Genomic DNA, 57,671 nt, shown 5'->3' on the forward strand with positions numbered 1-57,671 from the left:
GTGAGGATCTCCAGGAGGGTGAGCGGGTCCGGCAGGGTGTACTCCGGCCCCCGTACCCAATCGACCGTCAGATCACCGGGCAACCGCGCCGGCGGGACAAGCACGTACGACCCACGGCAGTGCCACCGCAGCCCCGGATGCTCGTCCATCGTCTCGGGATGGCAGTCCAGTTCGCACGGCCACCACTCGTCCTCGTCCTCGGGCGTACCCCGCGTGGCCGTGAAGAAGAGCATCCGGTCACCGCCCGACTCCGCGACGGGCCCCACCTCGATACCGGAAGCCAGCAGCCGCTCCAGCGCCTCGCGCCCGGCGTCGAGCGGCACGTCGAGGACGTCGTGCGTCATGCCGGTCGCGGTGATGAAGTTGGCCTTCGGCTGATGCCGGGCCCAGCGCTCGATCTGCGCGCGGTCGGTGGTGGACTGCGTCTGCCAGGCGAAGGAGACGGGGTGGCGCGCGGGGGTGGGACAGCCGACGCGGTCACAGGAACACCGGTAGCCGGAGGGGTACGCGGCCTGCGCGAGCGGCAGCCCCGCGGCGGCAGCGGCGAGCAGCAGGGTCTCACGCCCGCCATCGTCCGCGGTCTCCTTCGGGCGGCGTCCCCGCAGCCACTGGGAGATCCTGCCCTGCGTGCCGGAGCGGCGACCGAACTCTGCGCTCATCTATCCCCTCGCCTCGCCTCGCCGTTGTGCCCACGTCCTGCCCTATGGTCCCACCATCCTGCGCCCCGGGTGGCCAGAGCCCACATCCGGGGTAGGTGGGGCTATGCCTCACCCCGGCCCGGATCGAGTGTCATTACCCACTTTCATATGATTTCTCCGCCTACCGTGGTCGCCATGGTCACCAGGACTGCACTCATTGGTCTCGCCGGCCTCGCCTCGCTGACCCTGACGGGACCCGGCTCCATCCCGGCCCCGCTGGAGTGGGGCGCGGGCCCGCTGACGGTGGACGCGCTCCCCCGCGTCGTCCATGTCGCCCACCGCGGCGGCGCCCGGGAAGTCCCGGAGAACAGCATGTCGGGACTGATGGCGGCGTACGAGCGCGGTACGGCGCAGGTGCTCGACCTCGACACCCGGATGCTGCGCGACGGGACCGTGGTGGTCATGCACGACGCGACGCTGAACCGCACGACCTACGCGGGCGGCGCGGTGCGGGATCTGGATCTCCGGGAGTGGCAGGGCGTGCGGCTGCACCCCAGGGATTCACTCCCCGGCAGCTGGCGCGCGGAGCGGCCGCCGACCGTCGCCGAGGTGCTGGACCGCTTCGGCGGGCGGATCGTGCTGATGCTGGAGGCCAAGGACCCCGACAGCCTGGACACGCTCGCCGCGATGCTCCGCGCCCGCGGACTGACCCGGTCGGTGTTCGTGAACTCCAACGACCCGGAGGTGGCCCGGCGCGCCCACCGCCTGGGCCTGATCAGCCAGTTGTGGCGTTCGGCGGCCCAGCTGCGCACTGACCGCCCCGAGCGCTGGTCGTCGTTCGTCGACCTCCTCGACGTCGACCACAAGGCACGTGACACCGATCTCGTACGGGCGGTGAGATCCGGGATCCCGCGGGTGTGGGCGCACACCGTGGTCACTCCGGCCCAGCGCGACCGGGTGCTCGCGCTGGGCTGCGACGGCGTCATCACGGACGCGCCGGGCAGGTTGTGGAAGACGTCGAAGCGGAGGGCTGCCAGCGGACCCCCCAGCAGTCCTCTCAGCGGGGAGTGAGGCCGTAGAGGGCGTACTCGACGACGGTGTCGGTGTATTCGTACGAGATCGGACCCGTGCGCTGGAGCCAGCGCTGGGCGAGCGGGGAGACGAACAGCTCCAGGGCGATGCGGGGGTCGATGTCCTGGCGTACGGCGCCCTTGTCCTGCGCCGAGCGCAGCCGCCGTACATACAGCTGGAGTTGGGGTTCCAGGAGCTTGGTCACGAACTCGGCGCCGAGCCGTTCGTCGACCACGCCCTCGGCGGCCAGGGCGCGCGCGGGGGCGTCGAACCTGGGCTCCAGCAGCTCGTCCACGGTGGCGCGCAGGACCAGTTTGAGGTCGGCGGCCAGATCACCCGTGTCCGGGATCTCGTACGGCTTCTGCCCCGCCGCCTGCGCGGCCTGCTCACCCAGGTCCATGAAGGCGTCGAGCAGCACGTCCGCCTTCGACGACCACCAGCGGTAGATCGTCTGCTTGCCGACTCCGGCGCGGGCCGCGATGCCCTCGATCGTGGTCTTGGGGTAGCCGACCTCGCCGACGAGTTCGAGGGCGGCGGCGTGGATCGCCCGACGCGACTTCTCGCTGCGGCGGGTGGAATCGGGGCTGGTCTTGGGCTTCTGGGCCATGACCCGAACCTACCAGGGCAACGATACGGATCGTCTCGTCCTGTCCGCCCCCACTGGTCCTCTAGTCCTCCACGGCCGGCGGCCAGGCGTCGCCCCACTCCGCGTCACGGGCCGCCCTGTACAGCGGTCCGTGACGCTTCGTCACCGTCTCCCGGCGCAGGGCCTCGTCCGGCTCGCACAGGTCGAGGAGCACCTGGCCCTTGCGGATCTGCGGCTTGCGTACGACGCGGGAGGGGGCCGGGGTGGGCGGGAAGCGGGTGGCGGCGACGTAGCTGAACTTCTCGTCCTCGTACGGCAGGGAGCCGCCCTTGACCTGGCGGTGCAGCGAGGAACGGGCGACCCGGGCGGAGAAGTGGCACCAGTCCTCGCCGGGGACGATGGGGCAGGCCGCGCTGTGCGGGCAGGGCGCGGCGACATGGAACCCGGCGCGGATCAGGCGGTCGCGGGCCTCGATGACGCGGGCGTAGCCGTCGGGGGTGCCCGGCTCGATGATCACGACGGCCTGGGCGGCGGCCGCGGCGGCGTCCACCACGGAGCCGCGGTCGGCCTCGGTCAGCTCACCGAGGACGTACGACACGGTCACGAGATCAGTGCTCTCGATGGTGAGCGCTGATCCGATACGAGAGCGGTGCCACTCGGCGCCCTTCAGCTCCGGGTTCGCCGCGGCGATCTCCCGGCCCAGCGCGAGCGCGGGCTCGGCCCAGTCGAGCACCGTCACCGGGCGGGCACCCTCCCACGTCGCGTTCACCGCCCAGGTGGCCGCGCCCGTGCCGCCGCCGACGTCCACGTGGCTCGCCGGCGTCCACCCCGGGACCGCGTCCGCGAACGCGTCCAGCGCCGCGCGGACCGCCTCGAACGTCGCGGGCATCCGGTAGGCCGCGTACGCCACCACGTCCGAGCGGTCGCGGAGGATCGGGGTGTGGGTCGGGGTGGTGCCCCGGTAGTTGGCGATCAGCCGGTCGACCGCCTGCGTGGCCGCCTTTGGGGGGAGGCCGTCGAGGAGGCCCGCGAGGGCGGTGCGCAGGGTGTCGGCGGGGGGTAGGGGGGCGTTCACCCGGCGATTCTACGGTCGCCGCGACCCCCGGGTTCCAAACGGTTTCGCCCCCGCCGCCCCTACCCGTCCCATCCCTGGGGGCTGCGCCCCCAGACCCCCCTCAAAGATTGCGCCGTTCCCCGCGCCCCTGAAAGTCGTCTGCGGGCCGGTGGGGGCTGATCGCGCAGTTCCCCGCGCCCCTAAAAGACAAAAGACCGGGGGCGGGCCGGGGGCGATGGGGCGCAGCCCCGAGCCGTCAGGGGCGCGGGGAACTGCGCGACCAGCCCCCACCCACCCGCACCCGACACACAACCGAACGGGGTCTGGGGAGGAGCCCCAGAAGGATGGGACGGGTAGGGGCGGCGGGGGCGAGAAACCCGGGGGTCAGGCGCCCCGTACCGCCCTGGCCAGTCGCGTCCCGGCAGCAGCCCGCGGCTCGCTGTCCGCGGGGCGGCGTCTGGGGTGGACGGTGTTGGCGAGGAGCACCAGGAACGTGTCCGTGGCCGGGTCGAGGACCAGCGACGTACCCGTGAAGCCCGTGTGCCCCGCCGCACCGCGCCCCGCGAGCGCCCCCATGAACCAGGGCTGGTCGAGGGCGAAGCCGAGGCCGGGTGGGGTGAGGAGGAGTTCGACGAAGTCGGGGCCGAGGATGCGGGCGGGGCCGTAGGAGCCGCCGGCCAGGAGGGTGCGGCAGAAGATCGCCAGGTCGCGGGCGGTGGAGAAGAGGCCCGCGTGGCCCGCCACTCCGCCGAGTGCCCACGCGTTCTCGTCGTGGACCACGCCCCGCAGCATCCCCCGGTCCACCTTGGCCCACGGCCGCCGTTGGTCCTCCGTAGCCGCCGCGCCCGGGCAGGGCCCGAACCCGGTGGCCGTCATGCCGAGCGGCCGCGTGATGCCGTCCCGGACGAGGACGTCGAGCGCGCGCCCGGTGACGCGCTCCAGCACGTACTGGAGGAGGAGTGGGTTGAGGTCGGAGTACACGTACTCGCCCGGTTCGGACGTCGGGGGCTCGGCCCGGAGCATCATGAGCCGCGCCGCGTCGTCCGGGCAGTCGTACAGCGGGAGTTCGGGGCGCAGCCCGGAGGTGTGGGTGAGCAGCTGTCGTACGGTGATGTCGTACGCGGCGGCCGCGCGGAACTCCGGAAGATACGCGCCGACCCGCGCGTCGATGCCCAGCGTGCCGCGCTCCAGCTGCTGCACCGCGGTGACCGCCGTGAACAGCTTGGTGAGGGAGGCCAGGTCGAAGGGCGTGTGGACGGTCATGGGAACCCGTGCCCCCGGCGGGAGTTCGACGCCCTTGTCCACCGCCTCGTCGTAGGACGCGTACCGCACCGCCCACCCCGCCGCCTCCTCGACGGCGATCACCGGGCCGCGCCCCGCGACCAGTACCACGCCCGCCGCCCAGGGGGTCGCCCCGCGCGTGAGGGCGCGTACCTCTCGTACGAGCTGACGCAGTTCTCCGGGGTCGAGCCCGGCCCGTTCGGGTGTGTCGACGCGCAGTCTCGGTGCGCTCAGCTGTCCGCCGCCTTTCCGTCCGGTGTGCGTCGCGTCTGCCAGGGACGGCACAGTCCCACGAAGCAGGCGATGGCCACCAGTACTGCGGCCAGTTGGACGACGGCCATCGGGACGGCGGTGTGCTCCCCGGCGATGCCGACGAGGGGCGAGGCGATCGCGCCGATGAGGAAGGAGGAGGTGCCCAGCAGCGCGGAGGCGGAGCCGGCGGCGTGCCGGACGCGCATGAGGGCGAGCGCCTGTGTGTTGGGCAGGGCGATGCCCATCGCGGACATCAGCACGAACAGCGCGGCGGCCACCGGGACCAGGCCGGCCTCGCCGAAGACGCCGGAGGACATCAGCAGCAGCGCGGTCGCGGCGACGGCGATGGCCGCGAGACCGGTGGCGAGGACCTTGTCGAGGCTGACCCGGCCGACCAGGATCTTGCCGTTGATCTGGCCGACGATCACCAGGCCGACGGAGTTGAGGCCGAAGAGCAGGCTGAACGTCTGGGGCGAGGCTCCGTAGATCTCCTGCACCACGAACGGGGACGCCGAGATGTACGCGAACAGCGCGGCGAACGCGAAGCCGCCCGTGAGCATGTACCCGGCGAAGACCCGGTCGGCGAGCAGTCCGCGCATCGCGTGCAGCGCCTCGCCGACGCCGCCGCTGTGCCGTTCGCCGGGCGCGAGGGTCTCGGGGAGCCGGAACCAGACGACGGCCGTCAGCGCGATGCCGACCGCCGTGAGGACCACGAACACGCCACGCCAGTCGGTGAAGCGCAGGATCTGCCCGCCGATGAGCGGCGCGACGATCGGGGCGACGCCGGAGATCAGCATGAGGGTGGAGAAGAAGCGGGCCATCGCCATGCCGTCGTACAGATCGCGGACGACGGCCCGGGCGATCACGATCCCGGCCGCGCCCGCGAGGCCCTGCGCCAGCCGGAAGGCGACGAGGAGTTCGACGTTGGGTGCGAGGGCGCACAGCACGGTGGCGACGACGTAGACGGCGAGGCCGGCGAGCAGCGGGCGCTTGCGGCCCCACCGGTCGCTCATCGGTCCGACCACGAGCTGTCCGAGCGCCATCCCCGCGAGGCAGGCGGTGAGCGTGAGCTGCACGGTCGTGGCCGGGGCGTGCAGCGACCTCGTGACCTCCGGCAGCGACGGGAGGTACATGTCCATCGCCAGCGGGGGCGTGGCGGTGAGCCCGCCGAGGATCAGGGTGACGAGGAGTCCGGTGCGGCGGAGGGCGCCGGCGTCGGGGGTCCCGGCGGGGGCCGCCTGCGCCGGGGTGGCGGGCGATGCCGGGTCGGCGACCAGCGACGTGGTGTCGGCGGCCGCCGTGTTCGGTATGTGTCCTTCCGGGCCGTCCTGGTCCCGCATGTGCCCCTCCCTCTCCGAGTAATCCGCCACCTATGCTCTCAGTTCGAACGGAGTGTTCGGGGTCACAGAGCAAGGGCGGGCGACGATGGCGGGCGAACGCGAACGCGTACGGTGGGGCATTCTGGCGACCGGCGGGATCGCCGCGGCGTTCACGGCGGATCTGGTGGACATGCCGGACGCGGAGGTCGTGGCCGTCGCCTCGCGCACGGACACCTCGGCGAAGGCGTTCGCGGAGCGGTTCGGAATACCGAGGGCGTACGGGGACTGGGCGTCGCTGGCCGAGGACGCGGACGTCGACATCGTGTACGTCGCCACCCCGCACTCGGCGCACCGGGCGGCGGCCGGGATGTGTCTTGAGGCCGGGCGCCATGTGCTGTGCGAGAAGGCGTTCACGCTGAACGCGCGGGAGGCCGAGGAGCTGGTGGCGCTCGCGAAGCGGTACGACCGGTTCCTGATGGAGGCCATGTGGATGTACTGCAATCCGCTGGTCCGGCGGCTGAAGTCGCTCGTCGACGACGGTGTGATCGGTGAAGTGCGCACGGTGCAGGCCGACTTCGGACTGGCCGGTCCCTTCCCGCCCTCGCACCGGCTGCGGGACCCCGCGCAGGGCGGCGGCGCGCTGCTCGATCTCGGCGTCTACCCGGTGTCGTTCGCGCAGCTGCTCCTCGGGGAGCCCTCGGACATCACCGCGAGAGCAGTGCTCTCCGACGAGGGCGTCGATCTCCAGACGGGAGCACTGCTCTCCTGGGAGAGCGGCGCTCTCGCTTCGGTGCACTGCTCCATCAACGGCGGCACCCCCGTCGCCGCATCCGTCACCGGCTCCCAGGGCCGTATCGACCTCCCCGACGGCTTCTTCTTCCCGGACCACTTCGTCCTGCACCGTGACGGCCGCGACCCCGAGACCTTCACGGCCGACCCGGCGTCCGGCGCGCGCAACAGCCTCAAGCACGAAGCCGCCGAGGTGATGCGTGCCCTGCGCGCCGGCGAGACCGAGTCCCCGGTCGTCCCCCTCGACGGCAGCCTCGCCGTGATGCGGACACTCGACGCGATACGGGACCGCATCGGCGTCCGCTACCCCGGCGAGACCGGCTGACGCCATCCGGGACGCCGCCGCACCCTGCCGGACGTGGTGCTCATGGACGTACGTATGCCCGTCTACGCTGCGGCCCCATGAACGCCATGCATCCCAAGCAGACGAAGATCGCGGTCGTGACCGGAGCGGGCTCCGGCATCGGCCGTGCCGTGGCCGCCGAACTGCTGCGCACCGGCTGGTCGGTGGCGCTGGCCGGACGCAGGACCGAGACGCTGGAGGAGACGGCGGCTCTCGTGTCCGAGGGGCCCTCGATCGCCGTACGCACGGACGTCTCACGGCCGGACGACGTGGCCGCCCTGTTCGCGGCCGTACACGATCACTTCGGGCGGCTCGACCTGCTCTTCAACAACGCCGGTACGTTCGGCCCGGGCGGCGTCCCGCTCGAAGAGCTGCCGTACGAGGCATGGCGGCACGTCGTGGACACCAACCTCAACGGCGCGTTCCTGTGCGCGCAGGCGGCGTACCGGCAGATGAAGGAGCAGGACCCGCAGGGCGGCCGGATCATCAACAACGGCTCGATCTCGGCGCACACCCCGCGCCCGCAGTCGATCGCGTACACGGCCACGAAGCACGCGCTGACCGGGCTGACCAAGTCGCTGTCCCTGGACGGGCGTCCGTACCGGATCGCCTGCGGTCAGATCGACATCGGGAACGCGGCCACCGACATGACCGAGCGCATGCGAACCGGAACCCTCCAGGCGAACGGCGAACTGGCGATCGAGCCGGTGATGGATGTGGCCGATGTGGCGCGCACGGTCCGGCACATGGCGGAGCTGCCCCTGGAGGCGAATGTGCAGTTCGCGACGGTGCTGGCGACGACGATGCCGTACGTGGGACGTGGCTGAGGCGGACGTACCCACGTCGTCAACGGCTGGTCAACGACTCGTCAACAACTCAACCTGCACAAACGGAAGCTGAACCTCCGGACCATATAGGCCGGTAGTGGGCTTATGCTCAACATCTCCTCCATCAGAGCTTCACACTTGGAGCACGAGACTTCGGTACGGCCACTGGTCCACACCGAGGGGGGAGGTGGCAGCCGTTCCGCGGCCCCGGGTGGGGGCGGACCTCGCGTGGGACCGCGGGGTGTGCACCGGACCGTGGAGCGGCTGCCCCGCAATCAGCGCCGGTGGCGGCCGTCCGCCACGTCGTCCTCCACGTGGTCCACAGAGCCCTCCACCGCACCGTCCACCTTGCCCCCGGCCGCCTTGCGCCGGCGGTTGCGCAGCGCCCATACCCCGCCCGCGAGCAGCAGAGCGGCTCCCGCGGCCCCACCGGCCGGCCCCCCCGACGAACCGTCCGCCGCCGCGGCCGGAGCGCCCGCGGCCGCCTTCGCCGACTTCCCCGCCTTCTGGGTGGGTGTCGCGCTCGCGCCGCCCTCGCTGAGCGGATCGACCAGCGTGCCGACCGGCTGGGCCTCGGCCGCGTTCTTGAAACCCCAGTCGAGCAGCTGGGCCGTCTCCTCATAGACGCTGCTGCCGCCGCTCTTCGGGTGCATCACCGTGACGAGGAGGGTCCGTCCGTCGCGGGTCGCGGCCCCGGTGAAGGTGTTGCCGGCGTTGCTGGTGTAACCGTTCTTCACTCCGATCAGACCGTCGTACGTCTCCACGCCCCACGCGCCCGTGAGCAGGCGGTCGGTGTTCTGGATCTGGAAGGTCTTCTTGCCGCCGGCCGGGAAGTCGGCGGTCTTCGTCGAGCAGTAGCCGCGGAAGTCGGCGTCGGCGAGGCCGTGCCGGGCGAAGAGCGTCAGGTCGTACGCGGACGACAGCTGGCCCTTGTGGTCGAAGCCGTCGGGGCTGACCACATGGGTGTCCAGGGCCTGCAGATCCTGGGCCTTGGCCTGCATCTGCGCGACGGTCTCGGCGACGCCGCCGTTCATATGGCTGAGCACATGCACCGCGTCGTTGCCGGAGCGCAGGAAGACGCCCTGCCACAGCTGCTCGACGGTGTACGTGATGCCGGGCTTGACGCCGACGAGACTGGAGCCCGCGGGTATCCCGGCGAGGTCGGCGTCGGTCACCTTGTGCTTCTCGGTCTGCTCGAACTTCTTCAGCACGGTGTCCGCGAACAGCATCTTCAGGGTGGACGCGGGCGCGAGGCGCTTGTGCGCGTTGTACGAGGCGAGCACCTCGCCGCTCTCGTGGTCCGCGACCAGCCAGGCGCGGGCGGTGAGCCTCTTGGGCAGCCCCGAGGCTCCGCGCACCTGGACGCCGGTGCGGCCGAGCCGTTCACCGCCGATCGTGGTGGCTGCGGCGTACGAAGGGGAGGCGGCGGCCAGCGGGACGGCCGCGGCGAGGCCGAGAGCAGCACGACGGGAGAGCCGAGAAGAATCACGCATCCCGGGACCGTACAAAGCCCGTCCGTGGGTCGGTACAGCGGGGTGATAAAGGAAAGGAACACCGCGTCCAAAGACACGGTAAAGCGGCACGGCGTGAAGGCGCGCCCAGGGCGTGCAAGAGGCGCGGGCCCGCCCCCTACGACCGTCCACCGTCCCACCGGGAGATGCGTACCGGGCGGGCCCGCTGTTCTTTACCGAGGAGTCACTCAACAGGCGTTTCCTGGCAGTACGCCCTAGAGACCTTAGGAATCAGCTGTCTTACGGAATATTGATTTCGGTCGTCACTTTCTCAGCCCTCACACATCTCTTACTCAGCCCGGCTCAAAGGTTTCTCCATAGCTTGTGGCCGCGCCCACAGCGGGCGCCAAGAACCTTTGAGGAACGGGATGTTTGGCATCTATCTCAAGCGTGAGCTGAGCCGGCGCAAGAAGGCGGCGCTGGTGATCGCCATGGGTCTGGCGCTCGGTATCGCGCTGGTCATCACCGTCAACTCGGTGTCGGCCGGCATGCAGCAGGCTCAGGACAAGGTCCTGAAGTCGCTGTACGGGCTCGGCACCGACATGACGGTCACCAAGGCCCAGACGGCACCCACGAGCAGCTCCTCCGGCCGGCCGAAGTTCAACTTCGACGCCAAGTCGAACGACAGCAGCGACACCCAGAGCTCGGACCGCGTGATGACCCAGGGCGGTCAGTCCCTGAAGTCCTCGCTCGTCACCAAGGTCGCCGCGCAGAAGGGCGTGGCGAGCGCGGTGGGCGCGCTGAGCCTGAACGTCACCAAGGTCGACGGCTCCTTCACCCAGGGCAAGGCGAAGTCCACCACGGGTTCCTCCAGCACGCAGCAGGGCGGCCCCGGCGGCCAGAGCAGCGGCAGCACGGGTGCCCCGCAGGTGCAGGGCGGTGGCGCCTCCTTCGACGTGAACTCGTACTCCGTCGCGGGCGTCGACGTCACCAACCAGGACCTCGGCCCGCTGGCCACCTCGAAGATCTCCACGGGCAAGACCTTCACGGCGTCGCAGACCAACGCGAAGGTCGCGGTGCTCAGCAAGTCGTACGCCAAGGAGAACAAGAAGACGGTCGGCAAGACCATCAAGATCTCCGGCACCAAGTACACGATCATCGGTATCGCCACGCCCGACAGCAGCGAGTCGACCACCGATGTCTACCTGCCGCTGAAGCAGGCGCAGTCGCTGGGTGACTCGAAGAACAAGGTCACCACGATCTACGTCAAGGCGACCGACTCGAAGCAGATCTCCACGGTCAAGAAGACGATCCAGGCGAACATCTCGGGTACCACGGTCACCACCTCGGCCGACCTCGCGGACACCGTCTCCGGCTCGCTGTCGACCGCCTCGAACCTGGCGACCAGCGTCGGCAAGTGGCTGTCCATCGCGGTCCTCGTCGCCGCGTTCCTGGTGGCGGCGCTGCTCACCTCCTCCGCCGTCTCCCGTCGCGTCCGTGAGTTCGGCACGCTGAAGGCGCTCGGCTGGCCGTCCCGCAAGGTCACCCGCCAGGTCGTCGGCGAGTCCATGGTGAACGGTCTGCTCGGCGGCGCGCTCGGCATCGCCCTCGGCCTCGGCGCCGCGTACACGGTGACGGCGATCAGCCCGAAGCTGACGGCGGAGCTCGGTTCCACCAGCACCGGCGGTGGCGGCATGGGCGGCCCCGGTGGCGGCGGTCCCGGCCAGCAGGCGGCTTCGGCGGCCAAGAACACCATCGACATCGCGCTCTCCGCGCCGGTCTCGCTGACCACCATCGCGCTCGCCGCGAGCCTGGCCATCGCGGGCGGTCTGATCGCCGGTGCGATGGGCGGCTGGCGCGCCTCCCGGATGCGTCCCGCGGACGCGCTGCGCAGCGTCTCTTAGTCCCCTTCGAGCACCACCCCTGAGCTGGGGCGCCGCGTCCACTCCCCCCGGGCCGCGGCGCCCCGCCCCCTTCCTCTTCTTCATCTTCGGAGACCTTCATGTACAAGCTCACCGGCGTCACCAAGCGCTACACACGGGGCAAGGAGACGGTCGAGGCGCTGCGCGGCATCGACCTCGCCATCGAGGACGGCGACCAGCTCGTCATCCAGGGCCCCACCGGCGGCGGCAAGTCGACGCTGCTCCAGATGATCGGCGGCCTGGACCGCCCGACCTCCGGCAGCGTCGAGCTGGACGGCGTGGACCTCGCTTCCATCAGCGAGGCCAAGCTGACCCGGCTGCGTGCCGAGAAGATCGGCATCATCTTCCAGTCGTTCAACCTCATCCCGACGCTGACCGCCCAGGAGAACGTCGAGACGGCCCTCGTGCCGCTCGGTGTGAAGCCCAAGGAGCGGCGCGAGCGGGCCGCCGAGGCCCTGACCTCGGTCGGTCTCGGCGACCGCCTGGGCCATGCGCCGTCGGAGCTGTCCGGCGGCCAGCAGCAGCGTGTCGCCATCGCGCGCGCCCTGGTCAAGAAGCCGAAGGTGCTGCTCGCGGACGAGCCGACCGGCAACCTCGACGAGGGCACCCGCGACGACATCATGGCTCTGCTCGAAGGGCTGTGGCACGAGTACGGGCTGACCTTCATCATGGTCACCCACGACTCGTCCATCGCCCGTCGCGCGCCGCGCCTCGCGACCATCAAGGCAGGGCAGATCACGCTGAAGGAGCAGGGCGGCGCGCGCCGCGCGGCACCTCAGCAGTACGCCCAGCAGCCCGAGCAGCAGCAGTTCGCGCAGCAGCAGCCGTACGGCGGTCAGGGCTACTGATCACCCGGCGGCCGTATGACGACGGCTGCTGCCCGTGCGCGGTCCAAGGGCCGCTCAGCGTCCGAGAACGTGGTCGACTTCGGTCAACTGCGCGGCGGTGAGCGGCCCTTCGGCGATCGCGCCCGCGTTCTCCTCGGCCTGGGCGACCGAGCGGAACCCCGGGATGGGGACGGTGCGGGGGCTGCGCGCCCACAGCCAGGCGAGGGCGCCCTGCGCGAGCGTACGGCCGCCGCTGGTGAGGATCTCCTTGAGGGCGTCGACCCTGGCCAGCCAGTCCGGGTCGGCGGCTCCGTCGGCCGTGAAGCCGGGCAGCCACTGTGGCGGCTTCCTGCGGATGTCGCCGGCTTCGAGGGCCCGCCCCGCCGTGTGCTTCCCGGTCAGCAACCCCATGGCGAGCGGACTGCGGTTGATGCTCGCGAGGTTCAACTCCTCGCAGACGGCGAGGAGTTCGGGTGCGTCCTGAAGGATGTTGAGACGATGCTGTACGGCCGCACAGCGCGCGCCCTCGGCGAAGACTGCCGCGCGCTCGGGGTCGTCGGTGCTCCACGCGTACGCGCGGATGAGCCCCTCTCGCACGAACTCCTCGCAGGTGTCGCGCAGTTGGGCGGCGCGCTCCGGGTCGGCGTCGGAGAGGTGCAGCTGGTACAGGTCGACGTAGTCGGTGTCCAGACGCCGCAGTGAAGCGGTCAGCGCGCGGCGGGCGTACGCCGGGGAGTCGTCGCTGCCGGTGAGCAGCCGGCGCTCCTCGTCGATCACATTGCCCCACTTGGTGGCGACGACCACGTCGGCCCGTCGCTTGCCGAGGGCGCGCGCGAGGACGCGCTCGCTGTGCCCGGTGCCGTACGCGTCCGCCGTGTCGAAGAACGTCACGCCGAGATCGAGGGCGCGCCGGATCGCCCGTACGGACTCCTCGTCGTCGACCTTGCCCCAGCCCAGCGGCTGCCCGTCGGGCGTCGCCCACTCACCACCGATGGCCCAGCAGCCGAAGCCCAGGGGGCTGACCTCGATGCCGCTGCGTCCCAGTGTCCTGTGCTCGGTTCTCTCCATGGCGCAAGACGTTAGGAGTTGGAGCGCACTCGAAGGCAAGTCCCTGATGCGTTACGGGGGTTACGTGCGACTGGCTGGCTGACCGTTACGCCTGGCCTGTCTCGAAGTGGGTGATCTTTCCGCCGTCGTCGACGGTGAAGCTCCACTTCGTCTTCATCTCGCCCCAGGTGTCGTTGCTGTAGTGGGCGATGAGCGCGCGGCCGCCCTTGGACTCGTTGTCGACGTCCATATGGCCGTGGGAGGAGAAGATCTCCCGGTCGGTCCAGTCGTCGAGGTCCCGGCCGGAGCCGTCGTCGGACATGGTCGCGCCGGGCGCGAGCAGCGCCTGGAAGGCCGCACGGTCGTGGGCGTTCACGGCGGTGACGAAGGCCCGGACGGCCGGGTCGCTGAGTTTCGCTACCTGAATCGTCATGGGAGCCAGACTCACACCGGTCCCCGGCGCCCGCCACCCGAACGGCGGCGCGGGCGCGTCGGGCACGGGTCATCGGTGCGACGGTGGAACGCGGGAGGGACCGAATATTGCCGCCGTCTGCTCTGGGAGTCACCGTGCCGTGTATCGACCGAAGCGATCTGGGACTGCTGTTGCTCCGTCTGGGTACGGGCGGGGTGCTGGCCGCGCACGGCGCGCAGAAGCTGTTCGGCTGGTTCGGCGGAGGCGGCCTGGAGGGGACCGGCGCGGCCATGGAGGCCATGGGCTACGCACCAGGGAAGGCGAGCGCGGCAGCTGCGGGCCTCTCGGAGGCGGGCGGCGGCGCGCTGCTGGCGCTGGGCCTCGCGACTCCCGCGGCCGGTGCGGCGGCGGCCGGCGCGATGGCGGGCGCGGCGGCGGTGCACATGCCGAACGGGTTCTTCGCGCAGGGCGGCGGCTACGAGTACGCGGCGTCGCTGGGTCTGACGGCGGCGGGCCTGGCCGTGACGGGACCCGGTCGCCTCTCCCTCGACCATCTGCTGGGCCACACGGTGAACCGCGGCTGGATGGTGCCGGTGGCGCTGGGCGTGACCGCGGCGGCCACGGCGGTGGTCGTGGGCGCCCGGAACAAGCGGGTGCGGAAGGCGGCGGAGGGCGAGCAGGAGACCCTGTTCGACGAGTTCGACGAGTAGGAGCCGGGCAGCCGTGGCGGACGCTCCCTCTGGGAAGCTGGCCCCATGGCTGAGCACGCTGATGTAGACGTCTGGGACTCGATCGACCGCCTCCACGCCTGGCTGGACGCCAACCGGGCACACGCCGGCCAGGAGGGCCTGCTCCTGCGCATGCTGAAGCTGTCGGAGGAGGTCGGCGAGGTCGCCGAGGCGGTCATCGGCGCTATGGGCCAGAACCCGCGCAAGGGCGCGAGCCACACCTGGGACGACGTCCGCTCGGAGCTGTGCGACGTCATGATCACGGCCATGGTGGCGCTGCGCACCCTGTCGCCTGACGCACGCGAGGTCTTCGCGACCCACTTGGCGGGCGTCCAGGAGAGGTCACTCGGACCGGGTCCAACTCCCTGACGGTGTCCGGGAATCCCTGACGGTGTCCGAAGGTGTTCACCTCTCGGACGTACGCCCGCCGCGTGGAGTTGGCGGGGGCGGCTGAGCCTTCTCGTCGACATCACGCCGACGAAAGGGTCCCAGTGCAGGACTACGTTTTCCCCAGAGGCCGCAGGACGGTTGCCGTGCTGGGCGGGGTGCTTACGCTCACGGCCATGGGCATGGGAAGCCAGGCACGGGCGGCGAGTTACGGCACACCGAGTCTTGCGCTGTCGGCGGCGTATCTGTCGGGCGCGGTGGGCGCGAGCGGGGACCCGGTCGTGCAGGTGACGGTCGCTCAGAGCGGTGCCGACGCCGCCGCGCTCACCGTCACCGTGAGCAAGAGCAGCAAGACGTCCGTGGCCACCACCGGCGACGTCACGGTCACCGGAACCGGCGCCGCCCGGCAGGTCGCGGTCGCCGCGCGCGGCCGGGGCTACACCGACCTCACCGTGAAGGTGACGGGAGTCGACGGCCAGACGGCCACTAAGACGCTGCACTACGCCGCCTCCGCGGCCGTCCAGCAGTCCGCCGACAGCCGGTACTTCACCGGTTCCAGCGACGCCTCCGCCGCCGTCGACGTGGGCGGCGGATACGTGGTCGTCGCGGACGACGAGTCCAACAGCCTGCGCCTGTACGACCGTTCGACCTCGGGCGCGCCCGTCAAGACCTGGGACTTCAGCTCGAACATCGGCGTCTCGAAGGAGATCGACATCGAGGGTGCCGCCCGTGTCGGCGACACCATCTACTGGACGGGCTCGCTGGGCAACAACAAGGACGGCGAGTACAAGTCGGCCCGCAACACGGTCTTCACGACCAAGGTGACCGGCTCCGGCGCGTCGACGGCGCTGTCGTACGCCGGCTCGTACGCGAAGCTCCGCGACGACCTCGTCGCCTGGGACGAGGCGAACGGCGACCGCTACGGCTTCGCGGCGGGCACCGCCGACGGCCAGGTCCCCAAGCAGATCGACGGCTTCAACGTCGAGGGCCTGGAGTTCGCCCCGGGCTCGACGACCACGGCGTACATCGGCTTCCGCGCGCCCCTCACCCCGGCGGTGACCGGCGGCAAGGCGCTCCTCGTGCCGGTCACGAACATCGACAAGGTGGTGGGCAGCGGGGCGTCGGCCACCTTCGGCACCCCGGTCGAACTCGACCTCGGCGGCCTCTCGGTCCGCGACATCCGCAAGAACGCGGCGGACCAGTACCTGATCGTCGCCGGTTCCTGGGCCGCCGACGACAACACGGACCCGTACGCCCTCTACTCCTGGGACGGCAACCCGGCCCACGCGCCGGTCAAGCGTGTCGACCTGCCCACCTCGGACCCCGGCGGCTGGGAGTCCGTCGTCGACGTCCCCGACCTCACCGTCTCCGGCGCCCGCGCCCAGCTGATCACCGACAACGGCTCCGCCGACCTGTACGGCGACGGGACGGAGGCCAAGGACCTCACCCACGCGGAGTGGAAGAAGTCCCGGGCCACGTGGTTCACGGTGACCAGCTGAGGGTGACCCCCAACGCCGTGCGCGCATCGCGCTTCATGCCACCCATCGATCACGACGTGTCAACTAGCTGCCATCAAGGGTGACTTGCGGGGCGGCAGACGCGATCCTCGTCCTCATCGACTGGCAGTGAGCAGCCGTCCGGGCCTGAAGCGTCGCAGGTGGGCACGATGTTGGGGGTTTGCATTACATGTGCGGAATTGTCGGCCTCGTCTCCTTCACTGACGACCTTTCGCGACGGCCCGATCTCTCCCAGGCGATGCACGGCGCGCTGGCGCTGCGCGGCCCGGACGAGGTGAGCGAATGGTCCTCTCCGAGGGCCCTGTTCGTCCCCCGCAGGCTCGCCGTGGTCGATCTGGAGGGCGGACACCAGCCCGCCATCGCCACGGACGCCGAGGGCCGCGAGACGCTCGTACTGAGCTACACCGGCGAGGTCTTCAACTTCACCGAGCTGCGCGAGGAGTTGAGCAGGCGCGGCCACCGCTTCCGGGACCGCAGCGACACCGAGGTGGTGCTGCGCGCCTACCAGGAGTGGGGGCCCGCCTGCGCCGAGCGGCTGCGCGGCATGTTCGCCTTCGCGGTGTGGGACGTCGAGCAGGAGGAACTCGTCCTCGTCCGGGACCGGTTCGGCATCTACCCGCTGTTCTACGCGGAGACCCCCGAGGGCTTCGCGTTCGGCTCCGAGCCGAAGGCGCTGTTCACCACCGGTCTGATCGGCCCGGTGGTGGACCGGGCCGGACTGCTGGAGGCGCTGTCGTTCACCCCGACGCCCGGCCGCTCCGTCTTCAAGCACACCCGTGAGGTGATCCCGGGCGAAGTGGTGCGCTACTCGCGCGACGGTGTCCGCCGCTCCCGCTACTGGACGTTCACGGCCCGGCCGCACACCGACGACCTGGCCACCACCGAGCGGACCGTGCGCGAGATCCTGGAGGACATCATCCGGCGTCAGGTGACGGCCGACGTGCCGATCTCCTCGATGCTCTCCGGCGGTCTGGACTCCAGCGCGATCTGCGCCCTGGTCAACCGCTCCCTGGGCGGCGGCGAGCGGCTGCGGACCTTCTCCATGGAGTTCGCCTACAACCTGGACAACTTCCGCCCGGACGAGGTGCACGACTCGCCGGACGCCCCGTACGTCGCGAAGATGGCCGCGCACTTGGGCAGCGACCACCGTGAACTGCTCATCGACCGGCACCACTTGGCCGACGTGGAGGGCCAGGCCGCCGTCGTACGGGCCATGGACCGGCCGGCCGCCGGGCTCGACATGTACGTGTCGCTGTACCGGCTCTCCCAGGAGGTCCGCCGCTTCTCCACCGTCACCCTCACCGGGGACGGCTCGGACGAACTGTTCGGCGGCTACATGTGGTTCCACGACCCCTTCTACGTGAAGTCCCGGACCTTCCCCTGGCTCGGCGCCTCCCATCAGATGGAGTTCCTCTCCGGACTGCTGGACCGCGGCCTGTACGCCGACCTCGACTTCCCCGGCTACGTCCGCGAGCGGTACGAGGAGGCGATCGCCGAAGTCCCGCTCACCGGCGAGGAGTCCGCGCACGAGCGGCGGATGCGGGAGATCACCTACCTCAACATGACCCGGTACCTCAGGGTCATCCTCGACCGCAAGGACCGCCTCGGCATGGCCGCCTCGGTCGAGGGCCGGGTGCCGTTCTGCGACCACGAGCTGGTCGAGTACGTCTACAACGTGCCCTGGGAGATGAAGGTCGCCGACGGACGCGAGAAGAGCCTGCTGCGCGCCGCGGTCCGCGACCTGCTGCCCCAGTCGGTGCTGGAGCGCAAGAAGTCGCCCTACCCGACCGTTCAGGACCCCGCCTACCGCACGGGGCTGCGCGCGCAGCTGAAGACGATCACCGAGGACAGCGGGGCGCGGGTGAACGGTCTGCTCGACACGGACCGGGTCAAGTCGGTGCTCACCGACGCGACGTTCGGTCTCCGGGCCGGGGTGACGCGGATGAGCATCGAGGCCGCGGTGCAGATGCACCACTGGTTCGAGTCCGGTGTGACGGTCGAACTCTGATGTCCCTCACGGACGCGCTCGTCGCCGTCTGCGAGACCCACGGCAGCCGGATCGCGGTGCACCACGACGGCACGGAGTACACCTACGCCCAGCTGGCAGAGGCCTCCGCCCGGGTGGCGACAGGGCTGACCGAGCGGGGCGTGGTTCCTGGAGACACCGTCGGGCTGCTGGCGCCGCGCGGCTGGTGGCGATGTGCCGCGGTCCTGGGCATCTGGCGGGCCGGGGCCGCTGTCGTCGCGCTGGACCCGGCACTGCCCCCGGAGCGGCTGGCCCGGATCGTCGGGGCCGCCGGGACGGCGCTGGTACTGCGCGACGCCGCCGTCCCGCCCGTGGACCTCGGCTCCGTGGACGTCGGCCCGGACGCGCACCGCGCCGAGGCCACCGTCCAGGACCTCCACTGGGCGGCGGCTCCAGGCCCCGCGCCGTCCCTGACCGGGCCGGTCGCCTACGTCGTCGCCACCTCGGGTTCGACGGGTACGCCCAAGTGTGTGGCCGTGCCGCCCGTCGTCCTGGAGGACCTCGCCGCCTGGCACCTGGACACCTGGGAATGGCCGCGGGCCCCCCGCACCACGCACACGGCGTCCGTCGGCTTCGACGTCGGATTCCAGGAACTGGTGGCCACCTGGACGGCGGGGGCCACGCTGGTCGTGGTGGACGACACGGTCCGGCGGGACCCGTTCCTGCTCGCGGCCCTGCTGCACGAACAGGCCGTGGTGCGCGCCTTCCTCCCGGTGACCTCGCTGCACGCGCTCGCCGTCGCCGTCCCGGTGACCGGCCACCGCCTGACGGCACTGCGGGAGATCGTCGTCTCCGGGGAGCGGCTGGTCGTGAACGAGGAGGTGCGCAGGCTGTTCGCGGGCCTGGACGCGACGCTGGTCAACCAGTACGGGCCCAGCGAGACCCACGTGGTGACGGAGCACCGGCTGCCGGGAGCCCCGGAGCACTGGCCGGTGCATCCGCCGCTCGGCGGCCCCGCCGTCGGGGCGGAGCTGCTGCGTCTCGCGGACGGCGTACTGGCCCCCTTCGCCGAGGGCGACGAGGCCGAACTGGTGGTGGCCGGCCGCTGCCTGGCCCTCGGCTACCTCGCGGACGACCAGCTGACCGCCGCCAAGTTCCCGGAACTTCCCCATGTCGCCGGAGGCAGCCGGCGCGGCTATCTCACCGGCGACCTGGTCCGGCTGGAGGACGGTCTGCTGCACTTCGTCGGACGGATCGACGACCAGCTGAAGGTGCGCGGTTACCGGGTCGAGCCGGGCGAGGTCGAAGCCGTACTCGGCCGGGTCCCCGGTGTGCGCCGGGCCGCCGTGATCGGCCACGGCCAGGACCGTACGACAGCGCTGCACGCCTATGTGGTGCCCGACCCCGACGCGTCCGGCCCGCTGGACGCCATGGCCCTGCGCGCGGCCTGTGCCGCGGCGCTGCCGGAGTACATGGTGCCCGTCCGCTACATCGTCGTACCGGAACTGCCGTTGACGGCCAGCGGCAAGGTGGCGCGGCGCGAACTGCGGGACAGCGGGACGGCACGTGTCTGAGCCGACGCCGACGAACGGTGCCGTACCCGCTCCGGTACTGGTGCGGCTCTCGCCGGCTCAGGAGTCCATGTGGCTGGAACAGCAGCTGCATCCCTCGGCCATCAACGGCGGCTTCCTGTCGGTGCTCCTGCGCGGTGACGTGACCGCGGAGCAGGTGCGGGCCGCCTGTCTGATCGTGTGTGACGACCATCCGCAGCTTCGCGGCCTGGTCGTCGCACACGATCAGCCGGGCGGCTCCGAGGGCGGCGGCTCCGGGGCGCGGATGGCGATCCACCCGGCGTCCGCGGTCCTTCAGTTCGAGGAAGTGCCGCTGTCCGCCGCGCCGGGCGGGGAACTTGAGGCGGCCCGCAGCTGGTACCGCGAGAACCGTGTCGGGCCCTGGGACCTGACCGTCCGCTCCCCCATCGCCTTCTCCCTGCTGGACCACGGCGAACAGCGGTGCACGCTGGTGGTGGGGGTGCACCACATCGCCTTCGACGGACGGTCCAAGTTCGTGTTCGCCCGTCAGTTCCTGCGCGCCCTCGCCGCGCTGCGCACGGCGGCCGGCCCACCGGAGCGCCCGAGCCAGGACCTGCCCGAGCATCCCGAGATCGACCAGGAACTCGACGAGGTGCTCCAGCACTGGCTGGCGGCCGATCTGCTGACACTGCCCGGACTGGTGCTGCCCCGGGGCGACGGGGCCGACCCCGGGGAGGAAGTCCGGCCGACCCCTCGCTTCGATCTGCCCGCCGAGCACTGCGCCCGGCTCAGGACGCTCACCAAGGAGGCGGGGGCCAGCTTCTTCACCGGTCTCGTGGCCTGCCTCGCGGCCGTGCTGAGCGAGTACGGCAACTCCCGGTTCGTCATGGGGATTCCGGTGGACACCAGCGTTCCCCGGACCCGGGATCAGATCGGCCTCCAGATCAATGTCGTGCCCTGTCTGATCGAGGTGGAGCGGGACGCGAGCTTCCGCGACCTTCTGGCGATCAGCGCGCGGGCGCTCGGCCTGGTGCACCGCTACCGCCGGGTCCCGTTCGGCTGGGTGCTGCGCGAGCTGCGTCGGCGCCACGGGGTGGACGTCAGCCAGGGCGCCTTCGACCGGATCGGGGTGTCCTACCCGACGGTGGTCAGTGATGTCGGAGAGGTACCGGGCCTGGAGTGCGACTGGGACTTCTTCGCGCCCAACTCCACCCGGTCCTTCGACCTGATCCTGCAACTCCGGCGGGAGGGTGACGCGGCGTACGGGCGTCTGGACTTCACGGCGGCCTCGCTCGATCCGGCGGGCGCGCTCCGGCTGACCGCCGACTTCACCCGGCTGCTGGGGCAGCTCACGGAGCGGCCCGACACCCCACTGGGCCTGCTCGCGCAGGGGTATGTACGGGGCGCCTCGACGGAGCGCGTCGCGTCACCGTCACTGTCACTGTCACTGTCACCGGACGACGGTGGTGGTGTGCGGGGCTCCTTCGTCGAGCTGACCGCCGCGGCGGCCGGGCCGGACGCCTCGCGGGTGGCACGCTGCCCCGTCGAGCAGTTCCTGCCGACACCGGCGGTGGCCGCCTTCTCCCGCGCGGGCGGCCGCGTCCTGCTGGACGTCGTCGATCCGGCGCTGGGCCGGCTCGGCGGCTGCGCCTGGCGGGCCGACGACCCGTACGGGATCTGGCTCACCGACCCGGCCCCCGGCCGCCGCTTCCAGGTGACGGACCCGGCCGGGCGGGCTCTGCCACCCGGCATCCCCGGCCTGCTCGGGCTCGCCGACGACCCGCGGCCCGGTGCGCTGCGCGCGTGGATCGACGCGGCCGACCGGATCCGTCTGCTGGGCCCGGTGGACCTGGCCCACGGCTGGGCCGGCCGGCTCCTCGACCGCGCCGACGCCGAGGCCGTGATCGCTGCGCTGCCGGGTGTGCGCGAGGCTGCCGTCCTGTGGGAGCCGAGGGCCGGGGACGCGGTTCCCCGGGTGTCCGCGGTGGTCGTACCGGTCGCCGGTGCCAATGCCGGTGCGGATGCCGGTGCGGATGCCGAGCAGCGCCTATGGCGGCGTACCGTCCGGCGCTCCTGGCCGTCCGGCTGGCCCCAGCCCGCTGTGCACGTCCTCGGCCGTCTCCCCCGTACTCCCTCGGGCACGGTGGACCGCGCGGCGCTCGGCACGGCGCTCAGCACGGCGCTCAGCACGGCGCTGAGGGGCTGATCCCCTCCGCCAGCCGACTCCTCCGTCGGCCGGCCGTTCCGTCAGTCGGCGAGCCCCAGCACCCGCAGCTGCTCCTGTGCCTCGGGGATGTCGAAGGCGCCCACGTACTCGCACAGCCCCAAGGTGTGCCGCCCCGCGTCGCGCACCCCGGCCACGAGTGTCTCCTCGCGGTAGCAGTCGCGAATCACCTCCTCGGCGCGGTCCGCGGTGAGGCCGGCAGAGAGCAGTGCGGCGCGGACCGGGCCGAGGTCGGGGCGCAGGCAGTCGTTGACGAAGTGCGGCATGCCGCACGCCACCTTGACCCGCAGCGCCGGGGAGAGACCGGCCCACAGTTCCTTGAAGAACCGGGTGAAGTAGGCGTGGTGGTGCACCTCGTCGCGGACGTGGTCGCCGACGACCTCGCGCACCACGCGGAACACCGTCTCGTCGCGCGGTATCCGGCTGAGGAACCTGGTCACCACGGTCTCGAAGGCGACGACCTGGAGCAGCTGGGCGAGCGAGCCGTGGTCCGGCAGGAAGCGGTCGGCGGTGCGGTCCAGCCGCTCCATGCGCGGAGCGAAGTCGTACGGCAGCACGGGGACCGCCGTGACCTTCTCGACCTGCTGGACCACGTCCAGGCTGAACAGCGCGTGGTACGCCTCGTCGCTGTAGATCTTGAAGGCGTCCAGCCGAGCGCCGGGCCCCACGTCGAGGTCGGTCTCGCCGTGCGCCACCATCGCGGCCCCCCGGTTGACGACCTTGGTCTCCAGGTGGGCGGTGAACTGCATGTACTGGTAGAAGTGCTGGGTCAGCAGCGCCCGGCGGCCCTCGGCACCGAGGTCCGCGAGCCCCTCGTGACGCAGATGCGGTACCAGCGCCTCGGGGAACACCTTCAGCCCCGCCTCGCGGTCTTCCTCCAGCATCCGGCGGGGCGCGCCGCGCACCCCGGCGCTCTCGTACCAGTCCTTGGCGACCCGAGGGTGCGTCATGACCGCTCGATCCGCTCCAGGAACGCCGCCACGACCTGCTCGACGGCGGGAGAGCCGAGCACCTCGGTGTGGGTGCCGGGCACGCCGCGCACATCGAGTTCCCCGTGGAGGCCCTCCCAGCTCGCGGCGAGCGCCTCGGGATATCCGGGCGGGTTGTCCGCGCACAGGAACAGCTGGACGGGCGCCGCGGGCACGGCCGGTGCGCACTCGGCGACCAGGCCGAGCAGCCGGCCCCAGTCCTCCAGCATCCGCGCCGCCTGCTCGGCGGGCGTCTCGCGCAGCGCGGCCAGGTCGACGCCGAAGCGGCGCATCAGCAGCTGCTGCCCGGCGGTGGCGCCGAGCACGCCGGTGCCGTCCTGGCGTACCGACGCGGCGAGCGCGAACAGTTCGGCGCCGGTGCCCGACATCCGCTCGGCGTCCTCCCCGGTGCGCTGGGCGAGGGAGTCGAGCAGGGCGACCAGTGCCACGTCGTGCCCGAGCGCGCCGAGTTCCGTCGCGACCGAGTGCGCCAGGACTCCGCCGAGCGACCAGCCGAGCAGGGCGATACGGCGGCCGCGCAGGGCCCCGGCCAGCGTGGCGGCGTACCGGCTCACCAGGTCCTGGTAGGAGGTGTCCTCGGGGTGCGTGCCCGCGACCCGTTCCAGGCCGACGACCTCGATGCCCGCGGGGAGCAGGGAGACGAGGTCGCCGTAGCACATGAGGGTGCCTCCGACGGGGTGGATCAGCGCCACCGCGAGGCTGCCGGGTTCGCCGTCGCCCTCCCGCAGCCGGACCAGGCCGCCGGCCTCCGCCGCCGTCCCATCGGCCAGGACCCGGGCCAGCGCGGCCACGGTCGGGTGGTTCATGAACACCCCGACGCCCAGCGGCCGGCCGAACTCCTCGGCGACCCGCGCGACCAGACGTACGGCCAGCAGCGAGTGGCCGCCGAAGTCGAAGAAGTTGTCGTACCGGCCGAGGCCGGGCACGCCCAGCAGCTCTTCGAAGAGGCCGGCCAGCCGCCGTTCGGTCTCGTCCCGCGGTTCTTCGTCCACGGGCTCGTCCGGCAGGCCGTCCGGCTCGGGACGGGCGGCGACCAGCTCGGCCACCGCGTCGAGGTCGGGGCGGCCGTCCGCGCCGGTGGGGATCGCCACGCAGAACACGATCCGCTGGGGAACGAGATGAGCGGGCACCCGGGCCTGGAGATGGGTCAACAGCTCGCGTGCGCTGGGGAGTTCCCCGTCCGGACGCGGACGCGGTACGACGCAGCCGACGGTCTCGTGGCCGTCGCCCTGCGCACTCGGGACGCACGGGACGATGGCGGCGGCGCGTACGGCCGGATGGGCCGCCAGGGCCGCCTCGGCCGGGTCGCGCCACAGTTCGAAGCGGCCGTCCGGGGCGAATCTGCCCCGCTCACCGGTGGCGGTGGTGACCCCGGCGGAGGGGTCGCCGGTGTGCACCGCGCCGTAGAAGCCGAGCGGCAGGGGGCGCAGCCGTTCGTCCAGGACGTACCGTTCGGCCCGCGCGCCGAGGGCCAGTACGTGTTCGAGGTCGTCGGCGTCCATCAGTTCCACGTCGCCGACCGGGGCGTCCGGAGCGGCCAGCAGACCGTCGAGGAGGTGCAGGAACACCGCCGCCACGCGCTCCACGGTCTCCTTCGTGAAGCGCTGAGCGCTGTAGGCGAAGTCGCCCTTGAGCACGCCGGATTCGTGCAGCAGGGTGAGGGTCAGGTCGAAGTGGGAGGCCGGCCACACGAACGGCAGCGGCTCCACCTGAAGACCCGGGAGGGTCCAGTCCTGCTCCACCTTGCGGCGGTTGAAGACGAGGGCCGCCTGGAACAGCGGGTTGCGGGTGGACTCGCGTGCCGGGCGCAGTGCGTCCACCACCGCCTCGAAGGGCGTGTCCTGGCGTTGCAGACTCTCCAGAACAGTCCGCCGGGCGGTCTTGAGCAGTGCGGCGAAGCCCTGCTCGGGCACCACCGCGCCGCGCAGGACGACCGTGTTCTGGAAGAAGCCCACGGTCTCGGCGAACCGCAGATCGATCCGCCCGCTCATCGGGGTGCCGACCGCGATGTCGGCGGCGCCGGTCCAGCGGTGCAGCAGCACCATCAGCGCGGCGTGGAAGACCATGAACTCCGAGACCCGGTGGCCGCGGCACACCTCGGCGAGCCGCGCGGCGGTCTTCTCCGGCACCGTGAAGCCGACCCGGTCCCCGGTGAACAGGCCGTGCTCCTCGGGGATGTGCTCCTCCGGCAGCGGCAGCACGGGCATGCCGGCCAGCCGGTCGCGCCAGAACGCGAGGCCGGCGGGGTCGGGTTCGGCCAGCAGCCCGGCGCAGAAGTCCGCGTACTGGTGCTCGGGGCCGGCGGCGGGGAGGGCGGCCGGATCGCCGTAGAGCCGGTCCAGCTCGCCCGCCAGCGCGGTCGCGGCGACCTCGTCGATGATCAGGTGGTGGAAGCACAGCACCAGCGCGTGGTCGTCGGGGCTCACCTCCACCACGTCGACACGCATCAGCGGGCCGCGTACGACGTCGAAGGGCTGGGCCGCCCGCCGTACGGCCTCCCCGGCCGCCGTCTCCGCGTCCGCGCCCGGCAGCCGCGTCCAGGACACCTCAACCCGGGCGGCGGCCTCGGCGGAGTGGATCAGCTGAAGGACCTGACCGTCGCGCTCCTCGACGGTCAGGCGCAGCGCCTGATGCCGGGACTGCAAGGCGTCCACGGCGGCACTCAGCCGCTCGCGGTCGAGTCCGCCCCGCACCCGCAGCACGATGGGCACGTTGTAGACGGCGCTGTCCGGAGCCAGGCAGTGCAGGAAGTACACGCCTCTCTGCTGCGGCGTCAGCGGCAGCGCTATGGGGGCGCTGGTCACGGTGTCTCCCAATCCATGTCTGGGGCGAGCGGTTGTGTGCGGTGCGCGGCGGCGGCGCGGGCGCGGGGCCCGTCAGTCGGCAGCGGCCGGCTCGGCCACACCGGCCGTCGCGGGCCGCGCCTCGTCGGCGTGGTCGAAGCCGCGTACGCGAAGGGCCAGATAGCAGGCGCTGGTACTGATGAGGGCGACCATGACGACCAGCAGGATCCGGTAGTCGATGGTGGCGATCAGCGCGGCACCGGTCGCCACGGACAGCACCTGGGGGGCGGTGGCCAGCATGCTCGCCACCGACGCCACACGGCCCTGCAACTGCGCGGGAGAATTCCGCTGGACCGAGGTGTAGAGGCCGACGACCGCGCCGGGGGTGCCCAGGCCCATCACGAACACGCCCGCCAGGGCCGCGACGATGCCGGGCAGCACCACAATCGCGCAGCCGAGGGCCATCATGCTGAGCCCGCACACGGTCAGCAGCCCCTCCCTGCCCGGCCCCACCCGCTTGAGTACGCGCATGCCGGCCAGGCCGCCGAGCACCGAGCCGATGCCCTTCGCGACGGTGAGCACACCGACGAACGCCGCGCTGCGGTGCAGGCCCTGGTCGGCGATGGCGTAGATCACCGTCTCGATGAAGCCGAAGCCCAGCAGACCGCCGCCCATGGCGATGGACACCGCCCGCAGCCGCGGCGTGCGCGCCAAGTGGCGCAGGCCGGCCATCAGTTCCTGCGGAAGCGTGCCCTCGGGAGGCTTCGGCGCGGGCTCGTCCACCCGGACCGCGAGCACGCTGAACGCGCAGATCAGGAAGGTCACGACTTCCAGCCCGGCCACCATGCGGGGGCCGAAGCCGACGTACAGGAGCGAGCCGATCGCGGGGGCGGCGAGCATGCCGGCCTCCTGCACGGTCCGCATTAGTGCGTTGGTCGGTCCCAGATCGTCGGCGTGTACGAGATTGGTGAGCAGGGCGCTGCCGGCCGCGTTGTGCATGCCGACGCCCAGTCCGATGCCGAACAGCACCAGGTAGAGCAGCCACGCCTGTTGCTCGTCATGGACGAGGAAGGCCAGACAGACCCAGCCCGCCAGAACGAAGTTGAGCAGGGCGATCAGCGGCCGGCGGCGGAAGCGGTCCACGACCAGGCCGAGGAACGGGGCGCCAAGTCGTGGCACCACATAGGCGGCGAAGGCCAGTCCGGCCATTCCGTTCGAACCGGTCAGGTCCTTCATCCAGACGCCGAGGGCGATCCACAGGGCCGCGTCGCCGAACAGCGAGACGCTGGTTCCGGCGATCCACAGCCGGACATCGCGTTTCCCGGGTTTCCGGGCCGCCGGCGTCTCAGTTTCGGTCGGCATGTGCGCTCTCCAGTTCCGCAGTGAGTTGTGCGACCGTCGGGTTGTCGAACACGGTCAGCAGCGGAACGTCGATCCCGAGCCGTTCCTCCAGCAGCGCGCTCAGCCGGGCCGCCACCATCGAATCCCCGCCGAGGTCGAAGAAGTCGTCGTCGGGGCCGATCCCGTCGATGCCGAGCACCTCGTGCCAGGTCTCGCCGACGGTCCGCGCCAGCCCCTCTCTCAGCTCAGACATAGTTCTCCTTGCGTCGCCAGTCGGGAGTCGGTAGCGCGGGCCGGTCGACCTTGCCGTTCGCCGTAACGGGCAGCGCGTCGACGGTCGCGAACACGGTCGGGACCATGTACTCGGGCAGCCGCTCCCGTACGTAGGCACGCAGCGCCTTGCGGTCGAGGGGGCCGGTGGTGGTCACCCAGGCCACCAGCTTGGGGTCGCCGACCAGGTTGTCGCGGACCCCGACGGCGGCCTGGCGCACCTGCGGGTGCGCGGCCAGCAGGTTCTCGATCTCGCCGGGTTCCACCCGGTGCCCGCGCAGCTTGAACTGCCCGTCGATACGGCCCAGGAACTCCAGCACGCCGTCGGCCCGCCGGCGTGCCAGGTCGCCGGTGCGGTACCAGGTCCGGCCGGCGGCATCGGCGACGAAACGCTCCGCCGTCAGCTCGGGCCGCCGCCAGTAGCCGTGCGCGACACCGGCCCCGGCGATCCACAGTTCGCCCTCCGCGTCCCCCGCGTCCTCCGCACCCCCCACGCCTTCGTCGACTGCCGTGCCGGACTCGTCGCGCAGCTCTGCCGAGGCCCCTTGAATGGGTACGCCGATCGGCACCGAGTGCGCGAACTCCTCCTCCGGGGCGATCCGGTGGCACACCGAGAAAGTGGTGGCTTCGGTGGGTCCGTAGCCGTTGACGATCTCTAAGTCCGGAGCGGCCGCCCGGAGTTTGCGCACATGTTCCACAGACAGCACGTCACCTCCGGCCAGCACCACGCGCGCGCCGCTCAACGACTCCGGGGAGAAGTCGATCTGGCGGTGGAACAGCGCGGCCGTCAGCCACAGCACACTGATCCGCCGCTCGCGCAGCAGCACGCCCAGCTCCTGCGGCCCGACCGGAGAGGCGGGCGCCAACTCCAGCCGGGCCCCGTTGAGCAGCGCGCCCCAGATCTCGAAGGTCGCCGCGTCGAAGGCGACCGGCGCGAGGTGCAGCACGCGGTCCTCGGGGGTGAGCGTGACGTAGTTGGGCTCGGTCACCAGATTCAGTACGGCCCGGTGCGGGACCATGACGCCCTTGGGGCGGCCGGTGGATCCCGAGGTGTACATGATGCAGGCCAAGTCCTCGGGCCCGCCCGGGAGTTCAGGCTCCGCCAGGCCCTCGTCCGACGGCTCCGGACGTGCCGCCCCGCCGCCTTCGCGCAGTACGGGCACGTCCTGGTTCTCCAGCAGCGCGGCGCCGGCCGTGTCGCACAGGGCGAGCCTGACCTCGGCGTCGGCGAGGATCCCGGCCAGCCGTGCCGGAGCCTCGCCGAGGTCCACCGGCAGGTACGCGGCACGGGCCTTCAGCACTGCGAGCAGACCCACCACGAGGCCGACCGACCGCTCCAGGCACACCAGGACGCGATCGCCCGCGCGGACCCCGGCCGCGACCAGGTCACGGGCCAAGTCGTCGGAGCGGCGGTCGAGTTCGGCGTAGCTGAGCCGTTCGGCCGCTGTCGCGACGGCGACGGCGTCGGGTCGGAGCGCCACCTGCCGCCGGAACGCCTCGGGGATCGTCACCGGCTCCGGGATCGTCACCGGCCCGTCACCGCCCCGGCGCTCCCCGCGGCGCTCCCGGCGGCGTGGTCGCGGAACAGCCGCAGCCGCTCCTCGCCGACCTGCTGCCGGAGCGCCTGGTCCGTCACGCCCTGCCCCTCGGCGGTGGCCAGGTTGAGCAGGCCGACCTTCCCCTCGTGTGCGTTGAGCTGGACCGAGCGCGTGGCCTCGGGCGCCTCGTGCAGCGGGTAGACGCGCGACAGGGCGGGCACCACCATGCCCAGGCGCATCAGGCGGTTGGCCTCGCATGCCTCGTCGGCGTTGGCTCCGTGGCTGCCGATGATCCGCTTGAGCTTCATCCAGAGGTAGCGGTTGTCGTACGCGTGCTGGTAACCGCTGCTGGATCCGCAGGTCACCACCGTGCCGCCGCGCCGCACCACGTTCACCGAGGTCTCGAAGGTGGCCTTGCCGACGTGCTCGAAGGCGACATGGGGGTCCTCGCCGAGTTCCTTCCGGATGACCGAGCCCAGGGCCTTCCAGGCGGAGCCCGGATCTCCCTCGCCGGTGTCGCCGAGGCCCACGCTGTTGCGGTCGACGACGAGATGACAGCCCAGGCGGTCCATCAGGTCGGCCTTCGCGGTGGAGCCGACGACCCCGACGGCGATACCGCCGGCCTGCCGCACAAGCTGCACGGCGTACGAGCCCAGGCCGCCCGCCGCGCCCCAGATCAGCACGATGTCCCCGGCCTTGATCCGGGCGCCGTTGTCGCCGATCAGCATGCGGTACGAGGTCCCGAGGCACAGGGTGTTGCAGGCGGCCTCCTCCCAGGACAGGTGCGGAGGCTTGGGCACCAGCTGGCTGGCGCGCACCACGGCGAAGTCGCCGAAGGCACCGAAGTTGGTCTCGAAGCCCCAGGCCAGCATGCCGTTGGTCATCATGCCGTCGCGCTGGGAGACCGGGTCCTGCTCGTCGATGTAGGGCGGGTTGACCACCACGCGGTCACCGGGCGACCAGTGCCGCACCGCGCTGCCGACCCGGACGACCACACCGGCCGCGTCGGAGCCGACGACCTGGTAGTCGAGGTCGTGCCGCGCGGTCCAGCGGTCCTGGCGGCCGAACTGCCTGAGGAAGCGGAAGGTGGACACCGGTTCGTACAGGGCCGACCAGACGGTGTTGTAGTTCACGGCGGAGGACATGACCGCCACCAACGCCTCGTCCGGCGCCAGTTCCGGCATGGGCACCTGACCGACGTGCAGTGTGCGGCGTACGTCCTTGTCACCGTGCGCCTCGGAGCCGTGGAACAACTGCTCGTCCGCACGGCGCAGATACACCGCGCGGTAGGACTCCGGAACCTCGCAGGCCATCAGCTCGGCGGGATCGGCGCCGTGCTGAACCGCCTCGATGAGACTCGCCATCTTGATACTCCGGTTCGGGATCGTGGTGCGCCAGTGAGGAGGATCGTGGTGCGTCGGTCGGGAGGATCGGGTGTGCGTCGGTCGGTCGGGACGATCGGGGTGCGCGTCGGTCAGGAAGATCGGGGCGTGGCCGGTCAGGAGGATCGTGTTGTGGTCGGTCAGGACGTGAGTGCGGCCTGCTGGTCGTCGGCGGCCGGACGCATGGCCGCGCAGAGCTGTCCGATGGTGGCGCGCGCACGGACGGCCTCGATGAGGGCGGGCAGTACGTTGCTCCCGGACAGGGCGTCCACGCGCAGCCGGTCGAGCTCCGCCGGGCAGCTGGCGCGGACGACATCTCGCCGCCCCCCGGTGGTGGTGTGCGACTCGGCGAGCAGGAGCTGCCGTTCGGACGCGGACGCGGAGGCGGACGGGGCGGGATCGAGAACGCCCACGCTCGGCCCCGGATCCTGGAAGGCGAGTTCCTCGATCTCCCCCTCCAGCCAGCCGCTGCGGATGCACGCCGCGATGCCGCCGCGGTCCTCGATCCGCTGCAGCCAGCCGTCGACCTCCTTGCCCACCTCGTCGACCAGCCCCTCGACGACGTGGGAGCCGCCGAGCGGGTCCGCGTAGCGGGCGAGATCCGTCTCGTGGGCGAGGATCTGCTGGGTGCGCAGCGCGATCCGGGCGCCCAGCGGCCCCGGTGTCTGCACCGCTTCGTCGAAACTGCACACGTGCAGGGACTGGGTGCCGCCGAGCACGGCCGCGATCGCCTGCACCGTCGCACGGACGATGTTGTTGAGCGGCTCCTGGTAGGCGAGCGCCGACCCGAAGGTGTTGACCTGGGCGCGCAGCTTCATGGCACGGGGCTCCGAGACTCCCCAGCGGTCCCGCATGCGCTCGGCGTACCGGCGGCGGGCGACCCGCAGCTTGGCGGCCTCCTTGAGCAGCTCCATGTCGGTCCCGAAGATGAAACTGAACCTGGACGCGACCGCCTCCGGGGAGTGTCCGCGGTCGACCATCCCGCCCAGATAGGCGTCGACGCTCGCGAGCGCGCACGCCACCTCCAGAGCGGCGTCCGCCCCGGCCTCCCGGGCGTGGCCGCCGGAGATGGAGATGGGGTTGACGCCCGGCAGGGAGCTCATGCAGTACTCGACGACATCAAGGGCGTACCGGACGCTGGTGTCCAGGTCGTAGATGAAGGCCTTGCGGGCGAGGAACTCCTTGAGCATCTCGTTCTGCAGGGTGCCGCGCAGGGCGGCGGGATCGACCCCGGACTCCTCCGCGACGACAATCCACATCGCCAGCAACATGGGTGCCGTGGCGTTGATGGTGAAGGACACCGACACCTGGTCGAGGGGGATCCCCGCGAAGACGGTCCCCAGGTCGTCGACCGTGGCGATGGACACACCCGTACGTCCCACTTCCCCGTCGGCGACCGGGTCGTCGGGATCGAGCCCCAGCTGGGTCGGCAGGTCGAAGGCCAGCGAGAGACCCGTCTCACCCATGCCGAGCAGATACGCGAAGCGCTCGTTGGTGGACTCGGCGCTCCGGAGCCCCGCAAGCTGCCGCATGGTCCACAGCCGCGTGCTGTATCCCCCGGGGTGAAGTCCGGCGTCGTAGGGAAACTCGCCAGGTATGCCCATGGATGTCAGACCTGGGCCGCGTCGCGCTCGCCGTGCTCGTCGTACGCGTCATTCGCATCGTCCGCGTCGTCGATGAGGTCGAGGACGGATTCGGCGAACTCGCTCAGTACGGGGGTCTCGAAGACGTTGAGCAGCGGGATGTCCACGCCGAACCGGGTGCGCAGGGCCGCGACGATGCGGGTGGCGACCAGTGAGTCGACGCCGAGTTCGAGCAGGTTGTCGTCGAGACGGACCTCCGGCAGCTTCAGGATCTCGGCCGTCGTGGACAGCACGGCGGCCTCGACGGCGTCGAGGGTGACCGAGGTAGTTGACATCCCGTCATCCGTTTCTGCCATCCGACGTGCCTGCGCACGCATGGCGAGGTAGCGCGAAGACCCTTGTGGGGATGGGTTTGTGATGTCACCGCAGATGTACGACGTGCCGGCTACGCGCTGCTCGGTGATCCGGAGATCAACTTAGGAGCCCCTACGGGACTCAGCAAGCGTTCCCGGACAGAAAACTCGGCATCAACCTGCCACCGCCAAGTCCCGTGTCCTGAGCGGAAGTTCGTCGCTTGCTCAACAACCCGAGTTCGGCCGCTTTGAGTCCCGCCTCGAAGCGGGTGTTGACATGCAGGGACTTCAGGATCGCGGCGACGTGCCGCCGGTAGGTGCGGACGGACACGTTCATCTGCCGCGCGGCGGTGTCGTCCTTCATCCCGGAGCCGAGCAGTCGCAGGACCTGCGCCTGAGCCGGGTCGAGCACCACGGACCGGGCGGTGTGACAGTGCGGGACCGGCTCCGTGCCGTGGTCCCACAACACCTGCTGGTACTGATGCAGAGCACTCATGGCTTCACCGCGGACCACCAGCCCCAGCGGCTGCCCGTCCCGCGCGAACGCGTACACGACGGCGAGCTCGGTCCCCACAAAGGCCAGGTTGGGCAACGGCCCGGAGGAGACGCGGACATGGGCCCCCTCCGCCGCGACATGCCCCATGACGGTACGGGCGACCGGCTCCGAAGCGGCGGCCTGACCGAGCAGCAGCCGCAGCCCATGCCCGCGCCTGAGGATCTCGTTCCGCACGAGCCGCGACAGTTCCGAAGCCGGCCGACTGACCATCTCGACGGCGAACCGCCCGGTCAGCTGCACGCCACCCTGGTGACGGGGCAGTTCGGCGAGCGCCTGATACAGCACCTCGCAGGCCGTGGCCGGATCGCAGGTCTTGACCAGCTGCCGAGTCCACTGATCACTGTGGTCCGCAGCGTCACCGTGGTCCGCTATGTCACCGTAGTCCGCTATGTCACGGTGTGATTCCCAACGCCGCACGACGTTCCCCCGTCGAGACAGCGAGCCCTGGTGGGACTCGATACGAATCAACTCATTGGTCACCCGGGGCAGTTGTGTCACCCGAGGCAGGCAGTGCGGAGTGTGCACCTCTCGTGGTGCGGGTGTGAGAGTAGCGCGCACATCACTCCGGGCAATGTGACGGCGGTCACATTTTGGATTCCCCTATACGGAAGCTTCGGGAGGCCGTCGCGTCCTATTCATCGCCGCACTCGTGAAAGACGTACTGATCGATGTCGAGCGACGCCCTGGCCGCACCCATCCAGGACAGCAGGTCGGCCCCAAGGAAGATGCCCTTCTGCTGCGGGTCGTCGAGGTCTCTGATCTCCTGAACAATCTCCAGAGAGACAACAGCCTCCCCAGATCCGACAAGTCGCCCGAGGGCGCCGGCGAGCTCCCACCCCCACCCGACGACCACCGGCTCCAGCTCCTCCGGCCGCGCACAGCCTCCCGCCGGCCCGGCATGCCGAATCCAGGTCGCATGCGACCGTGGAGGCGACTGCGGGTGCCGGCGACTTCCGATCGACGCCGACTCGTCGGGCTCCGCTCCCAGCCTCTTGGAGATTTCCTCCGGCTGCAGAGACTGGCTGACCACCCTGAGATACATGCGAAATGCGCTCACGAACCGTCTGGATCCACCTTCCTGACACCGCGGAGCCCACGCGTCCCGCCGGGTCCTCGCGACCGTACCGCCCCGGCCGCTCGGGGAGATCTTGACGAACGCACGTGCTGACCCCGTTTCCCGGAATCGCCCCGCTCCGTGCGACGGACCCGCCGCCCTGCCCCGTAGAGCAGACGACATCAGCTCGCAGGGAGGGGTTCGCGACGTGGCAGGGCACAGAGTCAGAGGCGCGAGGGGTACGGCGATCGCGGTGGCGGCCATGGCGGCGCTGACCGCGTCACAGGCGCCGGGGGCGGTTCCGGCACGGGCCTCCGTACCCCCGCGGCAGGCGCCCGCCGAGCACGGGCCGAGCGTGTCGGGCGACACCCGGTACCGCACCGACCTCCCGCCGCTGCGGGCCCGTGAACGCAAGGGCGGGGCGCCGGTGGCGGGGGCCGCGCTGCCGGCGAGCGTGTTCGCCGCCTACCGGCACGCCGAGGCGGAGCTCGCGCGCACCGCGCCCGGCTGCCGGCTGCGGTGGCAGTTGCTGGCCGCGATCGGCCAGGTGGAGTCCGGGCAGGCGCGCGGCGGTCGGGTGACGGCGGACGGTACGACCGTGGCGCCCATCCTCGGGCCGCGGCTGGACGGCGGCGCCTTCGCCGTCGTGCGGGACACCGACGGCGGCGCGTACGACGGGGACGCGGCCTACGACCGGGCGGTCGGGCCGATGCAGTTCATCCCGTCGACCTGGGCCCGCTGGGGCACGGACGGCAACGGCGACGGGCGGGCCGACCCGGGCAACGTCTTCGACGCGGCGCTAGCCGCCGGGCGCTACCTGTGCGCGGGCGGGCGGGACCTCTCGGACCCGGCCGAGCTGGACCGGGCGGTCCTGGGCTACAACCACTCGGAGGCGTATCTGCGTACGGTCAGGGCCTGGTACGCGTACTTCCTCGAAGGGCATCGGGTGGTGCCGGACAGCTCCGCGAAGGCGTCGGCACGCCCTGAGCCGTCGCGGCCGAACCCCACGCCGAAGCCGACACCGTCGCCCCGCCCCAGTGCCTCCCCGTCCCGGACTCCGTCCGCGCCTGCCTCGCCGTCCCCCGCCGGGTCCCGTCCGGCGAGCGAGGCCCCGGAGACGGAGGAGCCCCAACTCCCCACGCCCGGCGCGGACATCGAACTGCCCGGCGGCGACCTGCTGCCCAGCGACGTTCCGCTGACCAGCAACGGTGTGGATTCGATGGCCTCCTCCCCCTCCACAACCGCGGATACTGGGCGGTAATGTCGCCACCCGCCGGACGGCACAGGACCGGCGGGTGAGCGCAAAGGGGCCCTCATGGCGACGGACATGCCGGACATGCCTGCGGAGATACAGGCGGCCCACGACCGTTGGGAGCGCATGTGGAGCCACCGCGAGCAACTGCTCAAGGTGGCCCGGCGCAGGTCGATGAGCCCGGAGGACGCCGAGGACGCGGTGCACGAGGCGATGCTGCGCGCCGCGGAGCGCCCCGACCTGGACGACGAGCGCCTCGGCGGCTGGCTGACGACCGTGACCATGCGGCTGTGCGTCGACCGGTACCGCCAGGTCAACCGCGAGGCCGAGGTACACCGCAGCCCCACGCTCGCCGCGCCGGGTCCGGTGCCCGTCGAGGAGGCGGTGTGCGACCGGGCCGAGGCCAAGTGGCTGGCCGTGCGCAGTGGGGAGCTGCCCGCGCGCCAGGCCGAGGCGCTCCGGCTGAAGTCCGAGGACCTCGACGTCGGCCAGGTCGCCGTGCGCATGGGGCTGAGCTATCGCACCGTCGAGTCGCTGCTCGCCCGGGCCCGGCGCACACTGCGCAACTCGCTGGCCGGAACGCTGGGCCTCGCCCTGTTCCTGTGGGGGCGCGGCAAGCTGCGCGCGGGCGGACACGCGCAGGCCGTGGCGCTGACCTCGACGGCCGCGACCCTGGTGGTGGCGGGGTTCGTGCTGCCGTACGTCCACGACGGGGACGGGCAAGGCACGACAACTCCCCGTCCCTCCGTGTCCCGCATGGCCCAGGCGACCACGCAGACCGTCCGGCCCGACAGCGCCGGCCGGGTGGCTGCCCCGAACGCCCGTGATCTGTCGGCCGCCTCGGCGTCTCACACAACGACGCCGACGGTGCCGCCCGGCGATCACAACCGGTCGCTGCTGCCGCTGTCGGTGCCACCGCTGCCGGACGCCTCGCTGCCACCGGTGCCGTCCGTCCCCGACGTCCCCCACGTCCCCGGCGTGTCCGACCTGCCGAGCGTGCCCGGCCTCCCCGATCTGTCGGCCACTTCCACGGTCCCGACGGCGCTTCCGGCCCTCCCGAAGGCTCCCGCGACGCCCTCCGCCCCGGTCGACGTACCGACCGCGCCCGCGTTGCCGTAGAACCGCCGGAACACGCACCACCGTAGAAACGCCGGAAAGAGCGCGGCCGCCGACCCGCCGGAAACCCGGCCGCAAGACCCCCGAAAAAAAATCCGCGTCCGTCGCGACGGACGCCCCGCCCCTCCCCGTAGAGCAGATGTCGGAACTGCTCCACGGCCGAAGGGTGGACCGGATGGGTGTCGAGATCTGTGTGGAAGGGCTGACCAAGTCCTTCGGTCACCAGGTCATCTGGCAGGACGTCTCACTGACGCTGCCCGCCGGGGAGGTCTCGGTCATGCTCGGCCCCTCGGGCACGGGCAAATCGGTGTTCCTCAAGACGCTCGTCGGACTGCTGAAGCCGGACCGGGGTTCCGTGAAGGTCGCGGGCCGGGACGTCACCAAGCTGCGCGAGCACGAGCTGTACGAGGTGCGGAAGCTGTTCGGGGTGCTGTTCCAGGACGGCGCGCTGTTCGGCTCGATGAGCCTGTACGACAACATCGCCTTCCCGCTGCGCGAGCACACCCGCAAGTCCGAGAGCCAGATCCGGCGCATCGTGCTGGAGAAGATGGACATGGTCGGGCTGATCGGTTCGGAGGGGAAGCTGCCCGGCGAGATCTCCGGTGGCATGCGAAAGCGAGCCGGTCTCGCCCGGGCCCTCGTCCTCGACCCCGAGATCATCCTCTTCGACGAACCCGACTCCGGCCTCGACCCCGTACGCGTCGCGTACCTCAACCAGCTCATCGTCGACCTCAACGCACAGATCAACGCGACCTTCCTGATCGTCACCCATGACATCGCCTCGGCCCGCCAGGTGCCGGACAACATCGGGCTGTTGTTCCGCCGTGAGCTGGTCATGTTCGGGCCCCGCGAGAAGCTGCTGACCAGCGACGAGCCGGTCGTGCGGCAGTTCCTGAACGGCCGGATGCAGGGGCCGATCGGAATGGCCGAGGAGAAGGACGCCGCGCAGGTCGAGCAGGAGCTGGCCCAGCTCGGCGACGGAGCGCACACAAAGACTCCCGGCAGTCAGGTTCTGACTCCCCGCCTGCTGCCGGGGCCAGGCATCACCCGCCCGCCCCGCTGGGAGGCGATCGCGAGACGCGAGGCCGAGCTGCACCGGAAGGAGGTGGCGGACGCATGAGGCTGTCGCCGACCGGAGCGCTCAGACACTCGGGGAACCTCTTCGCGATGGCGCTGGACGTCGTCCGGACCGTGCCCCGACGGCCGTTCCAGGCGCGGGAGTTCATCCAGCAGGCCTGGTTCATTGCGAGCGTCACGATCCTGCCGACGGCCCTCGTGTCCATCCCGTTCGGCGCGGTCATCGCGCTGCAGATCGGCAGCCTGACCCGGCAGCTCGGCGCCCAGTCGTTCTCCGGGGCCGCCTCGGTGCTCGCGGTGCTCCGGGAGGCCTCGCCGATCGTCACCGCCCTGCTGATCGCGGGCGCCGGCGGCACGGCGATCTGCGCGGACCTCGGGGCGCGGAAGATCCGCGAGGAGATCGACGCCATGCAGGTGCTGGGCATCGACCCCATCCACCGGCTGGTCGTCCCGCGGGTCCTGGCCTCGATGATGGTCGCGGTGCTGCTCAACGGCCTGGTGTCGGTCGTCGGCGTCGCGGGCGGCTACTTCTTCAACGTCGTCCTGCAGAACGGCACACCGGGCGCCTATCTCGCCTCCTTCACCACACTCGCCCAGCTCTCCGACCTGTGGGCGGCCGAGATCAAGGCGCTGGTGTTCGGGGCGATCGCCGCGATCGTCGCCTCGTACAAGGGACTGACCGCGAAGGGCGGTCCGAAGGGCGTGGGCGACGCGGTGAACCAGTCGGTGGTGATCACCTTCATGTTGCTGTTCGTGACGAACTTCGTGATGACCGCCGTGTACTTCCAAGTCGTTCCGCAGAGGGGCTGAGTCATGGCGCTGCTGAATCGCCTGGAGGAACTGGGCAGCCAACTGTCCTTCTACGGCCGCTCGTTGGCGTGGACGGGCCGCACCGTACGCCGCTACAAGAAGGAGATCCTGCGGCTGCTCGCCGAGGTGAGTTTCGGCCGCGGCGCGCTCGCCGTCGTGGGCGGCACGGTCGGCGTCATCGCCTTCCTGTCGTTCTTCACCGGCACGGAGGTCGGCCTCCAGGGCTACGCCGCGCTCAACCAGCTCGGCACCTCCAACTTCGTGGCGTTCCTCTCGGCGTACTTCAACACGAGGGAGATCGCTCCCCTGGTGGCGGGCCTTGCGCTCTCCGCGACCGTCGGCGCGGGCTTCACGGCGCAGCTGGGCGCGATGCGGATCAGCGAGGAGACCGACGCCCTCGAAGTCATGGGCGTGCCCTCGCTGCCGTTCCTGGTGACGACCCGGATGATCGCCGGTTTCGTCGCGGTGATCCCGCTGTACGTGATCGGGCTGCTGTCCTCGTACTTCGCCGCCCGCACCATCACCACCGGCTACTACGGGCAGTCGGCGGGCACCTACGACCACTACTTCCAGCAGTACCTGCCGCCGGTCGACGTGCTGTGGTCCTTCGGGAAGGTGCTCGTCTTCGCCGTCCTGATCATCCTCGTGCACTGCTTCTACGGCTACTACGCGAGCGGCGGCCCGGCGGGCGTCGGCGTCGCCGTGGGCCGCGCCGTTCGCACCTCGATCGTCGCGATCAACGTCCTGGACTTCTTCCTGTCGCTGGCGATCTGGGGCGCCAACACGACCGTACGGATTGCGGGGTGAGCCGTATGAGAGCTACCAGAGTGCTGAGACTGCGGTTGTACGGCGTCGTGTTCCTCGCCGTGCTCGCGCTGCTGCTGTCCCTGTCCGTCGCCGTGTACCAGCAGGTGTTCACCCCGGCCGTACGGATCGAGCTGGAGGCCGACAGCCTCGGCAACCAGCTCGATCCCCGCGCCGACGTCAAGCTGCGCGGGCTACTGGTCGGCGAGGTACGCGCGGTGCACGCCGACGGGACGAAGGCGACGCTCGACATCGCGCTCAAGCCGGAGTACGTCGCGTACATCCCCTCCGACGTGCACGCGCGCCTGCTGCCCAAGACGCTGTTCGGCGAGAAGTACGTCGACCTGGTCGCGCCCGCGCGCTCCTCGGCCAGGCCGATCCGCGCCGGGGACGTCATCACCCAGGACCGCACCCGCGTCGGCATCGAGCTCCAGCAGCTGATGAACGACCTGCTGCCGCTGCTGCGGACCGTGCAGCCCGGCAAGCTCAACGCCACGCTCTCCGCGTTCGCCACCGCCCTCGAAGGGCGCGGCGACCGGATCGGCGACAACCTCACGCGCGTGGAGGACTATCTGCACCGCCTCAATCCGCATCTGCCGTCCCTCACAGAGGACTTCGCGCGGCTGGCCGACGTCGCCGAGGTGTACGGCGACGCGGCCCCCGACCTGATGGCGATCCTGCGCAACACCGTCACCACCAGCCGCACCATCGTCGAGCAGCGGGACCGGCTCGCGTCCGCACTCACCACGACGGCCACCGCCGCGGCCACCGCGGACGACTTCCTCGACGCGAACGGCGACCGGCTGATCACCCTCGGCCGGGTCTCCCGCCCCACTCTCGAACTCTTCGCCCGCTACTCGCCCGAGTACCCCTGCCTCCTCGCCGGCCTGGTGCGCGAGGAGCAGGCGTCCGAGCAGGCGTTCCGCGGCGGCAAGATGCACATCACGCTCGAAGTCGTCCGACAGCAGGCGGCGTACGAGCCTGGTGAGGAGCCGCGTTACGACGACCGGTCGGGGCCCGACTGCCGCGACCTGCCCCATCCTCAGGTGCCCGCACCCGGGGTGCACCTCAACGACGGGTCGAAGAAGGGGAGTTCCTCCAGCCCGCTCGGCGTCTCCGCCACCCGGGCCGAGCAGCGCTCCGTCGGCTCGCTCGTGGCGCCCGTCCTGGGCGTGCCGGCCGACGAGGTACCGCCGGTCACGACCCTGCTGTTCGGACCGCTGGCGCGCGGGACGGCGGTGAGCGTCGCATGAGGACCACGGAGACCACAGAGACCACGAAGACCATGGAGACCGCGAAGACCTCGCGGACCCCTCGGACGCCAGGAGCCCGGCAGGCCGCCGCCCCGCTGATCAAGTTCAGCCTCTTCGCCCTGGTGACGACCCTGGCCACGGCCCTGCTCGCCGCCACCATCGTCAACATCTCCCTCACCCCCCAGCACACGTACCGCGCGGTGTTCAGCGACGTGACGGGCCTGGAGAAGGGCGACGACATCCGGGTGGCCGGGGTACGGGTCGGCGAGGTCGAGGGCATCAGCATCAAGGACCGGACGCTGGCGCAGGTCACCTTCACCGTGGGCGCGGACCGTCCGCTGTTGAACAGCACCGGCGCGGTCGTCCGCTACCGGAACCTGGTCGGACAGCGTTACGTCGCCCTGACCGAGGGCGCGGGAGACGGCACCCGGATGAAGCCCGGCGCCACGATCCCGCTGTCGCGCACCCAGCCCGCACTGGACCTCAACGCGCTGCTGAACGGCTTCAAGCCACTGTTCGCCGCGCTCAGCCCGCAGGACGTCAACCAGCTCGCCACCGAGATCATCCGGACCCTCCAGGGCGAGGGCGGCACCGTCAACAGCCTGCTCGCGCACACGGCTTCGCTCACCACGACGCTGGCCGGCCGCGACAAGCTGATCGGCTCGGTGATCGACAACCTCAACACCGTACTGGGGACGCTGGACAAGCGCGGCGCCCGCTTCTCCGGGCTGCTCAAGCAGCTGCGTCGGGTGATCTCGGGGCTGTCAGCCGACCGCAAGCCCATCGGGCAGTCCCTGGTGGGCATCGGCGACCTGACGGACGCCACCTCGGGGCTGCTCAAGGACGCGCGTCCGCCCCTGAAGGACGACATCGCCGAGCTGACCGATCTCACCGGAACGCTGAACAAGAACGAGAACACCGTGGAGGGCGTGCTGAAGCGGCTGCCGAACAAGCTCAACGCGCTGACCGGGACGGCGTCCTACGGCTCGTGGTTCAACTTCTACCTCTGCGACTTCGACGGCCGGATCGTGCTGCCGAAGACGAAGCAGGTGCTCACACCGGAGCTCCACGTGGCGAGGGCGAGGTGCGGCGCATGACCAAGCATTTCCTTCCGCGCCGGACCCGTAAGCGCCGCCCGGAGCCGCTGGTCAAGGTCCGCATCGACCCGCCGAAGCTGCCGAAGCTGCCGAGAATACGGCTGCTTCCGCGCCGGGCACCGCGCCCTCACCGCCCGGAACCGCTGGTCAAAGTCCGCATCGACCCACCCAAGCTCCCGAAGATACGGCTACTTCCGCGCAGGGCACCCCGCCCCCGCCGCCCCGAACCCCTGGTCAAAGTCCGCATCGACCCGCCTCGGATAAGGCTTCCACGGATCCGCCGTCCGCGCCTCACCCCGTTCCGCGACCGCAACCCCGTGGTGATCGGAGCCGTCGGTCTCACCTTCCTCGCGCTGCTGACCGTGGCCGCGTTCAACGCCGACAGCCTGCCGCTGATCGGTGGCGGCGAGACGTACAGCGCGGCCTTCTCGGAGGCGGGCGGACTGAAGCCCGGTGACGAGGTGCGGATCGCCGGCGTCAAGGTCGGCAAGGTCGAGGACGTCGATCTGGACGGTGACCACGTCAAGGTCACCTTCAAGATCAAGGGCGATCCGGCATTCGGCACCGAGACCGGCGCCTCGATCAAGGTCAAGACGATCCTCGGCGCGAAGTACCTCGCGCTGCACCCCAAGGGACCGGGTCAGCTGAAACCCGGCAGTGAGATCCCGCTCAAGCGGACCGTTCCGGCGTACGACGTCGTGCAGGCGTTCAGCGATCTCACCACGACGACGGAGAAGGTCGACACCGACCAGTTGGCGAAGGCCCTGGACACCATCTCCACCACCTTCCAGGACTCGCCCGCCGAGGTACGGGCGTCCATCAAGGGCCTGTCGAAGATCTCCCGGACGGTCGCCTCGCGCGACAAGGCGCTGGGCGAACTCCTCGACCACGCCAACGGGGTCACGGGCGTGCTGGCCGAGCACTCCGAGGACTTCTCCGCGCTGGTCAAGGACGGCGACAAGCTGTTCAAGGAGATCAGCAAGCGGCGCAAGGCGATCCACAAGCTGCTGAAGAGCTCCGCCGTGCTCGGCATCGAGCTCTCCGGCCTGGTCGAGGACAACGACAAGGAGATCGGGCCCGCGCTCAAAGGCCTGAACACCGTGGTGCGGATGCTCGAACGGAACCAGTCCAGCCTCGACCGGAGCGTCAAGCTGCTCGCGCCCTACGTCCGGGTCTTCAGCAACACCCTCGGCAACGGCCGCTGGTTCGACAGCTACGTCCAGAACCTGGTCGCCGCTCCGGTGGTGCCGCGGACGGGAGGCGCACAGTGAAGAACCTGAAGAGACGCGTGGCCATGGTCACCGCACTCACCCTCGTCGCCGCGCTCACCTACGTGCTGTGGCCGCGCTCCGAGTCCGTACACGTCACCGCGTACTTCCCGCGCACCGTCGGCATCTACCCCGGCTCGGACGTCCGCGTCCTCGGCGTCCGGATCGGCGAGGTCGAGAAGATCACGCCGGAGGGCGACCGGGTGCGGGTGGAGCTGAAGTACGACGCGGGCCGCAAGGTCCCGGCCGACGCCAAGGCCGCGATCATCAACTCCTCGGTGGTCAGCGACCGTTACGTACAACTGCTGCCGGTGTACCGGAAGGGCCCGGTGCTGCGGAACGGCGCGGTCATCCCCGAGACGCGGACGGCCGTACCGGTCGAACTGGACCGCATCTTCGACAGTCTGCACACGACGGCCGACGCGCTCGGCCCCAAGGGCGCCAACAAGGACGGCTCGCTGTCTCGGCTGCTCGGGGTGAGCGCGGCCAACCTCGACGGCCAGGGCGAGAACCTCAACCAGACGGTCGAGGACCTCTCGCAGGCGGTCACCACGCTGTCCGACGGCCGCACGGACCTGTTCGGCACGGTACGGAACCTGCAGGTGTTCACGGCGGCGCTGGCCGCCGACGACAAGAGCGTGCGGTCGTTCAACACCGACCTCGCCGAGGTCGCCGGACAGCTCGCGGGAGAGCGCAAGGACCTCGCGGACGCGCTCAAGAACCTGGGGACGGCGCTCGGTGACGTGTCCGCCTTCGTGAAGAACAACAAGAAGTCGCTGACCTCGAACGTGAAGGGCCTCAGCAAGGTGACCAAGGTGCTCGTCACCCAACGGGCCGCGCTGGCCGAGCTGTTGGAGGTCGCTCCGACAGGCCTGTCGAACCTGAACAACGCCTACAACCCGTCCGCGGGCACCCTCGACACCCGCAACAACGCGCAACAGGCTCAGGATCCGGCCTCACTGCTGTGCTCCGTGCTGAAGACGACCGGCGACGAGGGCGGAAAGAACGACGCAGGCGGCAAGAACCCCGACTGCAAGGAGCTGAAGGACCTCTTCGACTCCCTGCCGAAGGTGCGTCAGGGCTCCGCGGTGACGGGAACGGTCGACCGGACGCTCGGCGGAATTCTGGGGGCGAGCGCATGAGCGCACTGCGCAAGGTCGGGGCGGTCACGTGGGCCGCGGTCGGCTCGCTGCTGCTGTCCGGCTGCGAGTTCAACGGCTGGTACGACGTCCAGCTGCCCGGCGGAGCCGCCGCCGACGGCCACGCGTACCACGTCACCGTCGAGTTCCGCGACGTCCTCGACCTGGTGCCCCAGTCGGCGGTGAAGGTCAACAACGTCACCGTGGGCGCGGTAGAGAAGGTGGAGCTGGACGGATGGCACGCGCGCGTGCGGCTGAGGGTCGCCGACTCGGTGAAGCTGCCCGCCAACGCGGTCGCCGAGCTGCGGCAGACCAGCATGCTCGGCGAGAAGTACGTCGCGCTCTCCGCCCCGGTCGCGGGATCGGGCAAGGCTTCCGGCACGGCCCCCGTGGGCCGCCTCGGCGACGGCGACCGCATCCCGCTGTCCCGCAGCGGCCGCAACCCGGAGATCGAGGAGGTGCTGTCCGCGCTGTCCGCGCTGCTCAACGGCGGCGGCGTGGCCCAGCTCAAGACGATCACCGTGGAGCTGAACAAGGCCCTGAACGGCCGCGAGAGCCGGGTCAGATCGCTGCTCAAGGAGCTGAACACGTTCATCGGCGGTCTGGACGACCAGCGGAAGGACATCGTCCGCGCCCTCAAGGCCGTCGACCGCCTCGCGGGGCGGCTCGGCAAGGAGAAGAAGGCGATCGCCCAGGCCGTCGACGCGATGCCACCCGCCCTGAAGGTCCTGGCCGACCAGCGGCGCGATCTGACGAGGATGCTCACCGCCCTGTCGAAACTCGGCAAGACGGGCACCAAGGTGGTCACGGCCTCGCACGACGACACGGTCGCGAACCTCAAGCAGCTGCGGCCGATCCTGCGGCAGCTGAACAAGGCGGGCGACGATCTGCCCAACTCCCTTGAGCTGCTGACCACTTACCCGTTCCCGCGCAACGTGGTGGACGCCGTCAAGGGTGACTACGTCAACCTCGACATCACGGCCGACCTCGATCTGTCGGACCTCTACGGGAACGTGAAGGACGGCAACTCCGGCGGGGGGAACGGCGATTCCCAGAACCCCGACACTCCCGACGCACCGGATCTCCCCGATCTCCCAGATCTGCCGAGCGTGCCGACACCCACCGCGCTGCCGAGCACACCGAGCCTGCCGTCGTCCCCCTCGGTGCCGTCGGTGCCGTCGGGCCCGTCGGGCGGCGGCGGCCCGCTGTGCCCGCCGGTATGCACCAGCAGCTACACAACCGACGCCGACCTGCCCGAGGGGATCAACCTCGCGCTCGCGGAGCTGATGCTGAAGGGGGTCCAGCCGTGATCACACGTACGGTCAAAGCCCAGTTGCTCGCCTTCGCCACCGTCACCGCCGTCGGGGTGTCGTACGTCGGCGCCGAGTACACCGGCCTGGTGGACGACGTACTGGGCCGCGGCTACACCGTGCAGGCGGACTTCGCCGACTCCGGGGGCATCTTCCAAGGCGCCGAGGTCACCTACCGCGGGGTGCCGGTGGGCCGCGTCGGCGCGCTGCGGCTGACCGGTTCCGACGGCGTCTCCGTCTCCCTCGACATCAAGGACGGCGCGCCACGCATCCCGGCGGACACCCTGGCCGTGGTGGCGAACCGCTCGGCGGTGGGCGAGCAATACGTAGATCTACAGCCGCGTTCTGCGCATGGCCCCTATCTCCTCGACGGCAGCGCCATCCCACGCGGCAGCACCCGCTTGCCGCTGCCCACGACGGACTTGGTCCTCAGCCTGGACAGACTGGTGAACTCGGTCGGCAAGGACGATCTACGCGTCACCGTCGACGAGTTGGGCAAGGCCTTCTCGGGCACCGGCCCGAATCTGAGCCGACTGGTCGACTCGGGCAACGCGCTCGTGGAGTCGGCCTCCGAGTCACTCCCCCAGACGATCTCGCTCATCGAGGACTCGCGAAAGGTCCTCAAGACGCAGGCCGACCAGGGCTCGTCCATCAAGTCGTTCGCACACGACCTGGCGGCGCTCACCGCCCAGCTGAAGTCGAGCGACGGGGACCTGCGCAAGCTGATCGGCAACGCGACGCCGGCAGCGAACCAGGTGAACTCGCTCCTGAAGAACATCTCACCCCGACTGTCGATCCTGTTGGCGAATCTGATCAGCGGCGGCCAGGTCACGCTGGCCCGCCTGCCCGGCGTGGAGCAGTCCCTGGTCACCTTCCCGGCACTGGTCGCGGGCAGCTACACAGTCGTCCCGGGCGACGGCACCACCCACTTCGGCCTGGTGGTCAACGCCGACGACCCGCCGCCCTGCACGCAGGGATACGGGACAACACGGCGCGACCCCTCGGACACGAGCACGCGCGAGGCGAACACCGACGCGCGCTGCACGGCCCCGCGCGGAAGCAAGACGTCGGTACGGGGCGCGCAGAACGCCCCCGGCGCGTCGACCACTTCCGGCGGCGCGAACCAGACGGCGTACATCACGCCGTACGACCCGGAGACCGGTACCGCCACCGGCCCGGACGGAAGGCCCGTCGAGATCGGCTCGACGGGCGGTCAACAGGCGGTGTTCGGAGGGGAGTCGTGGCAATGGCTGCTAGTCGGGCCGATGGCATGAGCGGGGCAATGAGAGATGCCCAGTCGGGCAGGGCCAGGAGCGGGGCTCTGCCGGGCAAGGCATGGTCGAGGAAGGCCTGGTCGGGCAAGGCCTGGTCGGGCAAGGCCTGGTCGGCGGGGCTGGTCGTGGCGACCGTCCTGACCACCACGCTGACGATCTGGCTGAGCCTCGGGCTCTACGACCAGCGCGAGGCAGAGCAGCAACGCCAGGACATCCTGGCCGCGGCCCGCCAGTCGGCGCTGAACTTCACCTCGCTCGACTACCGGCGCTACGACCGGGACAGCGCGAACGTCCTCCAGGGCGCCACCGGCGACTTCAAGAAACAGTTCGCCGCACAGACGCAGGAACTGACGCAGCTGGTCGCCCAGAACAAGTCGGTCTCCGAGGGCCAGGTTCTGGAGGCGGGCATCGTCCGCTCCGACGCGCACTCGGCCCGCGTCCTGGTGGTCGCCGACAGCAAGGTGACCAACACCGCCGCGCCCAAGGGCGAGGCCCGCACCTACCGGCTCCAGCTCGACCTGGTCCACCGGGACGGCCGCTGGCTGACGTCCGACGTGGAGTTCGTGGGCTGACCGCGCCGTCGACTGACAGCGCCCTGACTGCCGTACGCCCATGAGGACTTGAGGACTTGAGGAGCAAGACCATGACGAAGACGACCACCCGAGGCCGCGGCTCCGGTGCCGGATCCGGCACCCGGCGCACCATCACCGCGGCCGCCCGCGCGGCGGCCAAGCGAGCGGAGCGCGGCCACCACGAGCCGGGGCCGACGGCCGCCGCCGAGGAGGCCCCGGGGCGTCCTGAGACACCGACCGCTGGACGCACCGTGCTCATCGAACCCAAGGACGAGAACGGCTGGGACGACCCGCCCGAGCCCTCGCCGGGATCCTTCGAGGAGGACGCGCCGCAGACGGAGGTCGAGCCCGGCCCCGGTACGGCGACGGGGCGCGGTCGGCGACGGCTGCTCACCGCGGTCCTGTGCGTCCTGCTCGTGGCGGGCCTGGTCGCGGTCGCCGTGCTCGGGTGGCGGTACCGGGAGGGGGTCCAGGCCGACCAGGCGCGCGGGCAGGCGCTCGCAGCCGCACGACAGGCGGCACCCGTCGTGCTGTCGTACGACTACCGGCATCTGGACCGCGACTTCACTGCCGCGCGCGCCCGGCTCACCGGTCACTTCCGTGACGAATACAGCAAGACCACGACGACGGTGGTCGGCCCCACGGCCAGGAAGTACCACGGGGTGGTGAAGGCCACGGTGGCGGCTCCGACCGGCGGCTCCCCGGCGGCCTCCGTGATCTCGACCTCGGCGGGCCGCGCCGTGGTCCTCCTCTTCGTCAACCAAGTGACCACGAGCACCCAGGTCTCGGGCTCCCGCGTGGACTTGAACCGGGTGCGGATGACGCTGACTCGTACGTCCGACGGCTGGAAGGTGAGCGGGGTCGACGCGCTCTGACATCGGCTTATTACCCACCCACCCTCCCGTTACGTAATGCAACTGACCAGCTACTCGGATTCTCCATACTATGGTTCACTTGAGTATGTTCAACATGAGCAAACTCGGGGGTGCCCCATGCCAGGTTTCGTAGGCCGCAAGTCCGAGCTGGCCGCCCTGGAGCGCCACCTCGCCTGGGTGCGCGACGGCCGGGGCGACCAGCGCGGCCGGGCCCTGCTGCTCCGCGGCCGGCGTCGGGTCGGAAAGTCGCGGCTCGTGGACCTCTTCTGTGAGCGCGCCCAGGTGCCGTACGTCGTCCACCAGGCCACCCGGGGCGAGGACGCTCACCGGGAACGGGCTCGCTTCCTCACCGAGGTCCGCCAGTCCTCACTGCCCGACACCACCCTGCTCACCGGCGTCACGACCGTCGCCGAATGGGACACCGCCCTGCGTCAGCTCGCCGCGGTGCTGCCGGACGACGCCCCCAGCATCGTCGTACTCGACGAGCTGCCCTGGATGCTCGAAGGCGACCCGGTGCTGGAAGGCACGCTGCAGACCGTGTGGGACCGGGTACTGAGCCGGAAACCCGTGCTGCTCATCCTCATCGGCAGTGACCTGGCGATGATGGAGCAGCTCTCGGCCTATGGCCGCCCCTTTCACCAGCGAGGCGTCGAGATGGTGCTGTCGCCGCTCTCCCCCACCGAGGTCATGGCCATGACCGGGCTCCCGGCCGCGGAGGCCTTCGACGCCCATCTGATCACCGGCGGCCTGCCGCTCATCTGCCAGGAGTGGCAGGAAGGTGAGAGCCGCGTCGACTTCCTCACCCGCGCCCTCGACGACCCCACCTCTCCCCTCCTCGTCTCGGGCGAGCGCATACTGGCCGCCGAGTTCCCCGCCGCCCTCCAGGCCAGGCACGTGCTCTCCGTGATCGGAAGCGGTGAGCGGACCTTCGGAACGATCGCCGCGAAAGCCGGGGCGGCTGACCGACCGCTCCCGCCCGGTTCGCTCAACCCCGCCCTGCGCACCCTCGCGGACAAACGACTCATCGCCGTCGACACGCCTCTCTCCACCCGCCCGGGAGACCGCGACCGCCGCTACCGCGTCGCCGATCCCTACCTCCGTTTCTGGCTCGCCTTCCTGGAGCAGGGAATCCCGGAGATCGAGCGCGGGCGCAGCCGGATCGTGGTGGAGGCGGTCGACCGCGGATGGACTTCATGGCGCGGACGGGCGATCGAACCCGTCGTGAGGGAGTCACTGGCCCGACTGCTCCCCGACGACGCGTGGCCGCAGGTGCGGGAAGTGGGCGGCTGGTGGCCCCGTACGAACAACCCCGAAGTGGACCTGGTGGGGGCGGACCGGTCACCGGCACGCGAGATCGGGTTCGTCGGCTCGATCAAGTGGCACGAACGCGGCTCCTTCGACCACCGCGCCCTGGCCGCGCTGGCCCGGGACGCCCTGGCCGTATCCGGCGCCGACGAGGACACTCCCCTGGTCGCGGTGTCCCGCTCCGGGGTCACGGTGGACGGGCTGGCGGCTACGTACGGGCCGGAGCAGCTGATGGGGGCCTGGGGCTCCGGTGCGTGAGCTCTCTCCCCCCTACCCCAGGCACGGGCTGGTGATCAGGCTGTGACCCAGCCGTGCCGGACGGCGTGGCCGCCGAGCTGCATCCGAGTCCGAACTCCGGCTATGTCCATGAGGTGGCGCAGGCGTCGGTGCAGCGTGCGTGGTGACAGACCAAGCTGTGTCGCGGCCGTCGGGTCGGTCACGCCGGCCAGCAGGAGCGCGAGGATCCGTCGGTCAAGGTCGGTCGGGCCTTCCGCCCCGAGTTCGACGGTGGGTTCGGCTTCTCCGCCGGTGCCCGACAGCTCCAGCGGGTGGGCGGTGCGCCATACCGTCTCGAACAGCGCGTCCATCGCATCCAGTAGGCCGCTGCGATGCAGCAGCACAGCGCCGGGCTCTCCGGTCGGCGTGGTCGCGAGCGGGACGAGGCCGAGTTCGGCGTCGGCCAGCATGAGTTTCATGGGCAGGTGGTCGGCGACACGCAACTGCACGCCGTTGCGCAGGGATTCGATCGCGTCGTGGACGATGCCCGGCTCCGCCAGCACGGCCCGGTCCAGTACCGCCCGGAAGTGCACGCCGCGGCCGATGGCCATGGGTTCGGCCGTGTTCTCGTCGGGAGGCAGGGCGACGAACGGTGCGGTGATGAAGGCGCGGACCTGTGTGCGGGCCGCCTGCTGCACCTGGAGGTAGCGATGGCGGATGGCGTCGACGCCCGTGACGACCTCGATCAGATCGACGATGCTGCTCCCGGTCATCGCCGCCCGGTGTTCCTCGGCGAAGGTCACCAGGGCATGCTCAGCCGCGCGCAGCCCGTCCCGGCGCTGGCTGATGAGAGCGCCGAGCGCCATGGCCGGCGGCGCGGCGGTGAACTGCTCGTCCACCGACCTGATCACCAGTCCCCACCCGACCAGGCGGGACAAGGCGTGGTCTACCTGGGCCTGCGCTATGACGAGCAGTTCCGACAGCAGCGTCGCGGTGGAGTCCGGCCGTCCGATCAGCGCCCGATAGACGCGCTCTTCATCGGGTTCGAGGCCCAGAACATCCAGCATCGGCGACCGACTCTCTTCCGCTTGCCGCAGCGGGGAGAGTATGTGCCACGGCGGCAGACTCTGAACAGTCCCTGGTGGGAGCGGGATAGTCCCTGGTGGGAGCGGGTGTGACGGGAAGGGCCCCGGAGAGTCGCCTCCCCGGGGCCCGACAGTGCGGTTCATCGAAGGCCGTACGCCCGGATGATGTCGTTCTTGACGCCGAAGCCGCTGTTCGTCTCGGCGCTCGCGCGTACCGAGAGGAAGCCGCCGGGCTTCTTGGCCGTCCTGAACGAACCCGTCCAGTAGCCGTCGGCGCCCTTGGTCAGGGTCACCTTCTGCCAGGTGGCGCCGTCGTCGTACGAGACATCCAGCTTCACCGTGGTGATTTTGCCCGGCACGGTGCCGCCGTCCATCGACACCGGCTTGAGCGCGATCTTCTGGGTCGCGTTGGCCTTGACGTCGCCGTGCAGGTCCGACTCCAGCTTGTAGTTCAGGTTCAGCACCGAGAACGGCTCGAAGAAGTCCGAGTCTTCGGTGTCGGACATGAAGGTCCACTCGGTGTGGGTGCGCGTCGACAGCCGGAAGACGTCAGCGGGCCGCTCCGCGTCGAGGACGGTGCGGTAGGGCAGGTTGCCCGCCGGTACCTCCTGCCACTGCATGTCCCCGCTGACCGGGTTGTCGTAGATCAGTGTGTGGCCCTGGAAAACCTGCAAGTGGGACGGCGTCTCACCCCACGGCAGGTAGCCGCCCAGCCGCATGTTGTCGCTGGCGGAGGCCCACGCCTGCACGTTCCAGGTCATGTAGTTCTGCCAACGGGAGTTGTACACGCCGAAGGCCTCGCCCTGGCCGGGCCGGGTCGCCGGAGCGAACCAGTCCAGACGGGTGGTGCTGCCCTTGGCATACGTGTTGTCGCCCGACACCATCGTCCACGGCAGGGCTCCGTCGACGTCCTGCGTGTGGAACTCCCTCCAGACCTGGCCCGGGGTCACCCATTCGGTGCGGGTGCCCGGGTGCCACTCGAGCTCGGGGATGTTGAACGACGGGCTGAGGGTGAAGTCGGACCGGTATCCTTCCGCCGACTTGCCGTCCGTGGCCGAGTAGTAGCGGGCATCGATCCGGGCGAGGTCACCCTTGGCCGGCTTGTAGACCAGGGCCCGGTCCGGCACCTGGCCGGGGTAGTCCCGGGTCAGGTCGTAGACGAACGGCGTGTACTCGGTCTGCTTCACGGTCAGCTTGGACTTGCCCGCCTTGGCCATCGCGACAAGGGCCTTGCCCGCGTCGCGGTGCACGGTGGCGACCGGGATGGCCGACTCGCCGACGTACTCCATCAGGCCACCGACACCGTCGTTCACCACGATCAGCGCCTTCGCACCGGCCGCGACCGCGGCCTCGGCGCGTTCCTGCGGCGAGACCTCGTCGCTGCGCTCGATGACGACGACCTTGCCTTTGGCCCTGACCTTCGCGTACGAGGCCTCCGCGCCGTTGCCCGCGTAGACGGCGTCCAGCCTGTCCCCGGCGGTGCCCACGGCGCTGCCCGCCTGCACCAGTGCGTCGAAGCGGCGGCGACCGCCCAACGCGCTCAGACCGAGCTGCGGCTCACCCTTGCGCCAGCGGGTGGTCAGCATGAACTCGCCCTGCTTCATCGGCTTCGTGGGCGCGACGTAGACGTCGTCGTACGTCGGCGGCAGCACGTACGCGCTGCGGTAGTCCGTGTACGGGTCCTGGCCCTTGTAGTGGACGTTGAAGTCGACCTTGCGCTGGCGGTCCTCGGTGCGCTGCGGCGCCTCGGTCCGCAGCAGACGGGCCTTGCTCGCGTCCAGCACCACGTCCGCGGAACCGTCCTTGAGCACGGTTTCCGGGTCGACCAGCACGGCCAGACCCGAGCGGTCGGCCTTCTCGCCGGCCACGTCGAGGTACCCCGCGACGGTGTACAGGCCGGGTGCCATGCGCATGGTGGTCGAGCCGTCGACGTAGACATTCCACGGCCAGACGTCGCCGGCCAGGTTGATCCCGACCCAGCCGGCGGCGGGCTTGCCGTCCCGGCCGACCAGCTTGATGTTCAGGTCGTAGCGCTCCTCCTCCTTGAGCAGCGCCACGGACGTGCGGGTCACCGGCTTCCCGGTGGCCGCGTCGGTGGCTATCACGTAGCCGACGTGCCGGCCCGCCGAGGCGGATTGCGGGTCACCGGTCACCGGGACGGCGGCGGTGCCGCCCGCCGGGACGGTCACCTTGGCGGCTCCCAGCGCGAACGGGCCGCCGTCGTCGGTCAGCGCCAGGTTCAGCGTGACGTCGGCGGAACCGGTGTTGGTGAAGGTCAGGTCCTTCGTGACGGCGACGTCGCTCGGCTCGTGCGGCCATGTGTAGTTGCCGAAGAAGAGCGATCCGGTGCCGCGGACCGTGGTGTGCACGGCGGCGGCCACGTCGACACGGCCGGTGCCGACCTCGTACGGCGAGTACCCGTCGTCCAGGCCCTTCGCGGTGCTCATCAGCTGTTCCTTGAGCTGCGCGCCGGTCCAGTCCGGGTGTTGCTGGGCCAGAATCGCCGCCGCGCCGACCACGTGCGGGGTGGCCATGGAGGTACCGCTGAGGGTGCGATACAGCCCCTCACCACCGTCGGTCATCTCCTGCGAGCGGGCCGCGGTGATGTCCACGCCGGGCGCCGCGATGTCCGGCTTCATGCCGCCGGAGTAGGCCAGCGGGCCGGTGCTGGAGAAGGACGCGAGCCGGTCCAGCTTGTCGGTGGCGGCCACGGTCAGCGCCGAGGCGGCCGCGCCCGGGGCGGAGATGCTCTCGGGGCCAGCGTTGCCTGCGGCGATGACGAACAGCGTCCCGTACTGCGCGGACAGCGCATCGACCGTCTGCGACATCGGGTCGCTGCCGTCCGTCGGATACGTGTCGCCAAGGCTCATGTTGACCACGTCCGCACCCGACTCGGCGGCCCACTGCATGCCGGCCATGACCCAGGAGTCCTGGCCGTACCCCTCCGCACCGCCGAGCACCTTGCCGACGATCAGGTCGGCGCCGGGGGCGACGCCCTTGTAGTCACCGCCGGAGGCGGCGCCCGAACCGACGATCGTGCTGGCCACATGCGTGCCGTGCCCGTTGACGTCGGAGAAGGCCTCACCCGGCACGAAGCTGACCGTGTCGTCGATCCGGCCGGCGAAGTCGGGGTGGTTGACGTCGACGCCGGTGTCGAGCAGCGCGACCTTGACACCCTTGCCGGTGTACCCGGCCGCCCACGCCTCGGGCGCGCCGATCAGCGGAACGCTCTCCTTGAGGCTGGCCTTCACACGACCGTCGAGCCACAGCTTCGCCACACCCGCGCCCAACTTCGCGCTGCCCTGCGGCGCGACGGTGTTCCAGAAGGTGCGGGCCTGCCGCTTCTGAGTGCTGAGCGCGGCACCGTGGATGCCCTTGAGCTTGCGGGTCAGCTTGCTGCCCCGAGGGGCCGTCGGCTCGACGGCCGTGCGGGACTTCGGCTGGGCGTACGTCGCGATCAGCGGCACCGCGGCCGACTTCGCGTCGTCGTAGCCCATCTCGATCAGATCGGTGACGTCGAACAGCCGCCGGTCCAGCTTGCCCGCGCCCAGCAGCGGCCCCGCCTCGTCCGGGACGACGAACAGGTCACCCTTGATCTCCTGGATCTTCACGCCGCCGACGGCACTGTCCGGCCGGTCGACCTCGGCGGTCTGCTTGCCGTCGGCCATCGTGGTGACCGTGACGACGTCGCCGGTGACCAGGGTGACCTTGTGGGTCGCCGAGGCCTTGGCGGAAACGGTGGGCTTGCTCGGAGCGGCTTGTGCGGGCGCTTGCAGAACTGCGAGCCCCGACGCCAGCAGCGGCACCGCGGCGGCGGCCGAGATCAGCTGCCAGCGTCTGCGCCGGAAGGCGGAAGCCTGAGAGGGGGAAGCCTGAGAGGGGGAGGACATGCCCTGGGTCTATCGGCCGGTTCACGCCGACGTGAAGACCAGATGACGGCAGGTCTTCGCCATGGCAAGGACTTGCCAGGGACAAAGCGCGTGCAGTCGGGCGAGGTTGCGCTTTTCGGACCAGCGCCGGTTTGAAGCATCCATGGAGGCTGCTGACGCCCTCAGCCGAGCCGAGCCAAACCGCGCATATCCCCTCCTCGTGATCCACACACTCACCTAGGATGGCGAGAACCATCTCAGCGGCCCGACGGGCTTCCTGATCCGCCTGCGCGCGGACATCGGAGGACATGCCCCCACCCGCACGAGTCTTCTTCGTGCTGCCTGGGGGCATTTTCTTGCTGTTCCGTGAGTCCGCGGCGTCTGTGGCCGCCCGCATCCTGGAAGGGTCGCTGGCGCTGCATCTGACCGAGAACTTCCGTCACCAGCACGGTCGGAAGCCCGCGCAGGCGGAGATACGTTCCTGGGAGCGCAGCCTCCCCGCACTCGTCAACGCCCTCATCGAGGCCGGTCTTGACGACGTCGAAGTCCTGGTCGAGTACAGCCTGCCCCTCACCAGCAAGCGCGCGGACGCCGTACTCGCCGGAGTACACCCGACGACGGGGGAACCGTCATACGTCGTCGTGGAGTTGAAGCAGTGGAGCGCGGCCTACCCGGAGGAGGACGAGCCGCTGCTCTGCCGGATCGACGCGTACGCGCAGCCGGTCCTCAACCCCATCGAACAGGTGCGGGGCTACTGCGAGTACTTGCTGTCGTTCAACGGGGTCCTGGAGCGGATGCCCAGGTCGCTGGCCGGGGTGGCCTTCCTGCACAACGCGACCGAGTTCGGGGTCGCCGGTCTGCGCACGGTCACCGAGGACCAGCACGGCCGGATGTACACCGGCGAACAGCGCGGCGCCTTCCTGAACTTCCTTCGCTCGCGGCTCGCCGCGAAGCCCGGAGCGGAGGCGGCGGACGTACTACGCGACGCCAAGATCCGCCCCTCCAAGCAGCTGATGGCCGTCGCGGCGGCCGAGATCCGCGACCGCGAGCAGTTCGTACTCATCGCCGAGCAGCGGGTCGCCTACGAGAAGGTGATGTCCGCCGTCCGTAAGGCCAAGCGCGGCAACCACAAGAAGGTCATCGTGGTGACCGGCGGTCCCGGCTCCGGCAAGAGCGTGATCGCGATGTCACTGTTGGGCGAGCTGTACCGGCGCGGGGTGCCCACCCTGCACGCGACCGGGTCGCAGTCGTTCACCAAGACGATGCGCAGGGTCGCAGGGGCCAAGAAGCGCGAAGTCCAGCAGTTGTTCAAGTACTTCAACAGCTTCATGGACGCGGAGCCGAACGACCTCGACGTACTGATCTGCGACGAGGCCCACCGCCTGCGGAAGACCTCCGCCAACCGCTACACCAAGGCGGAGCTGCGCACGGGCCGCCCCCAGGTGGCGGAACTGATCGACGCGGCCCGAGTGCCCGTGTTCCTTCTCGACCAGCACCAGGTGGTGCGGCCCGGCGAGATGGGCACCAAGGAGGAGATCGCGCGGGCCGCCGCCGAACAGGGCCTCGACTGCACGGTGGTGGAGCTGGACAGCCAGTTCCGGTGCGGCGGCAGTGACGCGTACGAGAAGTGGGTCGTCGACCTGCTCGGCCTGGAGGGCGGCACGCCCCACCAGTGGGAACCGGACGGCAAGTTCGAGCTGCTGACCGCCGAAAGCCCCCAGGAACTGGAGGATTTCCTCGTCGCGCGCCGCGAAGAGAACTACGGCGCCCGGATGTCGGCCGGCTACTGCTGGAAGTGGACCACCAAGGTCACCCCAGACATGACGGCACTGCCCACCGACGTCGTCATCGGCCAGTGGGCCCGCCCCTGGAACGTGTACGGCGACCGTTCCCTGCTCGGGGCGCCGCCCGCGCCCCTGTGGGCCACCGATCCGGCCGGCTTCGGCCAGGTCGGCTGCGTCTACACCGCGCAGGGCTTCGAGTACGACTGGTCCGGCGTGATCATCGGCCCCGACCTGGTGTGGCGAACGGACCGCTGGGTCGTGGACCGGTCGGCGTCGAAGGACCCGTCCTTCACGAAGGCGACGCCGGACGCGGACATCGACCGGCTCATCCGTAACACCTACAAGGTGCTGCTGACTCGGGGGATGATCGGCACGATCGTCTACTCGACGGACCCGGAGACTCGCGAGAAGCTGCGCTCGCTCATTCACCCGGCTTCGGGGGTCGAGGCGCCTGTACTCGTGTAAGGCCGCCGGTAGTGCCGCCTGCGCGAAGAGGCTGGTCGGGCTCTGCGTCGTCCTTGCCGGGAAAGGGGATGAGCACATCGCCGATGACTCGCTCGCAGACGATGCCGGCAGCATTGATCGCGTCTTCGACGTCCCTGACAGTCCAGTGCCATTCGGGGCTCTGGGGGGGGACATGATCACCTTTCCATCGAAGACCTCGACCTTGTAACCCTCGACAACAGCACCCCGCTCGATCAGATCGCCCATGACGCCCGCGGCAGCTCACCTCCTGCGTTCAATGTGACTGGTTGAGGCGGGGCAGATGACCAACACCTAGGCAAACCGCCTCAGCAGGAGCAGGGCTTCGAAGAAATGGGGACAATCCGAAGCGTCCACCGATCCCGGAGCAGTTCACTCTGCGAGCGCAACGCTGGTCTGGTTGGCGTGGACCTGCGCACGCGGCTCCGGAGGGGGCTTCGAGTCCGGACATCAGTGCTGGTCATGCGCCTCTGACCGATCACATGGTCGTTCCTCGTCCACGGATGGTCCATAAGCCGCTACAGCTAGGCGGAGGGTGACGACCGGCGGTGGTCGATCGGGAGTACCGCCGGACTGGTACGTGTGGCGCCATGCATGCAGCCTCCCCAGGCGCCTCCGAGCAGCCCTTCTTCAGAGCCGCCCCCTTCGCCTCCTCTGGCGCCCTGCTGAGTAAAAGAGGGGTGGCTCAACTGTGAAGATATTGTAAGATCCACGCACTGTCAGGGGGGGACGTCCTCGATGGTGGTGCTGAGGGATGTTCTCTTGGTGGGGGCTGGGGCGGTGGCAAGAGGCAAGACGTCGCTCCGTGGCGCGTCCACGCTGGTCGGCGACAGGTGGCGGACGCTGCCTGAGTGGGCGGCATGGTTCTCGGAGATCGGGTACTGGGCGGCAGGCCTGCGCGACGGAGGCTCAAACACGGTAGTGGCGCTGTCCGTTCCGACGCGTGAGTACATCGCAGTGTTGCTGGCTTATGGGGTGGTGAACCGGGCATCCCAGGCCGACGTGGTTCCTGCGGAGTCGGAGCAGAACTTCGACCAGGCCAAAGGCCTGCCCCTTGGCA

47 protein-coding genes (2 of these 47 only partly in view) are annotated in these 57,671 nt (G+C 70.6%); 27 read left to right on the forward strand and 20 right to left on the reverse strand.

Features of this window, described 5'->3' with window-relative positions:
• Window positions 1–659 carry the 5' portion of a bifunctional DNA primase/polymerase gene (locus tag OG975_RS13835; RefSeq protein WP_406329408.1) on the reverse strand. It extends 70 nt beyond the left edge of the window, so the window shows 659 of its 729 coding nt (coding positions 1–659); it begins with the start codon at window positions 657–659; its stop codon lies beyond the left edge, outside the window.
• Between the two features lie 174 nt (window positions 660–833).
• Between OG975_RS13835 and OG975_RS13840 the strand changes: the two genes are divergently transcribed.
• Window positions 834–1,709, forward strand: a complete 876-nt coding sequence (locus OG975_RS13840) for a glycerophosphodiester phosphodiesterase (protein WP_406329409.1) — start codon at window positions 834–836, stop codon at window positions 1,707–1,709.
• Here the strand turns inward: OG975_RS13840 and OG975_RS13845 are convergent.
• The 4 genes from OG975_RS13845 to OG975_RS13860 form a co-directional block, all read right to left on the reverse strand.
• Complete coding sequence (locus tag OG975_RS13845) at window positions 1,696–2,316, reverse strand: TetR/AcrR family transcriptional regulator (protein WP_406329410.1); 621 nt, start codon at window positions 2,314–2,316, stop codon at window positions 1,696–1,698. The two genes, OG975_RS13840 and OG975_RS13845, sit on opposite strands and share 14 nt — an antisense overlap.
• A gap of 61 nt (window positions 2,317–2,377) precedes the next feature.
• The gene (locus tag OG975_RS13850) at window positions 2,378–3,370 is read right to left on the reverse strand and encodes a small ribosomal subunit Rsm22 family protein (protein WP_406329411.1); all 993 of its coding nucleotides are present in this window, start codon (window positions 3,368–3,370) and stop codon (window positions 2,378–2,380) included.
• Between the two features lie 363 nt (window positions 3,371–3,733).
• On the reverse strand, window positions 3,734–4,915 hold the full coding sequence (locus OG975_RS13855) for a serine hydrolase domain-containing protein (RefSeq protein WP_406329412.1): 1,182 nt from the start codon (window positions 4,913–4,915) through the stop codon (window positions 3,734–3,736).
• Window positions 4,861–6,222: a multidrug effflux MFS transporter gene (locus tag OG975_RS13860; RefSeq protein WP_406329413.1), complete on the reverse strand. Its 1,362-nt coding sequence runs from the start codon at window positions 6,220–6,222 to the stop codon at window positions 4,861–4,863. The genes OG975_RS13855 and OG975_RS13860 overlap by 55 nt, the downstream gene beginning before the upstream one ends.
• An 85-nt stretch (window positions 6,223–6,307) precedes the next feature.
• Here OG975_RS13860 and OG975_RS13865 point away from each other — a divergent pair, with 85 nt between their 5' ends.
• Together OG975_RS13865 and OG975_RS13870 are read left to right on the forward strand one after the other, a co-directional pair.
• The gene (locus OG975_RS13865; protein ID WP_406329414.1) at window positions 6,308–7,315 is read left to right on the forward strand and encodes a Gfo/Idh/MocA family protein; all 1,008 of its coding nucleotides are present in this window, start codon (window positions 6,308–6,310) and stop codon (window positions 7,313–7,315) included.
• Window positions 7,316–7,392: 77 nt separating this feature from the next.
• Window positions 7,393–8,160, forward strand: coding sequence for an SDR family oxidoreductase (locus tag OG975_RS13870; protein WP_406329415.1), 768 nt, complete (start codon window positions 7,393–7,395; stop codon window positions 8,158–8,160).
• 275 nt (window positions 8,161–8,435) lie between these two features.
• Here the strand turns inward: OG975_RS13870 and OG975_RS13875 are convergent, their stop codons facing one another.
• Complete coding sequence (locus OG975_RS13875) at window positions 8,436–9,653, reverse strand: D-alanyl-D-alanine carboxypeptidase family protein (protein WP_406329416.1); 1,218 nt, start codon at window positions 9,651–9,653, stop codon at window positions 8,436–8,438.
• A gap of 386 nt (window positions 9,654–10,039) precedes the next feature.
• Here OG975_RS13875 and OG975_RS13880 point away from each other — a divergent pair, with 386 nt between their 5' ends.
• Both OG975_RS13880 and OG975_RS13885 read left to right on the forward strand, forming a co-directional pair.
• Window positions 10,040–11,515, forward strand: a complete 1,476-nt coding sequence (locus tag OG975_RS13880; RefSeq protein WP_406329417.1) for an ABC transporter permease — start codon at window positions 10,040–10,042, stop codon at window positions 11,513–11,515.
• A 98-nt stretch (window positions 11,516–11,613) separates the two neighbouring features.
• Complete coding sequence (locus OG975_RS13885; RefSeq protein ID WP_406329418.1) at window positions 11,614–12,381, forward strand: ABC transporter ATP-binding protein; 768 nt, start codon at window positions 11,614–11,616, stop codon at window positions 12,379–12,381.
• Between the two features lie 54 nt (window positions 12,382–12,435).
• Here OG975_RS13885 and OG975_RS13890 read toward each other — a convergent pair whose 3' ends face one another.
• Window positions 12,436–13,428 carry an aldo/keto reductase gene (locus tag OG975_RS13890; RefSeq protein WP_406329419.1) on the reverse strand — a complete coding sequence of 331 codons (993 nt, stop codon included), beginning with the start codon at window positions 13,426–13,428 and terminating at the stop codon, window positions 12,436–12,438.
• A gap of 85 nt (window positions 13,429–13,513) precedes the next feature.
• A complete protein-coding gene (locus OG975_RS13895) occupies window positions 13,514–13,840 on the reverse strand; it encodes a nuclear transport factor 2 family protein (RefSeq protein ID WP_406329421.1) in 327 nt (108 codons plus the stop codon).
• 134 nt (window positions 13,841–13,974) lie between these two features.
• Between OG975_RS13895 and OG975_RS13900 the strand changes: the two genes are divergently transcribed.
• From OG975_RS13900 to OG975_RS13925, 6 genes are all read left to right on the forward strand, one after another.
• Window positions 13,975–14,529, forward strand: a complete 555-nt coding sequence (locus OG975_RS13900; protein ID WP_406329422.1) for a DoxX family protein — start codon at window positions 13,975–13,977, stop codon at window positions 14,527–14,529.
• 45 nt (window positions 14,530–14,574) lie between these two features.
• A complete protein-coding gene (locus tag OG975_RS13905; protein WP_327428250.1) occupies window positions 14,575–14,916 on the forward strand; it encodes a MazG-like family protein in 342 nt (113 codons plus the stop codon).
• 194 nt (window positions 14,917–15,110) lie between these two features.
• On the forward strand, window positions 15,111–16,433 hold the full coding sequence (locus OG975_RS13910) for a hypothetical protein (protein WP_406329423.1): 1,323 nt from the start codon (window positions 15,111–15,113) through the stop codon (window positions 16,431–16,433).
• A 187-nt stretch (window positions 16,434–16,620) separates the two neighbouring features.
• Entirely contained in the window at window positions 16,621–18,459 is a 1,839-nt protein-coding gene (gene asnB, locus OG975_RS13915) for an asparagine synthase (glutamine-hydrolyzing) (RefSeq protein WP_406329424.1), read from the forward strand.
• Window positions 18,459–19,991 (forward strand): AMP-binding protein, encoded by a 1,533-nt coding sequence (locus OG975_RS13920; protein WP_406329425.1) that lies wholly within the window; start codon window positions 18,459–18,461, stop codon window positions 19,989–19,991. Before asnB ends, OG975_RS13920 begins: the two co-directional genes overlap by 1 nt.
• Complete coding sequence (locus OG975_RS13925; protein ID WP_406329426.1) at window positions 19,984–22,155, forward strand: condensation domain-containing protein; 2,172 nt, start codon at window positions 19,984–19,986, stop codon at window positions 22,153–22,155. The genes OG975_RS13920 and OG975_RS13925 overlap by 8 nt, the downstream gene beginning before the upstream one ends.
• Window positions 22,156–22,196: 41 nt before the next feature.
• Here OG975_RS13925 and OG975_RS13930 read toward each other — a convergent pair whose 3' ends face one another.
• The 10 genes from OG975_RS13930 to OG975_RS13975 all read right to left on the reverse strand — a co-directional run bounded on the left by OG975_RS13930 (window position 22,197) and on the right by OG975_RS13975 (window position 34,025).
• The gene (locus OG975_RS13930) at window positions 22,197–23,123 is read right to left on the reverse strand and encodes a diiron oxygenase (RefSeq protein ID WP_406329427.1); all 927 of its coding nucleotides are present in this window, start codon (window positions 23,121–23,123) and stop codon (window positions 22,197–22,199) included.
• The gene (locus OG975_RS13935; protein WP_406329429.1) at window positions 23,120–25,966 is read right to left on the reverse strand and encodes a condensation domain-containing protein; all 2,847 of its coding nucleotides are present in this window, start codon (window positions 25,964–25,966) and stop codon (window positions 23,120–23,122) included. The genes OG975_RS13930 and OG975_RS13935 overlap by 4 nt, the downstream gene beginning before the upstream one ends.
• Before the next feature lie 72 nt (window positions 25,967–26,038).
• Window positions 26,039–27,307: an MFS transporter gene (locus OG975_RS13940; protein ID WP_406329430.1), complete on the reverse strand. Its 1,269-nt coding sequence runs from the start codon at window positions 27,305–27,307 to the stop codon at window positions 26,039–26,041.
• Complete coding sequence (locus tag OG975_RS13945; protein ID WP_406329431.1) at window positions 27,291–27,539, reverse strand: phosphopantetheine-binding protein; 249 nt, start codon at window positions 27,537–27,539, stop codon at window positions 27,291–27,293. Before OG975_RS13945 ends, OG975_RS13940 begins: the two co-directional genes overlap by 17 nt.
• Window positions 27,532–29,085 carry an amino acid adenylation domain-containing protein gene (locus OG975_RS13950; protein WP_406329433.1) on the reverse strand — a complete coding sequence of 518 codons (1,554 nt, stop codon included), beginning with the start codon at window positions 29,083–29,085 and terminating at the stop codon, window positions 27,532–27,534. The genes OG975_RS13945 and OG975_RS13950 overlap by 8 nt, the downstream gene beginning before the upstream one ends.
• A complete protein-coding gene (gene ccrA, locus OG975_RS13955; protein ID WP_406329434.1) occupies window positions 29,082–30,458 on the reverse strand; it encodes a crotonyl-CoA carboxylase/reductase in 1,377 nt (458 codons plus the stop codon). Before ccrA ends, OG975_RS13950 begins: the two co-directional genes overlap by 4 nt.
• Before the next feature lie 158 nt (window positions 30,459–30,616).
• Window positions 30,617–32,080 (reverse strand): methylmalonyl-CoA mutase family protein, encoded by a 1,464-nt coding sequence (locus tag OG975_RS13960; RefSeq protein ID WP_406329436.1) that lies wholly within the window; start codon window positions 32,078–32,080, stop codon window positions 30,617–30,619.
• 5 nt (window positions 32,081–32,085) lie between these two features.
• Window positions 32,086–32,394, reverse strand: coding sequence for a phosphopantetheine-binding protein (locus tag OG975_RS13965; protein ID WP_327428262.1), 309 nt, complete (start codon window positions 32,392–32,394; stop codon window positions 32,086–32,088).
• A 160-nt stretch (window positions 32,395–32,554) separates the two neighbouring features.
• Window positions 32,555–33,385 (reverse strand): response regulator transcription factor, encoded by an 831-nt coding sequence (locus OG975_RS13970; RefSeq protein WP_406329438.1) that lies wholly within the window; start codon window positions 33,383–33,385, stop codon window positions 32,555–32,557.
• A 214-nt stretch (window positions 33,386–33,599) separates the two neighbouring features.
• Window positions 33,600–34,025, reverse strand: a complete 426-nt coding sequence (locus OG975_RS13975) for a DUF4279 domain-containing protein (RefSeq protein ID WP_406329440.1) — start codon at window positions 34,023–34,025, stop codon at window positions 33,600–33,602.
• A 205-nt stretch (window positions 34,026–34,230) separates the two neighbouring features.
• Here OG975_RS13975 and OG975_RS13980 point away from each other — a divergent pair, with 205 nt between their 5' ends.
• From OG975_RS13980 to OG975_RS14045, 14 genes are all read left to right on the forward strand, one after another.
• Window positions 34,231–35,283, forward strand: coding sequence for a lytic transglycosylase domain-containing protein (locus tag OG975_RS13980; protein ID WP_406329442.1), 1,053 nt, complete (start codon window positions 34,231–34,233; stop codon window positions 35,281–35,283).
• Between the two features lie 54 nt (window positions 35,284–35,337).
• On the forward strand, window positions 35,338–36,393 hold the full coding sequence (locus OG975_RS13985; RefSeq protein WP_406329443.1) for an RNA polymerase sigma factor: 1,056 nt from the start codon (window positions 35,338–35,340) through the stop codon (window positions 36,391–36,393).
• Between the two features lie 172 nt (window positions 36,394–36,565).
• Window positions 36,566–37,510: an ABC transporter ATP-binding protein gene (locus OG975_RS13990; RefSeq protein ID WP_406336259.1), complete on the forward strand. Its 945-nt coding sequence runs from the start codon at window positions 36,566–36,568 to the stop codon at window positions 37,508–37,510.
• A complete protein-coding gene (locus OG975_RS13995; protein WP_406329445.1) occupies window positions 37,507–38,277 on the forward strand; it encodes an MlaE family ABC transporter permease in 771 nt (256 codons plus the stop codon). Before OG975_RS13990 ends, OG975_RS13995 begins: the two co-directional genes overlap by 4 nt.
• A 3-nt stretch (window positions 38,278–38,280) precedes the next feature.
• Window positions 38,281–39,084: an MlaE family ABC transporter permease gene (locus tag OG975_RS14000; RefSeq protein WP_399078646.1), complete on the forward strand. Its 804-nt coding sequence runs from the start codon at window positions 38,281–38,283 to the stop codon at window positions 39,082–39,084.
• Between the two features lie 5 nt (window positions 39,085–39,089).
• Window positions 39,090–40,334 carry an MCE family protein gene (locus OG975_RS14005; RefSeq protein WP_406329446.1) on the forward strand — a complete coding sequence of 415 codons (1,245 nt, stop codon included), beginning with the start codon at window positions 39,090–39,092 and terminating at the stop codon, window positions 40,332–40,334.
• Between the two features lie 32 nt (window positions 40,335–40,366).
• On the forward strand, window positions 40,367–41,431 hold the full coding sequence (locus tag OG975_RS14010) for an MCE family protein (RefSeq protein WP_406336260.1): 1,065 nt from the start codon (window positions 40,367–40,369) through the stop codon (window positions 41,429–41,431).
• A gap of 245 nt (window positions 41,432–41,676) precedes the next feature.
• Window positions 41,677–42,702, forward strand: a complete 1,026-nt coding sequence (locus OG975_RS14015) for an MCE family protein (protein ID WP_406336261.1) — start codon at window positions 41,677–41,679, stop codon at window positions 42,700–42,702.
• A 23-nt stretch (window positions 42,703–42,725) separates the two neighbouring features.
• Window positions 42,726–43,841 carry an MCE family protein gene (locus OG975_RS14020; RefSeq protein ID WP_406336262.1) on the forward strand — a complete coding sequence of 372 codons (1,116 nt, stop codon included), beginning with the start codon at window positions 42,726–42,728 and terminating at the stop codon, window positions 43,839–43,841.
• On the forward strand, window positions 43,838–45,148 hold the full coding sequence (locus OG975_RS14025) for an MCE family protein (protein WP_406329447.1): 1,311 nt from the start codon (window positions 43,838–43,840) through the stop codon (window positions 45,146–45,148). Before OG975_RS14020 ends, OG975_RS14025 begins: the two co-directional genes overlap by 4 nt.
• Window positions 45,145–46,422 carry an MCE family protein gene (locus OG975_RS14030; protein ID WP_406329449.1) on the forward strand — a complete coding sequence of 426 codons (1,278 nt, stop codon included), beginning with the start codon at window positions 45,145–45,147 and terminating at the stop codon, window positions 46,420–46,422. The genes OG975_RS14025 and OG975_RS14030 overlap by 4 nt, the downstream gene beginning before the upstream one ends.
• Before the next feature lie 8 nt (window positions 46,423–46,430).
• On the forward strand, window positions 46,431–46,994 hold the full coding sequence (locus OG975_RS14035; RefSeq protein WP_406329450.1) for a hypothetical protein: 564 nt from the start codon (window positions 46,431–46,433) through the stop codon (window positions 46,992–46,994).
• A gap of 71 nt (window positions 46,995–47,065) precedes the next feature.
• On the forward strand, window positions 47,066–47,869 hold the full coding sequence (locus tag OG975_RS14040; RefSeq protein WP_406329451.1) for a hypothetical protein: 804 nt from the start codon (window positions 47,066–47,068) through the stop codon (window positions 47,867–47,869).
• Window positions 47,870–47,986: 117 nt separating this feature from the next.
• Complete coding sequence (locus OG975_RS14045) at window positions 47,987–49,432, forward strand: ATP-binding protein (RefSeq protein WP_406329452.1); 1,446 nt, start codon at window positions 47,987–47,989, stop codon at window positions 49,430–49,432.
• Window positions 49,433–49,467: 35 nt separating this feature from the next.
• Here OG975_RS14045 and OG975_RS14050 read toward each other — a convergent pair whose 3' ends face one another.
• Together OG975_RS14050 and OG975_RS14055 are read right to left on the reverse strand one after the other, a co-directional pair.
• A complete protein-coding gene (locus tag OG975_RS14050) occupies window positions 49,468–50,457 on the reverse strand; it encodes a helix-turn-helix domain-containing protein (RefSeq protein ID WP_406329453.1) in 990 nt (329 codons plus the stop codon).
• A gap of 158 nt (window positions 50,458–50,615) precedes the next feature.
• Window positions 50,616–54,365, reverse strand: coding sequence for a S8 family serine peptidase (locus OG975_RS14055; RefSeq protein WP_406329454.1), 3,750 nt, complete (start codon window positions 54,363–54,365; stop codon window positions 50,616–50,618).
• Window positions 54,366–54,700: 335 nt separating this feature from the next.
• On the opposite strand from OG975_RS14055, the gene OG975_RS14060 reads away from it, so the two are divergent.
• A complete protein-coding gene (locus tag OG975_RS14060) occupies window positions 54,701–56,593 on the forward strand; it encodes a DNA/RNA helicase domain-containing protein (protein ID WP_406329455.1) in 1,893 nt (630 codons plus the stop codon).
• A 756-nt stretch (window positions 56,594–57,349) separates the two neighbouring features.
• On the forward strand, window positions 57,350–57,671 hold the start of the coding sequence (locus tag OG975_RS14065) for a hypothetical protein (protein ID WP_406329457.1). Its footprint extends 752 nt past the window's final position; 322 of the gene's 1,074 nt are visible here — the first part of the coding sequence; it begins with the start codon at window positions 57,350–57,352; its stop codon lies off the right edge, out of view.

The sequence above is a fragment of the Streptomyces sp. NBC_00203 genome, from assembly GCF_045206325.1.
Classification (GTDB): Bacteria; Actinomycetota; Actinomycetes; order Streptomycetales; family Streptomycetaceae; genus Streptomyces; species Streptomyces lutosisoli.

What these genes read in the sequence shown, in the direction of transcription:
- OG975_RS13840 (WP_406329409.1), top strand. Translation starts at nt 834, where the DNA reads ATGGTCACCAGGACTGCACTCATTGGTCTCGCCGGCCTCGCCTCGCTG.
- OG975_RS13845 (WP_406329410.1), bottom strand. Translation starts at nt 2,316, where the DNA reads ATGGCCCAGAAGCCCAAGACCAGCCCCGATTCCACCCGCCGCAGCGAG.
- OG975_RS13860 (WP_406329413.1), bottom strand. Translation starts at nt 6,222, where the DNA reads ATGCGGGACCAGGACGGCCCGGAAGGACACATACCGAACACGGCGGCC.
- OG975_RS13865 (WP_406329414.1), top strand. Translation starts at nt 6,308, where the DNA reads ATGGCGGGCGAACGCGAACGCGTACGGTGGGGCATTCTGGCGACCGGC.
- OG975_RS13870 (WP_406329415.1), top strand. Translation starts at nt 7,393, where the DNA reads ATGAACGCCATGCATCCCAAGCAGACGAAGATCGCGGTCGTGACCGGA.
- OG975_RS13875 (WP_406329416.1), bottom strand. Translation starts at nt 9,653, where the DNA reads ATGCGTGATTCTTCTCGGCTCTCCCGTCGTGCTGCTCTCGGCCTCGCC.
- OG975_RS13880 (WP_406329417.1), top strand. Translation starts at nt 10,040, where the DNA reads ATGTTTGGCATCTATCTCAAGCGTGAGCTGAGCCGGCGCAAGAAGGCG.
- OG975_RS13885 (WP_406329418.1), top strand. Translation starts at nt 11,614, where the DNA reads ATGTACAAGCTCACCGGCGTCACCAAGCGCTACACACGGGGCAAGGAG.
- OG975_RS13890 (WP_406329419.1), bottom strand. Translation starts at nt 13,428, where the DNA reads ATGGAGAGAACCGAGCACAGGACACTGGGACGCAGCGGCATCGAGGTC.
- OG975_RS13895 (WP_406329421.1), bottom strand. Translation starts at nt 13,840, where the DNA reads ATGACGATTCAGGTAGCGAAACTCAGCGACCCGGCCGTCCGGGCCTTC.
- OG975_RS13905 (WP_327428250.1), top strand. Translation starts at nt 14,575, where the DNA reads ATGGCTGAGCACGCTGATGTAGACGTCTGGGACTCGATCGACCGCCTC.
- OG975_RS13910 (WP_406329423.1), top strand. Translation starts at nt 15,111, where the DNA reads ATGGGCATGGGAAGCCAGGCACGGGCGGCGAGTTACGGCACACCGAGT.
- asnB (WP_406329424.1), top strand. Translation starts at nt 16,621, where the DNA reads ATGTGCGGAATTGTCGGCCTCGTCTCCTTCACTGACGACCTTTCGCGA.
- OG975_RS13920 (WP_406329425.1), top strand. Translation starts at nt 18,459, where the DNA reads ATGTCCCTCACGGACGCGCTCGTCGCCGTCTGCGAGACCCACGGCAGC.
- OG975_RS13930 (WP_406329427.1), bottom strand. Translation starts at nt 23,123, where the DNA reads ATGACGCACCCTCGGGTCGCCAAGGACTGGTACGAGAGCGCCGGGGTG.
- OG975_RS13940 (WP_406329430.1), bottom strand. Translation starts at nt 27,307, where the DNA reads ATGCCGACCGAAACTGAGACGCCGGCGGCCCGGAAACCCGGGAAACGC.
- OG975_RS13945 (WP_406329431.1), bottom strand. Translation starts at nt 27,539, where the DNA reads ATGTCTGAGCTGAGAGAGGGGCTGGCGCGGACCGTCGGCGAGACCTGG.
- ccrA (WP_406329434.1), bottom strand. Translation starts at nt 30,458, where the DNA reads ATGGCGAGTCTCATCGAGGCGGTTCAGCACGGCGCCGATCCCGCCGAG.
- OG975_RS13960 (WP_406329436.1), bottom strand. Translation starts at nt 32,080, where the DNA reads ATGGGCATACCTGGCGAGTTTCCCTACGACGCCGGACTTCACCCCGGG.
- OG975_RS13965 (WP_327428262.1), bottom strand. Translation starts at nt 32,394, where the DNA reads ATGTCAACTACCTCGGTCACCCTCGACGCCGTCGAGGCCGCCGTGCTG.
- OG975_RS13985 (WP_406329443.1), top strand. Translation starts at nt 35,338, where the DNA reads ATGGCGACGGACATGCCGGACATGCCTGCGGAGATACAGGCGGCCCAC.
- OG975_RS13990 (WP_406336259.1), top strand. Translation starts at nt 36,566, where the DNA reads ATGGGTGTCGAGATCTGTGTGGAAGGGCTGACCAAGTCCTTCGGTCAC.
- OG975_RS13995 (WP_406329445.1), top strand. Translation starts at nt 37,507, where the DNA reads ATGAGGCTGTCGCCGACCGGAGCGCTCAGACACTCGGGGAACCTCTTC.
- OG975_RS14000 (WP_399078646.1), top strand. Translation starts at nt 38,281, where the DNA reads ATGGCGCTGCTGAATCGCCTGGAGGAACTGGGCAGCCAACTGTCCTTC.
- OG975_RS14005 (WP_406329446.1), top strand. Translation starts at nt 39,090, where the DNA reads ATGAGAGCTACCAGAGTGCTGAGACTGCGGTTGTACGGCGTCGTGTTC.
- OG975_RS14010 (WP_406336260.1), top strand. Translation starts at nt 40,367, where the DNA reads ATGGAGACCGCGAAGACCTCGCGGACCCCTCGGACGCCAGGAGCCCGG.
- OG975_RS14020 (WP_406336262.1), top strand. Translation starts at nt 42,726, where the DNA reads ATGGTCACCGCACTCACCCTCGTCGCCGCGCTCACCTACGTGCTGTGG.
- OG975_RS14025 (WP_406329447.1), top strand. Translation starts at nt 43,838, where the DNA reads ATGAGCGCACTGCGCAAGGTCGGGGCGGTCACGTGGGCCGCGGTCGGC.
- OG975_RS14035 (WP_406329450.1), top strand. Translation starts at nt 46,431, where the DNA reads ATGAGAGATGCCCAGTCGGGCAGGGCCAGGAGCGGGGCTCTGCCGGGC.
- OG975_RS14040 (WP_406329451.1), top strand. Translation starts at nt 47,066, where the DNA reads ATGACGAAGACGACCACCCGAGGCCGCGGCTCCGGTGCCGGATCCGGC.
- OG975_RS14045 (WP_406329452.1), top strand. Translation starts at nt 47,987, where the DNA reads ATGCCAGGTTTCGTAGGCCGCAAGTCCGAGCTGGCCGCCCTGGAGCGC.
- OG975_RS14050 (WP_406329453.1), bottom strand. Translation starts at nt 50,457, where the DNA reads ATGCTGGATGTTCTGGGCCTCGAACCCGATGAAGAGCGCGTCTATCGG.
- OG975_RS14055 (WP_406329454.1), bottom strand. Translation starts at nt 54,365, where the DNA reads ATGTCCTCCCCCTCTCAGGCTTCCCCCTCTCAGGCTTCCGCCTTCCGG.